The organism is Sphingopyxis sp. MG, from assembly GCF_002953155.1.
Classification (GTDB): Bacteria; Pseudomonadota; Alphaproteobacteria; order Sphingomonadales; family Sphingomonadaceae; genus Sphingopyxis; species Sphingopyxis granuli.
This window is the reverse complement of sequence record NZ_CP026381.1, coordinates 280,959-336,691: the sequence shown is the minus strand read 5'-3', so window position 1 is coordinate 336,691 and position 55,733 is coordinate 280,959. Positions and strand designations below refer to the sequence as shown.

General features: G+C 67.9%; 55 protein-coding genes, 1 tRNA gene and 1 riboswitch (2 of these 57 cut by a window edge). Of the genes, 20 read left to right on the top strand and 36 right to left on the bottom strand.

Translation table 11 applies throughout. From position 1 onward, the window contains the following. Window positions 1-847: the 5' portion of an acyl-CoA dehydrogenase family protein gene (locus C3E99_RS01560; protein WP_076074003.1), read on the bottom strand. Its footprint begins 296 nt before the window's first position; the window shows 847 of its 1,143 coding nt (coding positions 1-847); it begins with the start codon at window positions 845-847; its stop codon lies beyond the left edge, outside the window. Between the two features lie 29 nt (window positions 848-876). Between C3E99_RS01560 and C3E99_RS19595 the strand changes: the two genes are divergently transcribed. Together C3E99_RS19595 and C3E99_RS01550 are read left to right on the top strand one after the other, a co-directional pair. Next, a complete protein-coding gene (locus tag C3E99_RS19595; protein WP_158682043.1) occupies window positions 877-1,206 on the top strand; it encodes a hypothetical protein in 330 nt (109 codons plus the stop codon). Window positions 1,207-1,537: 331 nt separating this feature from the next. After that, window positions 1,538-2,206: a hypothetical protein gene (locus C3E99_RS01550; RefSeq protein WP_234002559.1), complete on the top strand. Its 669-nt coding sequence runs from the start codon at window positions 1,538-1,540 to the stop codon at window positions 2,204-2,206. A 75-nt stretch (window positions 2,207-2,281) separates the two neighbouring features. Here C3E99_RS01550 and C3E99_RS19590 read toward each other — a convergent pair whose 3' ends face one another. The 3 genes from C3E99_RS19590 to C3E99_RS01540 all read right to left on the bottom strand — a co-directional run bounded on the left by C3E99_RS19590 (window position 2,282) and on the right by C3E99_RS01540 (window position 3,922). Beyond that, window positions 2,282-2,545 (bottom strand): hypothetical protein, encoded by a 264-nt coding sequence (locus C3E99_RS19590; RefSeq protein WP_158682042.1) that lies wholly within the window; start codon window positions 2,543-2,545, stop codon window positions 2,282-2,284. A 162-nt stretch (window positions 2,546-2,707) separates the two neighbouring features. Continuing rightward, window positions 2,708-2,782: transfer RNA gene (locus tag C3E99_RS01545), tRNA-Gln, on the bottom strand. A 54-nt stretch (window positions 2,783-2,836) separates the two neighbouring features. Next, window positions 2,837-3,922 carry a branched-chain amino acid aminotransferase gene (locus C3E99_RS01540; RefSeq protein ID WP_076074001.1) on the bottom strand — a complete coding sequence of 362 codons (1,086 nt, stop codon included), beginning with the start codon at window positions 3,920-3,922 and terminating at the stop codon, window positions 2,837-2,839. Between the two features lie 76 nt (window positions 3,923-3,998). Between C3E99_RS01540 and C3E99_RS01535 the strand changes: the two genes are divergently transcribed. After that, on the top strand, window positions 3,999-4,508 hold the full coding sequence (locus tag C3E99_RS01535; RefSeq protein WP_076073998.1) for a MarR family winged helix-turn-helix transcriptional regulator: 510 nt from the start codon (window positions 3,999-4,001) through the stop codon (window positions 4,506-4,508). Between the two features lie 22 nt (window positions 4,509-4,530). Here C3E99_RS01535 and proC read toward each other — a convergent pair whose 3' ends face one another. Next, window positions 4,531-5,361 (bottom strand): pyrroline-5-carboxylate reductase, encoded by an 831-nt coding sequence (proC, locus tag C3E99_RS01530; RefSeq protein WP_076073996.1) that lies wholly within the window; start codon window positions 5,359-5,361, stop codon window positions 4,531-4,533. Window positions 5,362-5,380: 19 nt separating this feature from the next. Continuing rightward, window positions 5,381-7,054, bottom strand: coding sequence for an alkaline phosphatase family protein (locus C3E99_RS01525; RefSeq protein WP_234002558.1), 1,674 nt, complete (start codon window positions 7,052-7,054; stop codon window positions 5,381-5,383). Between the two features lie 95 nt (window positions 7,055-7,149). Between C3E99_RS01525 and C3E99_RS01520 the strand changes: the two genes are divergently transcribed. From C3E99_RS01520 to C3E99_RS01500, 5 genes are all read left to right on the top strand, one after another. Beyond that, window positions 7,150-9,216: a protein-disulfide reductase DsbD family protein gene (locus C3E99_RS01520; RefSeq protein ID WP_083675190.1), complete on the top strand. Its 2,067-nt coding sequence runs from the start codon at window positions 7,150-7,152 to the stop codon at window positions 9,214-9,216. Further along, on the top strand, window positions 9,213-9,953 hold the full coding sequence (locus C3E99_RS01515) for a TlyA family RNA methyltransferase (protein WP_076073990.1): 741 nt from the start codon (window positions 9,213-9,215) through the stop codon (window positions 9,951-9,953). The genes C3E99_RS01520 and C3E99_RS01515 overlap by 4 nt, the downstream gene beginning before the upstream one ends. 62 nt (window positions 9,954-10,015) lie before the next feature. Continuing rightward, window positions 10,016-10,564 (top strand): TspO/MBR family protein, encoded by a 549-nt coding sequence (locus C3E99_RS01510; RefSeq protein ID WP_067105220.1) that lies wholly within the window; start codon window positions 10,016-10,018, stop codon window positions 10,562-10,564. A 37-nt stretch (window positions 10,565-10,601) separates the two neighbouring features. Further along, a complete protein-coding gene (locus C3E99_RS01505; protein ID WP_067105221.1) occupies window positions 10,602-10,880 on the top strand; it encodes an accessory factor UbiK family protein in 279 nt (92 codons plus the stop codon). Between the two features lie 169 nt (window positions 10,881-11,049). Then, window positions 11,050-11,553, top strand: a complete 504-nt coding sequence (locus C3E99_RS01500; RefSeq protein ID WP_067105222.1) for a YbjN domain-containing protein — start codon at window positions 11,050-11,052, stop codon at window positions 11,551-11,553. Between the two features lie 21 nt (window positions 11,554-11,574). Here C3E99_RS01500 and C3E99_RS01495 read toward each other — a convergent pair whose 3' ends face one another. The 6 genes from C3E99_RS01495 to C3E99_RS01470 form a co-directional block, all read right to left on the bottom strand. Then, window positions 11,575-12,534 (bottom strand): right-handed parallel beta-helix repeat-containing protein, encoded by a 960-nt coding sequence (locus C3E99_RS01495; protein ID WP_076073988.1) that lies wholly within the window; start codon window positions 12,532-12,534, stop codon window positions 11,575-11,577. A 95-nt stretch (window positions 12,535-12,629) separates the two neighbouring features. Beyond that, a complete protein-coding gene (gene metH / locus C3E99_RS01490) occupies window positions 12,630-15,251 on the bottom strand; it encodes a methionine synthase (RefSeq protein ID WP_076073985.1) in 2,622 nt (873 codons plus the stop codon). A 24-nt stretch (window positions 15,252-15,275) separates the two neighbouring features. Next, a complete protein-coding gene (locus C3E99_RS01485; protein ID WP_076073983.1) occupies window positions 15,276-15,800 on the bottom strand; it encodes a GNAT family N-acetyltransferase in 525 nt (174 codons plus the stop codon). Window positions 15,801-15,804: 4 nt separating this feature from the next. Continuing rightward, the gene (locus C3E99_RS01480) at window positions 15,805-16,857 is read right to left on the bottom strand and encodes a homocysteine S-methyltransferase family protein (RefSeq protein ID WP_067105226.1); all 1,053 of its coding nucleotides are present in this window, start codon (window positions 16,855-16,857) and stop codon (window positions 15,805-15,807) included. Between the two features lie 25 nt (window positions 16,858-16,882). Continuing rightward, the gene (gene metF / locus C3E99_RS01475; RefSeq protein ID WP_076073980.1) at window positions 16,883-17,824 is read right to left on the bottom strand and encodes a methylenetetrahydrofolate reductase; all 942 of its coding nucleotides are present in this window, start codon (window positions 17,822-17,824) and stop codon (window positions 16,883-16,885) included. Beyond that, a complete protein-coding gene (locus tag C3E99_RS01470) occupies window positions 17,821-18,807 on the bottom strand; it encodes an ArsR/SmtB family transcription factor (protein WP_067105228.1) in 987 nt (328 codons plus the stop codon). Before C3E99_RS01470 ends, metF begins: the two co-directional genes overlap by 4 nt. Window positions 18,808-19,045: 238 nt before the next feature. On the opposite strand from C3E99_RS01470, the gene C3E99_RS01465 reads away from it, so the two are divergent. From C3E99_RS01465 to C3E99_RS01450, 4 genes are all read left to right on the top strand, one after another. Continuing rightward, the gene (locus tag C3E99_RS01465; RefSeq protein ID WP_067105229.1) at window positions 19,046-19,360 is read left to right on the top strand and encodes a hypothetical protein; all 315 of its coding nucleotides are present in this window, start codon (window positions 19,046-19,048) and stop codon (window positions 19,358-19,360) included. 182 nt (window positions 19,361-19,542) lie between these two features. Next, window positions 19,543-19,872 carry an entericidin EcnAB gene (locus tag C3E99_RS01460; RefSeq protein WP_076073977.1) on the top strand — a complete coding sequence of 110 codons (330 nt, stop codon included), beginning with the start codon at window positions 19,543-19,545 and terminating at the stop codon, window positions 19,870-19,872. 78 nt (window positions 19,873-19,950) lie between these two features. Continuing rightward, window positions 19,951-20,136 (top strand): hypothetical protein, encoded by a 186-nt coding sequence (locus C3E99_RS01455; RefSeq protein WP_076073974.1) that lies wholly within the window; start codon window positions 19,951-19,953, stop codon window positions 20,134-20,136. Window positions 20,137-20,187: 51 nt separating this feature from the next. Next, window positions 20,188-20,280: riboswitch (ZMP/ZTP riboswitch) on the top strand. A gap of 21 nt (window positions 20,281-20,301) precedes the next feature. Then, window positions 20,302-20,997 (top strand): DJ-1/PfpI family protein, encoded by a 696-nt coding sequence (locus C3E99_RS01450; RefSeq protein ID WP_234002557.1) that lies wholly within the window; start codon window positions 20,302-20,304, stop codon window positions 20,995-20,997. Window positions 20,998-21,063: 66 nt separating this feature from the next. Here the strand turns inward: C3E99_RS01450 and groL are convergent, their stop codons facing one another. Next, entirely contained in the window at window positions 21,064-22,707 is a 1,644-nt protein-coding gene (gene groL / locus C3E99_RS01445) for a chaperonin GroEL (protein ID WP_067105233.1), read from the bottom strand. Window positions 22,708-22,770: 63 nt separating this feature from the next. Then, entirely contained in the window at window positions 22,771-23,058 is a 288-nt protein-coding gene (gene groES, locus C3E99_RS01440) for a co-chaperone GroES (RefSeq protein ID WP_076073969.1), read from the bottom strand. A 142-nt stretch (window positions 23,059-23,200) separates the two neighbouring features. Here groES and C3E99_RS01435 point away from each other — a divergent pair, with 142 nt between their 5' ends. Further along, entirely contained in the window at window positions 23,201-23,707 is a 507-nt protein-coding gene (locus C3E99_RS01435) for a hypothetical protein (RefSeq protein ID WP_104959318.1), read from the top strand. On the opposite strand, the gene C3E99_RS01430 is transcribed toward C3E99_RS01435, so the two are convergent. Together C3E99_RS01430 and C3E99_RS01425 are read right to left on the bottom strand one after the other, a co-directional pair. Further along, complete coding sequence (locus C3E99_RS01430) at window positions 23,664-25,058, bottom strand: MATE family efflux transporter (protein WP_199775050.1); 1,395 nt, start codon at window positions 25,056-25,058, stop codon at window positions 23,664-23,666. The genes C3E99_RS01435 and C3E99_RS01430 overlap by 44 nt on opposite strands. Window positions 25,059-25,170: 112 nt before the next feature. Continuing rightward, a complete protein-coding gene (locus C3E99_RS01425) occupies window positions 25,171-25,761 on the bottom strand; it encodes a Pycsar system effector family protein (protein WP_076073964.1) in 591 nt (196 codons plus the stop codon). A 148-nt stretch (window positions 25,762-25,909) separates the two neighbouring features. Here C3E99_RS01425 and C3E99_RS01420 point away from each other — a divergent pair, with 148 nt between their 5' ends. From C3E99_RS01420 to C3E99_RS01410, 3 genes are all read left to right on the top strand, one after another. Next, a complete protein-coding gene (locus C3E99_RS01420) occupies window positions 25,910-26,146 on the top strand; it encodes an acyl carrier protein (protein ID WP_067105237.1) in 237 nt (78 codons plus the stop codon). 109 nt (window positions 26,147-26,255) lie between these two features. After that, on the top strand, window positions 26,256-27,458 hold the full coding sequence (gene spt, locus C3E99_RS01415; protein WP_067105238.1) for a serine palmitoyltransferase: 1,203 nt from the start codon (window positions 26,256-26,258) through the stop codon (window positions 27,456-27,458). A 113-nt stretch (window positions 27,459-27,571) separates the two neighbouring features. After that, entirely contained in the window at window positions 27,572-29,551 is a 1,980-nt protein-coding gene (locus tag C3E99_RS01410; RefSeq protein WP_104959317.1) for an ATP-binding protein, read from the top strand. A gap of 134 nt (window positions 29,552-29,685) precedes the next feature. On the opposite strand, the gene C3E99_RS01405 is transcribed toward C3E99_RS01410, so the two are convergent. Genes C3E99_RS01405 through C3E99_RS01395 form a run of 3 tightly spaced genes read right to left on the bottom strand, consistent with a single transcriptional unit; the run spans window position 29,686 to window position 32,062 of the window. Further along, window positions 29,686-30,546, bottom strand: coding sequence for a hypothetical protein (locus tag C3E99_RS01405; RefSeq protein ID WP_076073956.1), 861 nt, complete (start codon window positions 30,544-30,546; stop codon window positions 29,686-29,688). Between the two features lie 10 nt (window positions 30,547-30,556). Beyond that, window positions 30,557-31,528: a diacylglycerol/lipid kinase family protein gene (locus C3E99_RS01400; RefSeq protein WP_067113740.1), complete on the bottom strand. Its 972-nt coding sequence runs from the start codon at window positions 31,526-31,528 to the stop codon at window positions 30,557-30,559. An 18-nt stretch (window positions 31,529-31,546) separates the two neighbouring features. After that, window positions 31,547-32,062 (bottom strand): DUF2141 domain-containing protein, encoded by a 516-nt coding sequence (locus C3E99_RS01395; RefSeq protein WP_076073954.1) that lies wholly within the window; start codon window positions 32,060-32,062, stop codon window positions 31,547-31,549. A gap of 145 nt (window positions 32,063-32,207) precedes the next feature. Here C3E99_RS01395 and lptF point away from each other — a divergent pair, with 145 nt between their 5' ends. Continuing rightward, window positions 32,208-33,416: an LPS export ABC transporter permease LptF gene (gene lptF, locus C3E99_RS01390; protein WP_076073953.1), complete on the top strand. Its 1,209-nt coding sequence runs from the start codon at window positions 32,208-32,210 to the stop codon at window positions 33,414-33,416. Further along, a complete protein-coding gene (gene lptG / locus C3E99_RS01385) occupies window positions 33,416-34,513 on the top strand; it encodes an LPS export ABC transporter permease LptG (RefSeq protein ID WP_076073951.1) in 1,098 nt (365 codons plus the stop codon). The genes lptF and lptG overlap by 1 nt, the downstream gene beginning before the upstream one ends. Window positions 34,514-34,798: 285 nt before the next feature. Here lptG and C3E99_RS01380 read toward each other — a convergent pair whose 3' ends face one another. After that, window positions 34,799-35,944, bottom strand: a complete 1,146-nt coding sequence (locus tag C3E99_RS01380) for a fatty acid desaturase family protein (protein WP_104959316.1) — start codon at window positions 35,942-35,944, stop codon at window positions 34,799-34,801. Between the two features lie 118 nt (window positions 35,945-36,062). Here C3E99_RS01380 and C3E99_RS01375 point away from each other — a divergent pair, with 118 nt between their 5' ends. After that, a complete protein-coding gene (locus tag C3E99_RS01375; protein WP_076073949.1) occupies window positions 36,063-37,232 on the top strand; it encodes an N-acetyltransferase in 1,170 nt (389 codons plus the stop codon). A 10-nt stretch (window positions 37,233-37,242) separates the two neighbouring features. On the opposite strand, the gene C3E99_RS01370 is transcribed toward C3E99_RS01375, so the two are convergent. The 8 genes from C3E99_RS01370 to C3E99_RS01335 form a co-directional block, all read right to left on the bottom strand. Beyond that, window positions 37,243-38,106 carry a class I SAM-dependent methyltransferase gene (locus C3E99_RS01370; protein WP_104959315.1) on the bottom strand — a complete coding sequence of 288 codons (864 nt, stop codon included), beginning with the start codon at window positions 38,104-38,106 and terminating at the stop codon, window positions 37,243-37,245. 35 nt (window positions 38,107-38,141) lie between these two features. After that, on the bottom strand, window positions 38,142-38,912 hold the full coding sequence (gene xth, locus C3E99_RS01365) for an exodeoxyribonuclease III (RefSeq protein ID WP_076073945.1): 771 nt from the start codon (window positions 38,910-38,912) through the stop codon (window positions 38,142-38,144). Between the two features lie 40 nt (window positions 38,913-38,952). Beyond that, on the bottom strand, window positions 38,953-39,294 hold the full coding sequence (erpA, locus tag C3E99_RS01360) for an iron-sulfur cluster insertion protein ErpA (RefSeq protein ID WP_067108208.1): 342 nt from the start codon (window positions 39,292-39,294) through the stop codon (window positions 38,953-38,955). A gap of 87 nt (window positions 39,295-39,381) precedes the next feature. Continuing rightward, complete coding sequence (locus C3E99_RS01355; protein ID WP_083674980.1) at window positions 39,382-40,083, bottom strand: M23 family metallopeptidase; 702 nt, start codon at window positions 40,081-40,083, stop codon at window positions 39,382-39,384. Between the two features lie 108 nt (window positions 40,084-40,191). Further along, window positions 40,192-40,983 carry a ferritin-like domain-containing protein gene (locus C3E99_RS01350; protein ID WP_076073942.1) on the bottom strand — a complete coding sequence of 264 codons (792 nt, stop codon included), beginning with the start codon at window positions 40,981-40,983 and terminating at the stop codon, window positions 40,192-40,194. A 33-nt stretch (window positions 40,984-41,016) separates the two neighbouring features. Beyond that, window positions 41,017-41,484 (bottom strand): peroxiredoxin, encoded by a 468-nt coding sequence (locus tag C3E99_RS01345; RefSeq protein WP_076073941.1) that lies wholly within the window; start codon window positions 41,482-41,484, stop codon window positions 41,017-41,019. Beyond that, entirely contained in the window at window positions 41,481-44,186 is a 2,706-nt protein-coding gene (locus tag C3E99_RS01340; protein WP_076073939.1) for a bifunctional [glutamine synthetase] adenylyltransferase/[glutamine synthetase]-adenylyl-L-tyrosine phosphorylase, read from the bottom strand. The genes C3E99_RS01345 and C3E99_RS01340 overlap by 4 nt, the downstream gene beginning before the upstream one ends. A gap of 146 nt (window positions 44,187-44,332) precedes the next feature. Next, a complete protein-coding gene (locus tag C3E99_RS01335) occupies window positions 44,333-45,127 on the bottom strand; it encodes a response regulator (RefSeq protein ID WP_076073938.1) in 795 nt (264 codons plus the stop codon). 195 nt (window positions 45,128-45,322) lie between these two features. Between C3E99_RS01335 and C3E99_RS19585 the strand changes: the two genes are divergently transcribed. Then, on the top strand, window positions 45,323-45,493 hold the full coding sequence (locus C3E99_RS19585; protein ID WP_156483023.1) for a NepR family anti-sigma factor: 171 nt from the start codon (window positions 45,323-45,325) through the stop codon (window positions 45,491-45,493). A gap of 139 nt (window positions 45,494-45,632) precedes the next feature. Here C3E99_RS19585 and C3E99_RS01330 read toward each other — a convergent pair whose 3' ends face one another. The 8 genes from C3E99_RS01330 to C3E99_RS01295 form a co-directional block, all read right to left on the bottom strand. After that, window positions 45,633-46,559, bottom strand: coding sequence for a D-alanyl-D-alanine carboxypeptidase family protein (locus tag C3E99_RS01330; protein ID WP_158682041.1), 927 nt, complete (start codon window positions 46,557-46,559; stop codon window positions 45,633-45,635). Between the two features lie 22 nt (window positions 46,560-46,581). Further along, window positions 46,582-48,585 carry a CapA family protein gene (locus C3E99_RS01325; protein WP_104959314.1) on the bottom strand — a complete coding sequence of 668 codons (2,004 nt, stop codon included), beginning with the start codon at window positions 48,583-48,585 and terminating at the stop codon, window positions 46,582-46,584. Between the two features lie 21 nt (window positions 48,586-48,606). Next, a complete protein-coding gene (locus C3E99_RS01320) occupies window positions 48,607-50,352 on the bottom strand; it encodes a gamma-glutamyltransferase family protein (protein ID WP_104960276.1) in 1,746 nt (581 codons plus the stop codon). Window positions 50,353-50,360: 8 nt separating this feature from the next. Further along, a complete protein-coding gene (locus C3E99_RS01315) occupies window positions 50,361-51,671 on the bottom strand; it encodes a dicarboxylate/amino acid:cation symporter (protein ID WP_083675189.1) in 1,311 nt (436 codons plus the stop codon). A 161-nt stretch (window positions 51,672-51,832) separates the two neighbouring features. Further along, entirely contained in the window at window positions 51,833-53,083 is a 1,251-nt protein-coding gene (locus C3E99_RS01310) for an FAD-dependent oxidoreductase (RefSeq protein ID WP_104959313.1), read from the bottom strand. Between the two features lie 121 nt (window positions 53,084-53,204). Then, window positions 53,205-54,104 (bottom strand): LysR family transcriptional regulator, encoded by a 900-nt coding sequence (locus C3E99_RS01305; RefSeq protein WP_076073925.1) that lies wholly within the window; start codon window positions 54,102-54,104, stop codon window positions 53,205-53,207. 47 nt (window positions 54,105-54,151) lie between these two features. Then, complete coding sequence (locus C3E99_RS01300) at window positions 54,152-54,496, bottom strand: RidA family protein (protein WP_083675188.1); 345 nt, start codon at window positions 54,494-54,496, stop codon at window positions 54,152-54,154. An 88-nt stretch (window positions 54,497-54,584) separates the two neighbouring features. Then, a protein-coding gene (locus C3E99_RS01295) for an autotransporter-associated beta strand repeat-containing protein (RefSeq protein WP_104959312.1) crosses the window boundary here: on the bottom strand, window positions 54,585-55,733 show its final stretch. Its footprint extends 6,573 nt past the window's final position; 1,149 of the gene's 7,722 nt are visible here — the last part of the coding sequence; its start codon lies off the right edge, out of view — the gene reads right to left on this strand; the stop codon is at window positions 54,585-54,587.

Below are 55,733 nucleotides of genomic sequence, written 5' to 3'. Positions count from 1 at the left end.
TCTGGAAATCGACGATCGCCTTGCCGAACGCCTTGCGCTCCTTCACATAGTCCAGCGTCAGCGCCAGTGCGCGCTCCATCGCGCCCTGCGCGGAGATCGCGATCGCCGCCCGCTCATAGGGAAGCTGCCCCATCAGCTGGTAAAAGCCCTGCCCCTCGACGCCTCCCAGCACATTGTCCGCCGGCACGGTACAATCGTCGAAATACATTTCCGACGTATCGGCGCCTTCTATGCCGATCTTGTCGAGGCATTTCCCGCGCCGGAATCCGGGCGTGGCAGTCTCGACGAGGATCAGGGAAATCCCCTTCGCCCCCTCGGCGCCCGTCCGCGCGACGACCAGGACGAGATCGCTCTGCTGGCCGTTCGTGATAAAGGTCTTTGCGCCATTGACGACATAGGCGTCTCCGACCCGGTCGGCACGGCAGCGGATGGCCTGCAAATCCGACCCGGTGCCGGGCTCGGTCATCGCGATCGAGCAGATGACCTCGCCGCTCGCGATACCGGGCAACCAGCGGAGCTTCTGCGCTTCGGTGCCGAAAGCGAGGATATAGTGTCCTACGATGTGGCTGAGCATCACCCCGAACGCGGCATCGCCGACGCGCGCCTGCTCGCGGATGACAACCGCCATATGCGCCGGCGTGCCACCCGATCCCCCATATTGTTCGGGCACGTCGGGCAGGATGATCCCCAGTTCGCCTGCCTTGCGCCACACGTCCCGCCCCGTTCGCTTCGCTTCGCGCCATTTCAGGTCGTTCGGCTCGACCTGTTCGCGAAAGAAGCGCGCGACCACCGCCTCGAACTGTTCGAGGTCGCCATCCATCCAGTGGGACGAATAATTTTCGAACATTTGCATTTCTTCCCTCATCCCTGCGGCCGATGTTCAAGCTGGCCCGTGTCGCTATTAATTCTAATGACTATTTAGAAGAATTTTTTTGCGCGTCAATCCATTGGGAATCGAACGACGACACCGGCCGGCCGATCGAACGCGGCCGGCACGGACCGGGCGGAGTCGGCATCCGGAGGCGGAGCGGGATGATGATCGCGCCCCCATGGGGCACGAAGCTTGAGGCGTGCAGCGCCGGTGGCGCCCGGCGCATTTGTCGCCATGACGGCGAGATCAGCGCCGGCGATGCGTTAGCGCACCCGCCGGCACCGATCATCGCGAGCCGATACCGTCAATATTTGAACGAGACGGTGACGCCGTAGGTCGCCGGGCGGCCGGCGTAACGCGCAACTGCCAGTTCGTCATCGGCGAGGACGACATGACGACCCCGGCCGATTACGTTCTCCAGGCCTCCAAAAACCGCTGTCGGTTGAAGCCGAATGATGGCGGCCGGCGCCTGCGCGATCTTGCCCGCCCTCGCTCTTGTCATCGGCCTGACGCGCCCCTATCCCGCGCAAACGCCGCCGCCACCGAAAAAGGCTTTCCCTGATCCCTGTTCCGGCCACTCCCTACGCGGAACCGCTCGGCATCGGCGCCGGACGGCGCACGCTTTCCATAAGCCTGGCCCTGCTGATCACCGGCGGCCTGCTGCTCATGCTCCTCACCTTCGGCGTAGGGAAACCGACGGATAACAGGGAGGAGCGCGTCACGATCGTGACCCTGGAGGCCGCTGGAAATTCGGAAGAAGCGCCCGAACCGGACAACCGGGAACGCGAGCAAGCCGAAGAGAAACCTGCGCCGACCCAGCCGGCTGCCGAGCCGCAACCGGAAACGCCCAAGCCTCCGCCCACGCCAATCCTCAACCCGACAGCCGCGCCGCCCCCGCCAACCCCGAGTGAGCGGCCACCCGCGCCGCAACCTCCCCAGCCCGTCCTCCGGCCGTCCGACGGAAAGGTTTACGGGCCGCCCAACAGCGGCGGCCGGTCCTCTGCTTTCCGCGATACGGAACAGGTAGGAACGGCGCCCAACGGCGAACCGCTTTATGCCGCCGCCTGGTATCGCGAGCCAAGCGACAACGAACTGCGCGGCTATCTATCCACCGCCAGCGGCCCCGGCTGGGGCCTGATCGCCTGCCGCACAGCACCCGATTACCGCGTCGAGGATTGCGTCGGACTCGACGAATATCCAAGCGGATCGCAGATCAATCGCGCGGTGCTCGCCGCAGCCTGGCAATTCAGGGTGCGACCTCCGCGACGCGGCGGACAGCTATTGGTCGGCGCCTGGGTCCGTATCAGAATCGATTACGGCACGGGACGGCGTTAGGTTCAGCCGTGGCGGCTTCGTGCGGCAGGATTTCCCGCCCCACCCAAGCCATGATTCTCGCGCGCTTCTCCCGGTTCACGTCATTCGTCTTTTTCGCTCCCGTTCATCCCAACGATGCACGACGGAAGAATTGCCGTAAATTTTGTGCATTTTTTGCTCGAAGCCATCAACGTCCATCCCCAAGGGCCGAGCGCGATCGAATGGGCGTGCGAGTTTTTGGCGCGTCAGGTCGGGGGCAATCCTCAAGCCCGGCATCAAGGGATCACCGAGCGAACCTGTTTTGAGCACGTCGATCGACGCAGGCGTAAAACCACCTTTCCTGGACATGACCGACTCCATCGCCGGCTCCCCGAGGCAGGAAAACAGGTAACAAATCGGGTAACAATATCTGTCCAAACCAGTCCGAAACTGGCGGAATCTGCCTCGACCCCTCTGGCTCGTCCGTTGTCTGAAAACTCACCTTTTCGGCCGAATCCCAAAGTGATTCGACCAGAATCCGGCTGGCTGGGGCGGCAGGATTCGAACCTGCGCATGGCGGTACCAAAAACCGCTGCCTTACCGCTTGGCTACGCCCCAACGGCCGGTGCGAGCGCGCTCTATAGCGTTTCGCGAATGGTTGGCAAGGCGGCCCTAGAGGCGCGTCACCCAGCCGTGGGGGTCCGCCGCCCGGCCGCGCTGGATGTCGACCAGCTTTTCCTTCAGCATCGCCGTCACCTGTCCAGGGCCCCCGGCACCGATGGTGAAACTGCCCGCGCCGCGCGCCACCTTGCCCACCGGAGTCACCACCGCCGCGGTGCCGCAGGCGAAGCTTTCGGTGAGGCGACCGCTTTCCGCATCGGCCTGCCACTGGTCGATCGCATAGGGTTCCTCGCGCACCGTCAGGCCCGCATCGCGCGCCAGCGTCATGATCGCATCGCGCGTGATGCCGGGCAGGATGCTACCGGTCAGCGGCGGGGTGACGAGGCTGCCGTCCGCAAAGACGAAGAACATGTTCATCCCGCCCAGTTCCTCGATCCAGCGATGCTCGGCCGCGTCGAGGAAAACGACCTGGTCGTGCCCCTTGGCGATCGCCTGCTGCTGCGCGACGAGACTCGCGGCATAGTTGCCGCCACATTTGGCGGCGCCGGTGCCGCCCGGCGCGGCGCGCGTATAATCCTCCGACACCCAGAGCGAGACCGCCGGGGCGCCCGACTTGAAATAGTTGCCGACCGGCGAAGCGATGACGAGGAAATGATATTCGGCCGCCGGCTTGACGCCGAGGAACACCTCGCTCGCATACATGAAGGGACGCAGATAGAGCGCGCCGCCCTCCACCTGCGGGAACCAGTCGGCGTCGACGCGCACGATCTGCTTCACCGCCTCGATGAACAATTCCTCCGGCAGTTCGGCCATCGCCATGCGGCGCGCGCTGGCGTTGAAGCGCGCGGCGTTGGCCTCGACACGGAACAGCGCCATCGCCCCGTCGTCGAGCCGATAGGCCTTGAGCCCTTCGAATATTTCCTGCGCATAATGGAGTACCGCTGTCGCGGGGTCGAGCAGCAGCGGGCCGCGCGGCATCACCTGCGCATCGTGCCAGCCCTTTCCTTCCGCATAGCGGATCGACACCATATGGTCGGTGAAGACACGCCCGAACGCCGGGTCCGCGATCGCCGCCGCGCGGACATCCTGTGCCGTGGGATTGGGATGCGGCAGACGGGCAAAGGCGGGAGCGGACATGGATGACCTGTTCGTTGGGGGTGGATCGGTGCGCGCCTCTTGCCAAAGCAAGGGCGCAGGCGCAACGGGAGTCGCCATGGCCGAGGAAAATTTCCTGTCGCAAGTCCCCGCCGCTTCCGCTCTTTTCTTACGCGAGGAAGAAGTCCGCCGGGGCATCGAATATCTGTTTTTCGGCCACGCCGCGCTGTGGCGGACGATCGACGCGCGGCTGGCGGAAAACGGCCTGGGCCGCGCGCATTACCGGGCGCTCTATTTCATCGCGCGCCAGCCGGGGCTGACGATCTCCGACCTGCTCGCACTGCTCGGCATCACCAAGCAGTCATTGGGACGCGTGATCAAGGAGATGGAGGCGCGCGCGCTGCTGGCGACGCGGCCGGGCAACCGCGACCGGCGGCAGAAGGAATTGCGGCTGACCCCCGAGGGACGCCAGCTCGAAAGCGCGATCTTCTCGCAGCTCCGCGACGCGATGAGCCGCGCCTACACCCACGCGGGGCAGGCCGCGGTCACGGGGTTCTGGCAGGTCAACGAAGCGCTGCTGCCGCCGCGCGATCGCGGCCGGATCGCGAAACTGGGGACAGAGGCCTGACCCCGCAGCAGAACCGAAAAGCCTATTCCTCGCCGCGCGCCAGATCGGCGAGCTCGCGGCCGCGGTCGCGCGCCGCGCGCAGGACGTTGGTCATCAGCGCGACGAGCTGGCCATCCTCGTCGAGCACGTCGAGTCCCGCCTGCGTCGTGCCCCCCTTGCTCGCGACCTGCGCGACGAGGGCGCCGGGCTTTTCGCCGCTGGCGTCGAGCAGCGCGGTCGCGCCGCCGAAGGTTGCGGCCGCCAGTGTCAGCGAATCCTCGTTCGACAGGCCGAGCCGCTCGCCGGCGGCGGCATAGGCCTCGATCAGGCGAAAGACGAAGGCGGGGCCGCTGCCGGTGAAGGCGGTGATCAGGTCCATCGAAGAATCGTCGGCAAGCGTGACGACCTGGCCGAGCGCCGCCAGCATCGCCGTCAGCATGTCGCCGTCGGCATCGCCGCTGGTGGCGAGCGCCGACACGCCCGCGCCGATCCGCGCCGCGAGGTTGGGCAGGATGCGCGCCTGCGCCCGGGCGGCCGGAAAGCGCGCGGCGAGATCCGCGAGCGAGACGCCCGCCAGGATCGACAGGAGATGGGTATCGCCGGTCACGACCGGCGCCAGCGCGTCCGCGACCTCGCCAAGCTGCTGCGGCTTCATGCCGAGCATCACCCAGTCGGCGGCGCCGTCGGCCGCCTGCCAGTCGGCGAGCATCGCATGGAGCGCGACCCCGTCGCGGGGCTTCGCGGCCGGATCGACGACCGCGACGCGCGCGGGGTCGAGCCCCGCCGCCAGCCAGCGGTCGAGCATCGCCCCCGCCATGTTGCCACAACCGACCAGCAGCATCCGGCCGGAAAAATCCCGCAAAACCTTTGTCATGATCCTTGTCTCTCGTCCCTCAGCGGCAACTGCTCTCGGGCCCCGACAGCAGGTCGAGGCAGCTGCCGTCGACTTTGCTCATGTCGAGCGGCAGGCCGATCAGCGCGGCGAGCGTCGGCAGGATGTCCACCGTCATCACCGCATTGGGCTGCTCGAACCCGGCAAGCCCCTTGCGCCAGAAGAGCATGGGAACGCGCCGGTCGTAGTCCCAGACCGACCCGTGCGTCGCGACATAGCCGAGCCCCGATTCGGGGATCGGCGTCACGCGATCCTTGAGCACGACGATGAAATCGCCCGACCGCTGCGCATTGTAGGAGGCGCGTAGCTTGTCGAGCAGGCTCCAGGTGTCGGCGGCGCGCTTCGAAATCGGGCGCGACGCCAGTTCTTCGGCGGTCACGACCGCCTCGACCTGCGGATGCGCGCGATAGCGGGCGACGAGTTCGGCGAGCGCCGCCTTGCGCTGCGCCGGGGTCAGCGCCTTCGACAGATACATGTCGCCGAACGGACCGTCGGCGTGGAAGAGCGGCTGTGGCAGGCCCAGCTTCTCGGCCACCGCCTTGCCGATCGCCGCGGGGTCGAGCGTCCGCGCGACGCGTTCGGCGGCGGGCCAGCCGTTTTGGCGATTGCGCTCGGGCATGTCGTGCCCACCGTGATCGGCAGTCAGCGCGACCACATAATCGATGCCGGTCGCATCGAGCCGGGTGAAGAAATCGCCGAGTTCGCGGTCGAGCGCGAGCATCTGGAGGCACATCTCGCTGCCTTCGGTGCCGACGCCGTGACCGATATAGTCGGTCGCCGACAGGCCGAGGATCAGCAGGTCGGTCGCCTCGCCCTCGCCGAGCCTGCGCGCCTGCCGCAGCGCGGTCGCCGCCGCGAGCACCGCGCCATCGGCCTCGGGCGAGGCCATGAAACGACGGAAATCGCCGCCGTCGCGCGCCAGCCGGCCGGTGCCGACAGTGCCGCCCTTGTCGATCGGGATCGCGATGTCGTGCGCGGCGCAGTCGGCGGGCAGCGTCAGGCCGGGGCGCGATTGCGCGATCGCGGCAGCGATGGCCGTGCCCGCCTGCGTCGCGGTCGGCGACAGCGCCCGGCCGCGATAGCTGGTGAGTCCGGTCGGCGCGAGCCACATCAACTCGTCGGCCTGGCGCCCGCCCATCATGATCGCGGCACGGTCCTTGCCCGCGACCGAGACGACCTGCGCCCGCGGGTCGTGCGCCTTCATCAGGTCGCCGAGCGTCGGGACCATCAGATGATCGACCGACGGCGCATATTGGCCGCTGCGCGAACTCGTGCCCGGCACCGTCTCATCCTCGGCGCAATAGAGCCGCTTGTCCTCGCGCGCGGCCGACAGGTCGAAGAAATTATTGGCGACGATGCCGGTATGCGCGGGATGGTTGCCGGTCAGGATCGTCGAATGGCCGGGGCAGGTTTCGGTCGCGCCATGCGCCTGATAGCCCGACGGAAACACCACGCCCGAAGCGAGACGCGCGAGGCCGCCGGTAAAATGGCTGCGATACTGGGCGAACAGGTCGGCGGAGAACTGATCGACCGCGATCATCACGACCAGCTTGGGCGGCGGCGTCGCGGCGGTCACTTTCTGCACTGGGGGCGCCGCATCCTGAGCGAGGCCCGCACCGGCGCCGGCGACGCAGAGGGCGGCGGCAAGCGCGGTGGTCAGATGTTTCAGCGTCACGGGCCTTCTCCGTTGCGGGTGTCGGTGCGGGCTGTCCTCTCGGCGAAAGCCGCCTATATGGCAAGCCTTGAAAGGCGAACGGAAGCGGCATGGGCATGGAGCGTGCGCAAGACAGGTCGATGACGGCGGCGGGCCGCCGCGCGCTGGCGCTGCTCGCGCTCGCCCTGCTGACGCTACTCGTTCCCGGTCAGGTGCACGCTGCGACGCCGCATATCGCGGCAAAGCTGGCCGCCGAATCGCCCGCGCCTTTGCCCGGCGGATCGACGACCGTCGCGCTCGTCATGACTCCCGAGCCGGGCTGGCACGGCTATTGGTCGAACGGCGGCGACGCCGGGTTCGGCATGCAGGTCGAATGGAACCTCCCCGACGGGGTCACCGTCGCGCCCTTTCGCTATCCGGTTCCCGAGGCGCTGATCCTCTTCGGGATGATGAATCATGTCTATGAGCATCCCTACGCGCAGCTCGCCGACGTGCGGGTCGATCGCAGTGTCGCGCCGGGTTCCGACCTGACGCTGACCGGCATCGCCAACTGGCTGGCGTGCACCGACAAGATATGCGTTCCCGAAAAGGCAGTGATCTCGGTCGCGATGCGGGCCGGCGACGGCGCGGTCGCGCCCGCCGCGCGACGCCAGTTCGATGGCTGGCGCGCGCGGCTGCCGCAACCGCTCGACCGGCCGGGAAGGTGGGAACGCCGCGGCGATACGCTGCGCTTCGCCGTCCCGCTGCCCGCGGGCACCGTGCTCGATACCCCGCACCTTTTTCTCGCGACCCGCGACCTCGCCGACTATGCCGCGCCGCAGGCGTTCAGCCGCAACGGCGATCAGTTGATCGTCGAGACGCGCGCTCGCGGCGAGGCGACCGGCGTCGCCGAGGGGCTGCTCAAGCTCTCGGACGGACGCGGCCTGTCGCTGCGGTTCGAGCCGGGCACGGTCCCGGCCGCCGGCAAAGCGGTCGCGGCGGCGAGCCGGCCCGACGCCGCGCTGTTCTGGACCGCGCTCGCCGGGGCGATCCTCGGCGGATTGATCCTCAACCTGATGCCGTGCGTCTTCCCGATCCTCAGCCTGAAGGCGCTCAGCCTCGCACGGTCGGGCGGTGCGGCACGCGAGGCGAAGGTCGAAGCGCTTGCCTACACCGCCGGCGCGGTGGCGACCGCGCTGCTGCTCGGCGGCGCATTGCTGGCGCTGCGCGCCGCGGGCGAGCAGGTCGGCTGGGCTTTCCAGCTCCAGCATCCGGCCAGCATATTGGTCCTGCTCGTCCTCGCCTGCGCGATCACCCTCAACCTGCTTGGCCTTTACGCCTTGCCGTCGTTCGGCGGCGGACAGGCGCTCGCGGCACGCGGCGGGGCGGCGGGCGGCTTCTGGACCGGGGCGCTCGCCGCCTTCGTCGCGACGCCGTGCAGCGGCCCGCTGCTCGGGGCGGCGCTCGGCGCGACGCTCGTCCTGCCCGCCTGGGCGGCATTGCCTATCTTCGGCGGGCTCGGGCTCGGAATCGCCTTGCCCTTCCTCGCCGTCGGCTTCATCCCCGCGCTGCGGCGCCGCCTGCCCCGGCCGGGGCCGTGGATGGATCGCTTTCGCAGGTGGATGGCGCTGCCGATGGGCCTCACGGCGGTGGCGCTGGCATGGCTGCTGTGGCGTCAGGCGGGCGCGACGGGCCTCTTCGCGGCGCTGGGTGCCGTGGTGCTCGCCGGCGCCCTCGCTTTCGCCGCAGGCCGCGCGCAGCGGCATGGGCGTGCCGTCGCGCCGCTGTTCGCGCTGCTGCTGTTGCTCGTCCCGCTCGCATTGTGGACCAACCACGCCGCGCGCGCAGGGGGAACCGCGCCGACCGACGCCACCGCCTTTTCTCCCGACGCGCTCGTCAGGGCCCGCACCTCCGGCAAGCCGGTGTTCGTCTATTTCACTGCCGACTGGTGCCTGTCGTGCAAGGCGAACGAAGCGGGCGCGATCGAGCGCGAGGCGGTGCAGGCTGCGTTCGACAAAGCCGGGGTCACGACGCTCGTCGGCGACTGGACCAACGGCGACCCCATCATCACGCGCACCCTCGCCGAGCATGGACGCAACAGCGTGCCGCTCTACCTCTGGTATGCGCCGGGCGCCGCGCGGCCCGAGATCCTGCCGCAGATATTGACCCCCGGACTGCTGATCGGAAAGGCGCAGCGCCGGTGAGCAAGCAGCGCGCCGACCAGTTGCTCGTCGATCGCGGCCTCGCCGAAAGCCGGACGCGCGCGCAGGCGCTGATCCTCGCCGGGCTCGCCTTCGTCGGCGACCGCAAGATCGACAAGGCGGGGCAGCAGATCGCCGACGATGCCGAGATCAGCATCAAGGGGCGCGATCATCCATGGGTGTCGCGCGGCGGGATCAAGCTCGACCATGCGCTTGCGCATCTCGGCTGGGACGTGGCGGGCGCGGTCGCGATCGACGTGGGTTCGTCGACCGGCGGCTTCACCGATGTGCTGCTTTCGCGCGGCACGGCGCGCGTCCACGCGGTGGATTCGGGCACCAACCAGCTCGCATGGAAGCTGCGGCAGGACCCGCGCGTCATCGTCCACGAACAGACGAGCGCGCGCATCCTGACCGCCGACCATATCCCCGAGCCCATCGGTCTGGTCGTCTGCGACGCGAGCTTCATCGCCTTGTCGAAGGTTCTGCCGGTGCCGCTGTCGTTCACGGCCGAAGGGGCGCGGCTGGTCGCGCTGATCAAGCCGCAGTTCGAGGCGCAGCGGCACGAGGTCGGCAAGAAGGGCGTCGTGCGCGACCCCGCCGTCCATGCGCGCGTGTGCGCGGAGGTCCGCGCATGGATCGAGGAAAGCGGCTGGATCGTGCTCGACCTGATCCAGAGCCCGATTACCGGGCCAGAAGGCAATGTCGAATTTCTGGTCGCGGCGCAAAAGCGGAACGCTTGACGCTGGGCTCGCGAGTCGCGACACCGTTGTCACGCAGAATCGCGAAAAGGGACCAGCCGAGCATGAGCGAGATCGCCACACCGGGCCAGCTACGCCTCTCCTATTGGCGCTGGGCGATGATCACCGTCCCCGCGATCGTGCTGATCGGCAGCCTGATGGGCCTGCTTTCGAACAGCGGCTACGGCAATCGCTGGTTCGCGGCACTCGACCTGCCGTCCATCGTGCCGCCGGGCTGGGTGTTCGCGGTCGTCTGGCCGCTGCTCTACATCTGCCTCGGGCTGGCGCTGGCGATGGTCCTTCATGCGCGCGGCGCCAAAGGACGCGGCTTTGCGCTGCTGCTCTTCTTCGCCCAGCTCCTCGCCAATTTCGCCTGGTCGCCGCTGTTCTTCGCCGCGCATCAGGTGACAAGCGCGCTGTATCTGATCATCTTCATCCTGATGGTGACGCTTGCCACCGCCTTCGCCTTTGCATCGATCCGCAAGGCGGCGGCGTGGCTGCTCGTGCCCTATCTGCTGTGGCTCGCTTTCGCGAGCGTCCTCAATTTCCAGATCGACCAGCGCAACCCCGACGCCGAAGCCCTTGTCCCGCACGCGGCGAGCACCCAGATATAGGCGCGGCAAGGGGCCGACCCCGACGAAGGATAGAGTGATGCAGAGCGAGAACCGCATTTTCGACGATCTGGCCAAGATGATGAACGGCATCGCCGGCACGGTCGCCGGCGCCGGCCGCGAGGCCGAAGCCGCAATGCGCGAGCGCGCCAAGGAATGGATCGGCCGCATGGACTTCGTCAGCCGCGAGGAATTCGAGGCGGTGAAGGCGATGGCCGCGACGGCGCGCGCAGAGGCGGAGGCGCTGAAGGCGCGGCTCGATGCGCTGGAAGGTGCAGCGAAGCCGGCGGCGAAACCCAGAACCGCACCTAAAAAATAGGCGGCCGTCAAAGAAACTGCCGCTTCCTGTCTTCGTCATGCTGAACTTGATTCAGCATCCATTCTCGCGCCGCCCCCGATCGCGAGTGCCGAATGGACCTCGGATCCAGTCCGGGGTGACAAGGTGGTGCGGACTCGCCAGGTCAGCCATCACCCGCTAAAGGCGCTCCATGAGTGACGATATCTACGATGACGACGGCCAGGAAGCGGCGCCGATGGACATGCTCGCCTCCTATTTCGCCGCGCACGACTGGGCGCACGAGATGGTCGGCGAGGACGAGATCGTCGCGACCGCGCAGGGAAGCTGGACGACCTATGAGCTGCGCGCGGTGTGGCGTCCCGACGACGGTGTCATCCAGCTTCTCGCCTTCCCCGACATCCGCGTCGTCGAGGACAAACGCGCCGCCGCGCACGAAGCGCTGGCGCTGATCAACGAACAGCTCTGGCTCGGCCATTTCGAGCTGTGGTCGAACAGCGGCACGATCCTGTTTCGCCACGGCATGCTGCTGGGAAGCGACGCCGCGCTGTCGCTCGACCTCGCCGAAACGCTGGTCGAAAGCGCGATCGACGAATGCGAGCGCTTCTATCCGGTGTTCCAGTTCGTGCTGTGGGGCGGCAAGACCCCGGCCGAGGCGCTCGCCGCCTCGCTCATCGAAACACGCGGAGAGGCATAGCGCCGCTCCGTTCGGACCGCTTCACCGTTTCTCGTAGCGCTTGAGCCCCGGGCCGAGGTCGTTGGCGCCGATCGCCAGCGGCTCGCCGCTCCAGTCGGCGACGAACGCCACGTTGCGACCGAGCCCTTCGGGCAGGCTGGCCCGATTGCCCTCGATCGACAGGCCGCGCGACGGATTGTCGCGCGCCTCGGCGGCGACCGCGATGATCGCCGAATAATTCTCCTTGTCGCGCCCCTGCACGAACAGATTGTCCGCGATGCGCCCCGTCGCGCCCGCCGGCAGGTCGATCATGTAATTGGTCGCCGTCCCCTGCGTGTCGTCGAAGCTGTTGTCCCGAATGTCGACCTGCCCCGCACGAACCTTCAGATAATGGCCGCCGGTGCCTTTTTCGAAGCGGCTGTGGGTCACCACGACGCGGCCGTAGGCGCCGGTATAGACGCTGTGCGCGCAGCTCAGCCCGCGGTCACAGCGGCCGAGCCGCGAAAAGGTCGAGCGCTCGATGGTCAGCGTCGACTGCGGGTCGTCGGCGGTGAGGATGCCCTCCTCGCTGCCACGGAACAGGCTGTTGACGATGGTCAGGTCACCCTGTTCGAGCCGGATTCCGGCGCCGTTGCCGTCGGGCACCCGCATGTTCTGAAAGACGATGCCGTCGACGCGCGCGCCGTCGCCGCGCAGCACCAGCGCCGCCTTGCCCTCGCATGTCACGCCGTCGAATATGCTGCGCCCCGGCTCGGCAGCGACGAAGGCGATATGTCCCGCCGTCTGAACCGCGCAATCGCGATGATAGCCGGGGGCGATGCGGATCGTCCCCTGCCCCTCGCCGATCGCGTCGACGGCCTGCTGCAACCGGCCGAAGGCGCGGCCGCTTTCAGCGATAACATAGGGCGCATCGCCCGATTGCGCGGGCAGCGGCATCGGGGCGAGGAGCAGTGGAAGGGCGAGCAGCGGCAACAGCGGCCGGCGGAGAAGCGTCTGGATCATGGCGCCGTCATAGCGATTTCGGCGCCGCGCGTCCTTCGCGAAGCTGGTTAACCCGCCACCTGTCCCTTTATCGGACAGGCGGCGGGCGATCGGTTTCAGTCGAGATTGGGGCGCAGCCAGCGGCGCGCGGTTTCGAGATCGACGCCGCGCCGTTCCGCATAATCGACCAGCTGGTCCTCGCCGACCCGCGCGACCCCGAAATAGCTCGCATCGGGATGCCCCAGATAGAAGCCCGAGACGGCCGAGGTCGGCAGCATCGCGAAATGGTCGGTCAGGATCGCGCCCGATGTGTTGCCGGCGTCGAGCAACTCGAACAGGATCGGCTTCAGGCTGTGGTCCGGACAGGCCGGATAGCCCGGCGCGGGGCGGATGCCGCGATATTCCTCCTTGATGATCGCCTCTGGCGTCAGCTGCTCACCCGGTGCATAGCCCCAGAGCACAGTGCGGACATGCGCGTGGAGCCGTTCGGCGAAGGCTTCGGCGAAGCGGTCGGCCAGCGCCTTGAGCAAGATGTCGTTGTAATCGTCATGCGCGGCCTTGAAGCGCGCAAGATGCGGCTCGATGCCGTGGATCGCGACCGAAAAGCCGCCGATCCAGTCGCCGTCAGGGCTGACGAAATCGGCGAGGCACATGTTGGGGCGCCCCTCGCGCTTGGCGATCTGCTGGCGCAGGAAGGGGATGCGGACGTGCCGTTCCTCTTCCTCGAGGTGGATGACGACGTCGTCGCCGTCGCGACGGCACGGCCACAGCCCCGCGACCCCGCGCGCGTGCAGCCAGCCTTCGCCGACGATCTTCGCAAGCATCGCCTGCGCGTCGGCAAAGAGACCGCGCGCGCTTTCCCCCACCACCGCGTCGTCGAGGATCGCGGGAAAGGTGCCCGCCAGTTCCCAGGCGCGGAAGAAGGGCGTCCAGTCGAACCATTCGACCAGTTCGGCCATGTCCCATTGGTCGAACGCATGCACGCCGGGCTGTTCGGGCGGGAAGGGCCGGATATGCTCGTCGACCGCGAAGCCGTTGGCGCGCGCATCCTCGATGGGGATCAGCGCGCTCTGCCCCTTGTTCGCGCGCACCTCGCGGATATGCGCATAATCCTCCTTATAGCCCTGCACATAGGCGTCGTAGCCGGTATCGCTGACCAGCGCCGTCGCGACGCCGACCGCGCGGCTCGCGTCGAGCACGTGCAGCACCGGTCCTTCATAGGCGGGGTCGATGCGCAGCGCGGTGTGCATGCGCGAGGTCGTCGCGCCGCCGATCAGCAGCGGCATCGTCATGCCGGCGCGCTGCATCTCTTCCGCCACGGTCACCATCTCGTCGAGCGAGGGGGTGATCAGGCCGGACAGGCCGATCATGTCGGCGTCATTCTCGTTCGCGGCCTGCAGGATGCTGCTCCACGGCACCATGACGCCCAAGTCGACGACCTCGAAGCCGTTGCACTGGAGCACCACGCCGACGATGTTCTTGCCGATGTCGTGGACGTCGCCCTTGACGGTCGCCATCACGATCCGGCCCTTGCCCTTGGCGCCTTCCTCCTTCTCGGCCTCGATGAAGGGCAGCAGGTGCGCGACCGCCTTCTTCATCACGCGCGCCGATTTCACGACCTGCGGCAGGAACATCTTGCCCGATCCGAACAGGTCGCCGACGACGTTCATCCCGTCCATCAGCGGCCCTTCGATCACCTCGATCGGCCGGTCCATCGCCAGCCGCATCTCTTCGGTATCGGCGACGATATGCGCGTCGATTCCCTTGACCAGCGCATGTTCGAGCCGCTTTTCGACCGGCCAGCCGCGCCATTCCTCGGCCGCCTTTTCCTGCGCCGCATCCTTGCCCTTGTAGCGTTCGGCGAGCGCGATCAGCCGTTCGGTCGGCGATTCGGCCTCGCCCTCCACCTTGCGGTTGAGGATCACGTCCTCGCAGGCGTTGCGAAGCTCCGGGTCGATCGTGTCGTAGACGTCGAGCTGCCCCGCGTTGACGATCGCCATGTCGAGCCCCGCCGGGATCGCATAATAGAGGAAGACGCTGTGCATCGCGCGGCGCACCGTCTCGTTGCCGCGAAAGCCGAACGACAGGTTGGACAGCCCGCCGGAAAAATGGGCGTGCGGGCAGCGCTGGCGGATGACCTTCACCGCCTCGATGAAATCGACGGCATAATTGTCATGCTCTTCGAGCCCCGTCGCGATGGCGAAGATATTGGGATCGAAGATGATGTCCTCGGGCGGGAAACCGATGCCGGTGAGCAGCTTGTAGGCGCGCTCGCAGATCTCGATCTTGCGTTCCCTGGTGTCGGCCTGCCCGACCTCGTCGAACGCCATGACGACCACCGCGGCGCCATAGGCCCGGCACAGCCTCGCCTGCGCGAGAAAAGGCTCCTCGCCCTCCTTCATGCTGATCGAGTTGACGATCGGCTTGCCGGGCACGCATTTGAGGCCCGCCTCTATGACGCTCCATTTCGACGAATCGATCATCACCGGCACGCGCGCGATGTCGGGCTCGGCGGCGATCAGCTTGAGGAAGGTCGTCATCGCCCGTTCGGCGTCGAGCAGCCCTTCGTCCATGTTGACGTCGATAACCTGCGCGCCATTTTCCACCTGCTGGCGCGCGACCTCTACCGCGGCGGTGAAATCGTCGGCGAGGATCAGCTTCTTGAACGCCGCCGATCCGGTGACGTTGGTGCGCTCGCCGATATTGACGAAGGACGAAGAGGAGAGGGTCTGGGTCATCGAAGGTCCCGAAAGGAAGAGAGGTCAGGCCGCGACGGGGCGGGCAAGGACGAGATCGTCGTAGAGCTTGCCCCCGACGTCGAACTGCCGGGTGCCGATGTCGGCAAAGCCCTGCTTGCGATAGAAGGCGAGCGCGCGGTGATTGCGCGCATAGACGCCAAGCAGCAGCCGGCGATAGCCCGCCGCCGCCTCGACCGCCCGCGCCATCAGTGCCGCGCCCAGCCCGGTGCCGTGAAAGCGCGACAGCGCATAGATGCGCTTGAGCTCGATATCGCCGTCCTGCGCCGCCGCGAGGCCCGGCGCGCCGACGAGGGCAAATCCGACGGGCGCACCGCCGGGACACGCCTCGGCCAGCCAGGCGCGGGCACCCGACGCCAGGGCGGATCGATAGGCCGTCTCGCCATGCTGTGCGGCGCAATGGCCGATGATCGCCGCGCCGTCGAGGATACCGGCGAAGGTTTCGAGAAAGGTCGCCGCGCCGATCAGTGCCAGCGCCGCGGCGTCATCGGCGCCAGCCTCGCGGATCGTCCATGCTTGTCCATCCTCCATCGGATCAGGCCGCCGCCATGGTGAAGGGTTCCAGCCCCGCGAGACGCGTGCGCACCGGCACTTCGGGAATATGGCGCGGCGCAAGGCCTTCGACCGCCTTTGCCATCGCGGCGATATGCGCGGGCGTCGATCCGCAGCAACCGCCGAGGATATTGACCTGCCCATGCTCTGCCCATTCGCGCACCAGCCCAGCGGTCGTTTCCGGCTGCTCGTCATATTCGCCGAGTTCGTTGGGCAGGCCGGCGTTCGGATAGACCATGACCAGCGTGTCGGCGAGATCGGACAGCACCCGAACATGCGGACGAAGCTGCGCCGCGCCGAAGCTGCAATTGAGCCCGACGGTCAGCGGCTTTGCATGGCGCACCGCGTACCAGAAAGCCTCGACCGTGTGGCCCGACAGGTTGCGCCCCGACAGGTCGGTCAGCGTCATCGAGATCATCAGCGGCAGTTCGCGCCCCAGCTTCGCCTCCGCCTCGAGCGTCGCGGCGATCCCCGCCTTGGCGTTGAGCGTGTCAAAGATCGTCTCAATCAGGATGAAATCGGCACCGCCCTCGGCCAGCGCGACCACCTGGTCGCAATAGACCGCCTTGAGCTCGTCGAAATCGATCTCGCGATAGCCGGGATTGTTGACGTCGGGCGACAGCGACAGCGTCTTGTTGGTCGGCCCGACGGCGCCCGCGACGAAGCGGCGGCGGCCGTCGCGCGCGGCAAATTTGTCGGCCGCCTCGCGTCCCAGTCGGGCGCTTTCATGGTTGATGTCGGCGACCAGATGCTCGGCGCCATAATCGGCCTGGCTGATGCGGTTGGCGCTGAAGGTGTTGGTCGACACGATGTCCGACCCCGCCGCCAGATAGGCTTCGCCGATCGCCGCGACGACGTCGGGGCGGGTCAGCGCGAGAATATCGTTATTGCCCTTCTGGTCGCGGCCGAGGCCGAGCGTGCCGGCATAGTCGGCCTCTGTCAGCTTGCGGAGCTGGATCTGCGTTCCCCAGCCGCCGTCGGTGAGCAGGATGCGGCTGCGGGCCGCCTGCTGCAGGGCTTCGCGCGCGCTGGTCATCGATGATCCTTCCTTGCCATGCGATTCATGCGGCCTTCTCCGCCGCGGGCGCTGCCGGCGGGCGCAGGCCCAGCAGGTGGCAGATGGCGTAGCTGAGCTCCGCCCGGTTGAGCGTGTAGAAATGGAAGTCGCGCACGCCGCCGGCATAGAGGCGGCGGCAGAGTTCGGCGGCGATCGTCGCGGCGACGAGCTGGCGCGCCGAAGGCAGGTCGTCGAGCCCCTCGAACAGCGAGACCATCCACGCCGGGATCGCCGCGCCGCACATGTCGGCCATGCGCCGGGTCTGCGACACGTTCGACACCGGCAGGATGCCGGGAACGATCGGCGCATCGATCCCCGCCGCCGCCGCCGCGTCGCGGAAGCGCAGGAAGGCCTCCGGCGAGAAGAAGAATTGCGTGATCGCGCGCGTCGCGCCGGCGTCGAGCTTGCGCTTGAGATTGTCGAGGTCGGTTTGCGCGCAATCGGCGTCGGGATGCACCTCGGGATAGGCGGCGACCGAAATGTCGAAGGGCGCGACGGCCTTCAGCCCCGCGACCAGCTCGGCGGCATTGGCATAGCCCTGCGCATGGGCACGATAGGGCGCGCCGCCCGGCACATCGCCGCGCAGCGCGACGATGTGGCGCACGCCCGCCTCCCAATAGGCGCGCGCGACCGCGTCGATTTCCTCGCGCGAGGCCTCGACGCAGGTCAGGTGCGCCGCAGGCGGCACCGCGCTTTCCGCCGCGATGCGCGCGACGGTGGCGTGGGTGCGTTCGCGCGTCGAGCCGCCCGCGCCATAGGTGACCGAAACGAAGCGCGGCCCGAGCGGTTCGAGCGTGCGGAACGTGTCCCAGAGCTGCGCCTCCATCTTCTCCGTCTTCGGCGGGAAGAATTCGAAGCTGACGCCGATGTCGCCGTCGAGATTGGCGAACAACGGCGACGCCGCGGCGCGCCTGGCCTCCGCCAGCGAATTGAGGTTCGATGTCATGCGGCAAGTTTCCTGGTCTGCCCGCCTTCGCTGGCGGGGGTCTGATCTTCATCGCTGCGACGGCGCCCGAGCCACAGTTTCACTGCAAGCTCGCCGCCCTCGAGCGTCTGGCCGCTTTCGAGCAGCAAGCCGGCGGAGGCGAACCAGCCGCGGATCTGGGCATCCGAAAAGCCGAGACGGGCGTGCGCCGCAAGCATGCGCAGTTCCTCATCCTCGTGCGGTGCGAAATCGACGACGAGGAGATGCCCGCCGCCGCGCAGCACCCTTGCCGCCTCCGCGATCACGCGGTCGGGTTCGTGTGCGAAATGCAGCGCCTGATGGATGACGATGCTGTCGATGCTCGCATCGTCCATCGGCAGCGCCAGGAAATCGCCCTGCACCAGGTCGATCGGGACCGGCTGATCGGCCAGCTTGGCGCGCGCGAGCCGCAGCATTTCCGGGCTGCGGTCGAGCGCGGTGATACGCCGCGCGGTCGGCGCGAAAATCTCTGCCATCCGGCCAGTGCCCGTTCCGATGTCGAGCAGATGACCGAGCCGGCGCCCCGCCACCATCGCCAGCATCGCGGATTCCACCTCGCTCTCTGCGACGTGGCGGGAGCGGATCGCATCCCATTCGGCGGCATGCTCGGCGAAATAGCGCGCGGCGGCGGCCGCGCGGTCGTTGCGGATGGCGGCAAGGCGTCGGGCATCATAAGCGATCACCCGGCCCTCGCGCGCCGAGAAGGGCCATTTCTCGACCTGATCGATCATCGTCCGGATCGGCCCGTCCTGCACGATGCGCAGGAACACCCAGCTTCCCTCGCGCCGCCGCTCGACGATGCCGGCCTCGGCCAGGATGCGGACGTGCCGCGACACGCGCGGCTGGCTCTGATCGAGGACGATCGCCAGCTCCCCGATCGCCAGTTCCATCTCGCGCAGCAACGCCACGACTCGTAACCGGGTCGGGTCGGCAAGGGCACGGAAAATGTCGAGCAGCTCGGCCATGAGAAGGTGATATAAAGAATTCTTTATATCCAGTCAACCGGCCGAAAGCGCCCTGTTTCCGGGGCTTGCAGCGGCGGTATCGGGCTCGACTCGTCGATTTGAGCGCCGCCGCAACCAAAAAGTCCGTTGCACCGTTTTGGCCGAAATTGTAGCTCTGTCGGCGATTGGCAATGTGCCGGATCGAATTGTTCGCATCCGAATGCCGGTCAATCAGTTCAATCGAGAGGGGTATTCCCAAATGAAGAAGTCGATCACTCTGTCGCTCGTCCTTGCCACCTCGCTGGGCCTCGCTGCCTGCGGTGAAAAGGCTGCCGACGAAGCAGCTCCGGCCGCCGAAGACACCGCGACCGTCGAGGGCGCGGCGGACGGCGCGATGGAAGCGGCCGAAGGCGCCGCCGATGCGACCGCCGCTGCGGCCGACGCGACCGCGAATGCTGCCGGCGACGCCGCCGCTGCCGCGAACACGGCTGCCGACAAGGCGAGCGAAGCTGCCGACGCCGCCAAGGAAGCGACCGACGCTGCCAAGGGCGCGATGGAAGAAGCCAAGAAGTAATCGCTTCCTGGCATTCGACCAGTTGAAAAAGGGGTCGTCGGCACGCGCTGGCGGCCCCTTTTCACATGGTTGCCCCGGACCAGCGGACCGGCATCGCTCGCCGGTTGCCAAGGGCTTCATCCACCGCTAATTCTTCGCGCAGTGGTCGCGGGCCGGCCACCGCCCATTCGAAAGGAATTTCTATGCGCAAGATCATTATCGCCTCGATGGCCGCAGCGGCGTTCAGCCTCGCCGCCTGCTCGGAAAAGGCGCAGGACGAAACCGCCGAAGCGGGCGCCGCCGTCGCTGACGATGCCGCGGCTGCGGGCGATGCCGTGGCCGAGGGCGCCTCTGACGCCGCCGACGCGACCGCCGATGCCGCCAAGGACGCCGGTGCGGCGGTCGAGGGCGCGGCCAAGGATGCCGGCAATGCGGTCGAAGGCACGGTGAACGCCGCCGGCGACGCCGCCAAGGCCGCGGGCGACAAGATCGCCGCGGAAACCAAGAAGGCCGAAGCCAACGACAAGAAGTAAGTCGCTGGCGGGCTTTCGCCTTGCTATGAAGGGGCTCCATTCCATGAGGATGGGGCCCTTTTTCGTGGGAGAGGCGACATGATCCATCGCGTTGCGATCATCGCGGCGCTCGTGCTGCTCCTCGCCGCGGGATGCAGCCGCACCGACAACGAGCCCGGCCCCGGCGGCGTCACCGTCAGCGAAGCAAAGGCGCTCGACGACGCAGCCGAGATGCTCGAAAGCCGCGACGGCGCGGCGGACGCGGATACGGACGCCGGACGGTAGCACCCGCCTCCCGCAACGCCCTTTCCACCGCGGCCGCCCCGTCCTATGCTGCCGCTGCTCCGCGACTGGCGCTGAAGATGGAGTCCCATCGGGAAGCGGGGTCCGGCCGATGGCCGGCACGAGCCGCGCGCCTGGGTGATCCATTGCATGGCGAGGAGCATCCGCGTGACCGAAACCACCGCCCCCGAAAACACCCCCCAAACCACCATCGTCTTCCTTCTCTTTCCGGGCATCACCCAGCTCGACTTCACCGCGCCCGCGCAGGCGTTGAGCCGGATGCCCGGCGCGGTGCTGGCCGGTGCGGCGGCAAGCCGCGCGCCGATCGCCACCGACAGCGGCTTTTCGATCATCCCGACGCATGATTTCGCGGACTGTCCGCAGGCCGACATCCTGTGCGTGCCGGGCGGTCATGGCGTCGCCGCGGCGCTGGGCGATGCGGCGACGATCGCCTTCATCGAACGGCATGCCGCGGGCGCCCAATGGGTGACGAGCGTGTGCACCGGCGCTTTCCTGCTCGGCCGCGCCGGCCTGTTGCAGGGGCAGCGCGCGACGACGCACTGGGCCTATGCTCATCTGCTGCCGCTGGTCGGCGCGGAGGCGGTGAAAGCGCGCGTCGTCGAGGACGGCCGCGTCGTCACCAGCGGCGGCGTGACCTCCGGCCTCGATTTCGCGCTGACGCTGATCGGTCGCCTGCGCGGTCCCGTGGTCGCGCAGGCGATCCAGCTGGCGATCGAATACGACCCCGCGCCACCCTTTGCCGGCGGCCACCCCGACCGTGCGCCGCAGGCGGTGACGGCGGGGCTGAAGGCGCGCGTCTACGACGCGGCCGCCGCCCACATGGAAGCGGCGCTGCGGGCATGAAAAAGGGGCCGGAGGATCGCTCCCCCGGCCCCGATTTTCCAGCATATGCCGGCTGGGATGCGGGACTTAGAAGTCCATGCCGCCCATGCCGCCCATGCCGCCGCCGCCCATCGGCATCGCCGGCTTGTCTTCGGGCAGTTCGCTGACCGCCGCTTCGGTGGTGATCAGCAGGCCGGCAACCGACGCCGCATCCTGAAGCGCGGTGCGCACGACCTTGGTCGGGTCGATGACGCCGGCGGCCTTCAGATTCTCATAGGTGTCGGTCGCGGCGTTGAAGCCCTGATCGACATTGTCTTCGCGCAGCAGGTTGCCCGCGACGACCGCGCCGTCGTGGCCGGCGTTGGCCGCGATCTGGCGCAGCGGCGCTTCGATCGCCTTGCGGACGATGTCGATGCCGCGCGTCTGGTCGTCGTTGACGCCCTTCAGCCCGTCGAGCACCTTGGTCGCATAGAGCAGCGCGGTGCCGCCGCCCGAGACGATACCTTCCTCGACCGCGGCGCGGGTCGCGTGCAGCGCGTCGTCGACGCGGTCCTTGCGCTCCTTCACCTCGACCTCGGTCGCGCCGCCGACCTTGATAACCGCAACGCCGCCGGCGAGCTTCGCCAGACGTTCCTGCAGCTTTTCACGGTCGTAGTCGCTGGTCGTGGTCTCGATCTGGGCGCGGATCTGCTCGACGCGGGCCTTGATCGCATCGGCTTCGCCGGCGCCGTCGACGATGGTCGTGTTGTCCTTGTCGATGGTGACGCGCTTCGCCTGGCCCAGCATGTTCAGCGTGACCGATTCGAGCTTGATGCCCAGGTCTTCGCTGATCATCTCACCCTGCGTCAGGATCGCGATGTCCTGCAGCATCGCCTTGCGGCGATCGCCGAAGCCCGGCGCCTTGACCGCCGCGACCTTCAGGCCGCCGCGCAGACGGTTGACGACGAGGGTCGCCAGCGCTTCGCCTTCGATGTCCTCGGCGATGATCAGCAGCGGACGGCCCGACTGCACGACCGCTTCGAGGATCGGCAGCATCGACTGGAGGTTCGACAGCTTCTTTTCGAAGATCAGGATGTACGGATCGGCGAGTTCGACCGTCATCTTTTCAGGGTTGGTGATGAAATAGGGGCTCAGATAGCCGCGGTCGAACTGCATGCCCTCGACGACGTCGAGTTCGAATTCGAGGCCCTTGGCTTCCTCGACGGTGATGACGCCTTCCTTGCCAACCTTCTCCATCGCCTCGGCGATCTTCTCGCCGACTTCGGTGTCACCGTTGGCCGAGATGATGCCGACCTGCGCGATTTCCGACGAGCCAGACACCGGAGTCGAGCGGGCGGCGAGATCCTCGACCACCTTGCCGACGGCGAGGTCGATGCCGCGCTTGAGGTCCATCGGGTTCATGCCCGCGGCGACCGACTTCATGCCTTCGCGGACGATCGCCTGCGCCAGCACGGTCGCGGTGGTGGTGCCGTCACCGGCCTTGTCGTTCGCCTTGCTGGCGACCTCGCGCAGCATCTGCGCGCCCATGTTCTCGAACTTGTCCTTGAGCTCGATTTCCTTGGCGACGCTGACGCCGTCCTTGGTGATGCGGGGAGCGCCGAAGCTCTTGTCGATCACGACATGCCGGCCCTTGGGGCCCAGCGTGACCTTGACGGCGTCGGCGAGGATGTCGACGCCCTTGAGGATCCGCTCGCGCGCGTCGCGCGAAAATTTAACGTCCTTGGCAGCCATTGGCTCGTTCCTTTCAAAGGCGCAGGAAACTGCGCAACTTCACTCTCAATTCGATGGACGGACTCAGGCGAGAATGCCGAGGATGTCCGATTCCTTCATGATCAGCAGCTCTTCGCCGTCGACCTTGATCTCGGTGCCCGACCACTTGCCGAACAGGATGCGGTCGCCGGCCTTGACGTCGAGCGCGATGCGGTCGCCGTCCTCGTCGCGGGCGCCCTCGCCGACGGCGACGATCTCGCCTTCCTGCGGCTTTTCCTTGGCGGTGTCGGGGATGATGATGCCGCCGGCCGTCTTTTCCTCGGCTTCGATACGGCGGACGAGCACACGATCGTGCAGCGGACGAAATTGCATGGATATCCCTCCAGAGGTGCAAATGATGTCACTTAGCACTCACACCAGGCGAGTGCTAACAGGCGGGCATATGGGTCGCACCCCGTGGGGCGTCAAGCGGAGTCCAACGAAAATTTTACGTCTGCTCGGCTAGAGCATCCAGATGGGGGGCGAAGTTCCAGTCATCAAGGAGGCGGAGGCCGTCGATCTGCGCGCCTTGCGCGAGCGGGGACAACTGCTGCGCGGGGAGTTTCTGGACGCCTTCGCCAAGCTTGAAGCCGCCGTGATGGATTATATTGTCCGGCTTGAGTTGAAGGCCGCGCCCGGCACCCCCCTCACTCAAAAGCTGACCCGCCTTTCAGGAGCGAAAGACCACTTCGTCCATCCGAAAAAGCTGGAAGAGCGAATCAAGGCGATCACGCTTCTCAACGACAAGCGAACCGACCTCGTCCATGCTGTATTGACCGTGATCGTGCGATATGACGGCAGCAAAGCCATCGAAAACTGGTTCGGGTTCCAGAATGCTTGCCACACGGACAAGAAGCTTCGAATTCTAACGGTCGAGGAAATGAAGGACATGGTTCGAGAAGCGAAGCAACTCTCCAGCCAGTTCAGCCACCAGCAACTTAAGGAAGCAGCCCCAGCCGCGCCCGCATCCGCCAGCGCATGAGCAGCAGCGCGGCGACGACGACCAGTCCGACCGCGAGGCCGATCCAGATGCCGACGCCCGCCATCGGGGTCCAGAAGCCGAGGTAGATCGCGGTGCCATAGCCCGCGATCCAATAGCCGCACACCGCGATCAGCATCGGGATGCGCGTGTCCTGCAATCCGCGCAGCACCCCCGCGGCGACCGTCTGCGCCCCGTCGAACAGCTGAAAAGCGGCGGCGATGACGAGGAACTGCATCGCGAAACCGACGAGCGCGGCGTTCTTCGTATCGCCCACATCGACATAGAGCGACAGCACCGTCGCCGGATAGAGCCACATGCCGAGCGCGGTCAGCACCATGAAGCCGATGCCGAGCCACAGCGAGGCGCGGCCGGCGAGCGCGATGGCGCGGCGGTCGCGCGCGCCATAGGCGAGCCCGACGCGGATCGTCGCCGCCTGCGCGACGCCGAACGGAATCTGGAAAGCGAGCGCCGCGATCTGGAGCGCGATCGTATGCCCGGCCAGCTGCGCCTCGCCGATCCGGCCCATCAGGAAGGCGGCGCCGGTGAACAGCCCCGCCTCGGCAAGGATGGTCAGCCCGATCGGGGTGCCGATGCGGACGGTCTCGACGAAGCGGCTCCATTCGCTGCGCCACCAGTTGCCGAACAGATGATAGCGCCGCAGCCGCCGGTCGCTCTGGATCACCACGACATAGGCGATCAGCATCGCGGTGCTGGTCAGCACGCTCGACAGCGCCGAGCCGTGGAGGCCGAGCGCGGGCAGGCCGAGGTGGCCGAACACCAGTGTCCAGTTGCCGAGCGCGTTGACGAACAGCGCGAGGAAGGTGATCGCGGTCGCGATCGTCGGCCGCCCGAGCGCCGAGACGAAGATGCGCAGCACGCTCGCCGCGATCATCGGCGCCATCCCCCACATCAGGATCAGCAGGAAAGCGGCGGCGCGATGGGTCAATTCGGGGTCCTGCCCGGTCGCGCGCATGATCGGCCCGCCGGCGGCGCACACGCCCATGAAGACGAGCGAGACGAGCAGGCTGAGCCACAGCGCCATGCGCACGGTGCGCCGCACCTCGCGCACGCTGTGCTTGCGCCGGCCGAGTTCGGCGGCGATCAGCGGTGCCGCGGCGCCGACCAGCCCGGTGCCCGTCCACAGCAGAAGGCCGAAGATCGCGACGCCGAGCGACGAGGCGGCGAGCGCCGTGTCGCCGAGCCTTGCGACGAAGATCACGTCGATCGCATGGACGAGCATCTGGAGCAGGTTCGCGGCGGCCAGGGGCCAGGCGAGCGCCAGTGTTTCGCGGAATTCGACGCGGAATGTCCGCGGCGGTTCCGCGGTCAGGGGGTGGGCCTGATCGAGCATGGCCGGCCCGGATAAGCGCGGGGTTCCAGCGGTTCAATAGCGACGGGGCGAGGCGTGCGGTTTGACGAGCGGGGGTGATAAAAAGGCCACAGCCGTTCCCTTCACCCCGGATTTATTCCATCCACATTGCCGTCATCTCGACCGCGAAGGCGAGGAAGGTCAGCGTCAGCCCCACCACGAACAACCGATAGGCATAGGCCAGATAGCGATATTTGCGCCGCGCGAGCACGACGCCATTCTGCCAGGTGTCGCGCAGCATCACCTCGTAGAGGTCCTCTTCAGTGCGCAGGCGCGCCTTGATCGCGGCGATGAACTCATCCTCCCCCATCTGCGCGAAATGGCCGAAGAAGAGGAGATTGCCGCGATCTTCGCCGTCGCGCGCGGCCGGCGGCGCCTTGCCGACGCGCGGCAGCACGGCGGAGATGGCGAGCAGCGCCGACAGGAAGGAAAAGGTCGCGAGGATCGCGAGCGGCGTCGTCAGCGCCCCCGCCCCGGCGCGCGCCTGTCCGATCGCGAGGGTGAAGACGACGAAGGTCGCGCCCATCAGGATCGACGCCTTCTGATCGGCCATCTGCGACAATTGCATCGTGATCTGCTGATTGGTGCGGACGAGATGGACCGCATTGGGCGGAAAGCCGGTCGCGGGCGGCGGCTCCACGCGTTCCGGCGCCTTTTTCGGCCGCTTCTCCGGTTCCTTGCTCATAGGCCATCCCCGATCATCGAACCGCACCAGCGATGGCATGCCGGGCGTCGATCGGCAAGATGCTGCCCGATTGCCGCCGCAATCGCTTGCCAAGGAACCATGGTCGCGGCATGTCCGCGCGATATTTCCACTTTTGGGACGCACCGAAATGAGCACCGCGCTGCGCGAGACGATTCACGGCCTGATCGAGCCGTTCAACAAGAAGGGCGTCGAACTGACCGACGCCACGACCTTTGCCGGCGACCTCGAATGGGACAGCCTGACCGTCATGGATTTCGTCGCCGAGGTCGAGGACAGTTTCGACATCATCATCAGCATGAACATGCAGGCGGAAATCGAGAATGTCGGCCAGTTGATCGCCGCGGTGGAGAAACTGCAGGGCTGACCTCTCTCGTTCCGTTCGTGTCGAGCGAAGTCGAGACACCCATCAGGAAAGTGCGAGGCCGAGGGGCATTTCGACTTCGCTCGATGCGAACGGATTTTGGAAGCATCATATGACCGATCTTTTCTCGAAATTCGACCCGCTGATCGAGCAGCGCGCGGCGCTGCTGTCGACCGGCGTCACCGATCCGTTCAGTCTGGTGATGGAAAAGGTGCTCTCGCCCACCGTCGCGATCTGCAACGGGCGCGAGACGATCCTGCTCGGCACCTACAATTATATGGGCATGACCTTCGACGAGGACGTCATCGCCGCGGGCAAGGACGCGCTCGACAAATTCGGCAGCGGCACGACCGGCAGCCGTGTCCTCAACGGCACCTATCAGGGGCACCGGGAGGTCGAGGAGGCGCTGAAGGACTTCTACGCCATGGATCATGCCATGGTGTTCTCGACCGGCTATCAGGCGAACCTCGGCATCATCTCGACGATCGCCGGCAAGGGCGACTACATCATCCTCGACATCGACAGTCACGCCTCGATCTACGACGGCTGCAAGATGGGCGATGCGGAGATCGTCGCTTTTCGCCACAACGACATCGAAGCGCTGGAAAAGCGGCTGAAGCGCCTGCCGCCCGAGGCGGGCAAGCTCGTCGTGCTGGAGGGCGTCTATTCGATGCTCGGCGATGTCGCGCCGCTGAAGGAGATGATCCGCATCGCCAAGGAGAATGGCGCGATGGTGCTGGTCGACGAGGCGCATTCGATGGGCTTCATCGGCGAGCACGGCCGCGGCGTCGCCGAGGCGCAGGGGGTGATCGACGACGTCGATTTCATCATCGGCACCTTTTCGAAGAGCGTCGGCACCGTCGGCGGCTTCTGCGTGTCGAACCATCCGAAGTTCGAAATCCTGCGGCTCGTCTGCCGCCCCTATGTCTTCACCGCCTCGCTGCCGCCGAGCGTCGTCGCGACCGCCGCGACGAGCATCCGCAAGCTGATGCACGGATCGAACAAGCGCGCGCATCTGTGGGAAAATTCGAAGGCGCTGCACAAAGGGCTGCGCGATCTGGGCTTCACGCTCGGCACCGACGAGCCGCAGTCGGCGATCATCGCCGTCATCATGCCCGATCTCGAAAGGGGCGCGATGATGTGGGAAGCGCTGCTCGAGGAAGGGCTTTACGTCAACCTCGCGCGCCCGCCGGCGACCCCCGCGGGCATGACGCTGCTGCGCTGTTCGCTGTGCGCCGAGCATTCGGCCGACCAGGTCGGCGAGATCCTCGGCCGCTTCGAGCGCGCGGGCAAGCGCACCGGCATTATCGGCTGAAACGAGCCTGCGCGCCGACCAGCGGATTCCTTTTCGGGGCGAACCGAGCATCGCGCCGCGTCCCGGGCGCTTCGCCGCTTTGCCCAGCCGCCGAATGCCGGTAAACAGGCGCGGTGTTCGAGCGGGATGGCGACAGTGAAAGCGAAAGCCGCCGGGAGCGCGTGCGCTTCTGGCTGACGGTCGGCGTCGGCACGATCCTGGTCGGGGTCGTCGCGGCGCTCGTGCTGCTGCTGATGCGCGCCAACGACAATTACGATCGGTCGCTCGGCTATCAGGCGCACAGCCTGGAGATGATCCAGCAGACGCGCAGCCTCGACGCCGCGCTCGCCCGCGCCGAATCCGCTCTCGGCCGCTTCGCGGTCGGGCTGCAGAAAGAGGACGGGCGCATCTATCAGCAGCAATGGGGCCTCGCGCAGCAATATCTGGCGCTGCTCCGGCGCAACGTGCGCGACAATCCCAAGCAGGCCGAACTGGTGCAGCAGCTGACCGCCGAACTCGCCCAGCGCGGCACGCAACTCGGGGACGCCGCGCTCAGTGCCAATTATCGCCAGACGGTCGCGGCGATCTCCAAATATAATGCGGCGGGGCACGACCCGGCGCTCGGCCGCATCGACAAGCTGCTCACCGAGCTGATCCGCAACGAGCGCACGCTGCTCAGCGAGCGCAACCGCATCGCCGCCTCCGACCGCGCGAGCCTGAACCAGGCGATCCTGCTCTTCTCGCTGCTCGGCGCGCTCGCGGCGGTGATCGCCATCGCGGCGAGCTTCTCGCTCGTGCGAGCGGAAAGCGAGCGGCGCATGGCGCGGCGCGAGCAACTCGCCGAGAGCGACCGCGCGATGCTGCTCGAAGCCGCGGTCGAGGAACGGACCGCCGAACTGGCGAAAGCCAACGAGGCGCTGCGCGGCGAGATGGTCGAGCGCGAAGCGGCCGAGGCGCAATTGCGGCAGGCGCAGAAGATGGAGGCCGTGGGTCAGCTCACCGGCGGGATCGCGCATGATTTCAACAATATGCTCGCGGTCGTCGTCGGCGGGCTCGAACTGGCCCAGCGCTGGCTGTCGGAAGCGCCCGACAAGGCGCAGCGCCACCTCGGCAACGCGCTCGACGGCGCCAACCGCGCCGCCGACCTGACGCGGCGGCTGCTCGCCTTTGCTCGGTCGGAGCCCGCCCGTCCCGAATTCACCCCCGTGGACGAATGCATCGCGAGCTTCGCCGAACTGATCGAACGCACGATCGGCGACCGGATCGCGCTGTCGCTCGACCTCGGCGCGGAAGGGCTCGCCTGCCGGCTCGACCGGCAGCAGTTCGAGAATGCGCTGCTCAATCTCGCGGTCAACGCGCGCGACGCCATGGGCGGTCACGGCACGCTCGTCATCCGCACGCTGCGCGACGAAAGGGCCGAAACCGCGGCGCTCGCGGTGCAGGTGATCGACAGCGGCTGCGGCATGGCGCCCGAGGTGATCGAACGCGTGTTCGACCCCTTCTACACCACCAAGCCCGCCGGGCAGGGCACCGGGCTGGGCATGACGCAGGTCTTCGCCTTCTGCCGCCAGTCGGGGGGCGAGGTGCAGATCGCCTCGACCGTCGGCGAGGGGACGAGCGTCGCGATGCTGCTGCCGGTCGCGCGGCCCGGTGAAACCGACGCGGCGGTGGCGGACGGCGGCAAGGCTCTTTCCGACGCACCGTCCCACGCGCTCGACATATTGGTGGTCGAGGACGACCGGCGCGTTCTGGCCGCGACGGTCGATGCGGTCGAGGAACTGGGCCACCGCGCGGTCGCCTGCAACGATCCGCTGAAGGCCGAGGCGCTGGTCGCGGCCAACGGCGGGTTCGACCTGATCCTGTCCGACGTGCTGATGCCCGAACTCACCGGGCCGGAAATGGTGGAACGGCTCAAGGCGCGCTGGCCCGACCTGTCGGTGCTGTTCGTCACCGGTTACGCCGGCGACGCAAGCGAGATCGCGAGCTTCGGCGACCACGACGTGCTGCGCAAGCCCTTCACCCTCGCCGCGCTCGACCAGGCGATCCGCCGCTGCCGCGACGTCCCCGCGCCCGAGCCGGGCGCGGCGACGCTCGCGCGCGCGACCTCGTCCTAGACTCTGATGACTTTAGATTGACCCACTTCGTCATTGCGAGCGGAGCGAAGCAATCCAGAGCGGTTTGCGCACACTCTGGATTGCCGCGTCGCTTCGCTCCTCGCAATGACGATTCCAACTCATGTCATCATGTTCTAGCGGATCGCGCCGCTCCGCATCAGGCGCGGGACCAGCGTCAGCGCGGCGAGCAGCGGCCAGCGGCGCTGCCAGGGCTTGATCTCGATCTTCGTGCCCGCGTGGCGATTGATCTTCCACGCCAGATAGTCGATCCCGCCGGCATAGGTCAGGCTGGCCTTGGCGAGCCGCACGATGCTGAGCGCCTTGCCCTCGATGCGGCGGCGCGTCCAGCCGCCGCTCGGCGCACCCACCGGGATGGCCGCGGCGGCGGCCTCGCCGAAATCGCGGTAGCGGTCGGGATCGGCGTCGACCACCGACTGCGCGCGGCTCGCCCGCTCGGCACGCAGCTCGACCGAATAGGTGAGCGAAAAGGCGCGGCGCCACCAGTCGAGGATCGATTCGCCGCCGAGGCGTCCGGCCGCCGCGAGCAGCGTCGGCGCCGCGCGCGCCACCACCGCCGCCGCCTTGTCGCGCGCGGTGTCGTCGACCGCCCAGACGAGCCGCGACGGCTGCGCGAAGCGCGCCCAGACCGACACGTTGCGCGTCTCCGGCCCGTTCAGCCGGTGGAAGTCGCTTTCGCTGAGCACCGCATATTTGGCCATCAGCCCGCCCGCCTGAAAGGGAAAGACGTTCGGCGGGATCAGGCGGTTGGCGAACGCCATCCAGCGTTTCGGATAGGCATCGCCATAGTCGGAGACGATCAGGTAGAAATCGAGCATCAGCCCGTCGAGCTGCGTCTCGCGCAGACAGCTCCCATAGAAGAGCACCGCGCGTGCGCTGCCCGGATATCGGGCCGCGATCGCCGCCGCCATCGCCGCGACGCGCGGATCGACGGGGAGCGCCAATTCTTCGCGGACGAGGCTGGCGATGTCGCGCACGGGCCGACGCTCAGGCTGCGAGACGCAGGAAGGGCACCGGCTGGGTCGAGGTCAGGATGATCGGCCGGCCGCCCGAGGTCTCGAAAATCTCGCCGTCGAGGATGACGTTCGAACGCTCGCCCTCGATATGGATTTCGTCGCCCTGCTGGAAATGCACGCCTTCGAGCGGCTTCTGCCCCAGCGTGCCGCGCCAGGCCGCGCCGAGCATGCGGAACAGCGCGCCGACGCTGCTGTCGGTCGCGAGCAGCTTCATATGGCCGTTGGTCCCATGGGCATCGCTGGTGCGGATGCTGAGCAGCAGCTTTTCCAGCGTCGTGATGATCAGCAGCGAGAATTTGCCCTTGAACTCGCCCTGGCGGACGAGCGAGACCGTCATCGGCTGCGGCTTGGGCGGCAGGCGTCCGCCGCCGATCCCGAGCACCATCGCGAACAGGCCGAGAATCGCCGCGAGCACGTGCGACAGCCCGTTCGGCAGGCCGAGCGGATAGATGCGGTTGCGGCAATAGAGCATGACGTCGGCGAGATAGGCGCCGCCGAGGAACATGCCGAGCACCGGCCGCGCACCGCCGCTGTCGAGCGCGATGAGCTGGCGTTCGATGACATGGTCCTCGAGCGATCCGGCCTCGACCAGTTCGACGACGCGCCGCAACGCCTTGATCGGGTCGCCCTCCGCGCCGAGGTCGAGCGCGATCAGGTTGGTCTTGCCATTGGGCAGCACCGCGACCGGCGGCGGCGACCCGCCGAAATGCCCCCCCGAATAAAGCTCGGTCAGCGCCGCCTGCACCGTGCCGTCGCCACCGTTGATCGCGACGACGCGCGGCGAGACCATCGCGATGGTGCGGATCGCCTCGCCGATCTGGTCGACATGCTCGACCTCATAGTGAAAGATGTCGGGGTGCGCCGCGCAATATTCGCGCACGCGCGGCAACAGCGAACGGTTGCCCGTGGAGCGCGGATTGGAAAGAAGCGCGACGCTGGCCACTACCCCTCCATGCCTTTCCTAATCGACCGGTGCGAACGACAGGCCGCTGATATAGTTGAGCGTGACCGGCACGCGCTTGGTCGTGCCGCCGACCGCAAAGCTGACCGCCGCCAGCTTCGGCTTGCGCTTGAAGATGAAATCGGTGACCTTCATGTCGGGATTGCCCGACATGCCGCCGCCGTCGCTCTTGTCCGACTTGCCGTTGCCGTTGATGTCGTGGCGCACCGAGACGACGTAATTGCCCGGCGTCTTCACCGGCACGCAGACCTGCATGTTGCCCGACCGGGATACCGGGACATCGACCCGTTCCAGCCATTTGCGCTTTTCCAGATAGCTGCTGTCCGCATCGTAGATCTGGACGCGCAGCGTGCCGGTGTGCGCCTTGAAACCGCGCACGTCGACCAGCACCGCGGTCGCATTGCTGTTGCACAGATGCGCCGAGGGGCCCAGCGTCGCGCCCTGCGCGGCGACGGGCGCTGCCAGCGCTCCAACGGCGCCGGCGGCGAGCATCGCGGCGAAAAACATTTTCGACATGACCTCAATTCCTCCAGAGGCTATAACCATGCCGGCGTTCGCTTGCGCACGCGCTGAAGCACACGCTGGCATGGGTCCCTGTCGCCCTTGACTCGGCATATTGGAAACATTTGCGGCCAAATCATGGTGATGGGGCGACGAAAGCTTGAATAGACTACCCGCCATCGACCGCTACATCGCGCGGCTCATCTTCTTCCCCATGCTCGGAACGCTCGTCGTGTCGGCGATGCTGCTGGTGCTGGAAAAGATGCTGCGCCTGTTCGATTTCGTCGCGACCGAAGGGGGGCCGGTCAGCGTCGTCTGGCGCATGCTCGCCAATCTGATCCCCGAATATCTCTCGCTCGGCATTCCGATCGGGCTGATGCTCGGTATCCTCCTGGCTTTCCGGCGGCTTGCGACCACCAGCGAGCTCGACGTGCTGCGCGGCGTCGGCATGAGCTTCGGCCGGCTGATGCGCATGCCCTATGTCTTTGCCCTGGCGCTCGCGCTGATCAACCTCGCCATCGTCGGCTTCATCCAGCCCTACGCCCGCTATGCCTATGAAGGGCTGCAGTTCGAGCTGCGCTCTGGCGCGCTCGGCGCCTCGATCAAGGTCGGCGAGTTCACCAAGCTGGGCAGCCGCATGACGCTGCGCATCGAGGAAAGCTACAACGACGGTCGCAGCCTGCGCGGCATCTTCGTGCGCGGCGAGAACAAGGACGGGCAGCGCGTGTCGGCCACCGCGGCGCAGGGGCAGTTCCTCGCCACCGACGATCCCGACACGATCATCCTGCGGCTGACCAACGGGGTGCTGATCCACGAATCGCCGAAATTCTCCGTGCCGCGCGTGCTCAGCTTCGACAATCACGACCTGCCGATCCCGCTGCCCAAGATCGAGGCGTTCCGCACCCGCGGCGGCGCCGACCGCGAGCTGACCATCCCCGAGCTGTTCGTCGTCGGCAACGACAAGGCCGAACCGCTGAAGACCCGCCTCGAATCGCGCGCCAATTTCCATTTCCGGATCGTCGAGGTGGCGTCGATGTTCCTGATTCCGCTGCTCGCGGTCGCGCTCGCCATTCCACCGAAGCGATCGACCAGTTCGCTCGGGGTCTTCCTGTCGATCGTGCTGCTGGTGACGCAGCACAAGATCAACCAATATGCCGAGGATATGGGGGCGCGCGGGACGATCGACCCGATCATCGCGCTGTGGGTGCCCTTCCTGCTGTTCGCCGCGCTCGCGATCTGGATGTACTACACCCTCGCGCATGTGCCGGGCGGGCAGCCGATCGGCGCGCTCGAACGCGTCGCCGCGAAGGCGGGGCAGCGCATCCGCCGTCTTCTCCAGCTCTTCCAGCGCAAGCAGCGGCGCGCCTGATGCATCAGCTTCATTTTTTCCCCTCGCGCACCATGGCGCTCTATGTCGGGCGCCTGTTTCTGGTGCGCAGCTTCGCGATCCTGTTCGCGCTGGTGCTGATCCTCCAGACGCTCGACCTGCTGGGGGAAAGCGGCAAGATACTGGCGGTCGCCGGCAACAGCGACAGCGACGTGTGGCGCTATGTCGGGCTGCGCTTTCCGCAGATCGTCGAAACCTTCCTGCCCTTTTCGGTGCTGCTCGGCACCATATTGACGCTCGCGACGCTCAACCAGAACAGCGAGGTGATCGCGATGAAGGCGTCCGGCATGTCGGCGCATCAGGTGCTCGCGCCGCTGTTCCTCGCCGCGCTGCTCGTCGCCGGGATCAGCTTCGCCTTCAACGAACGCATCGTCACCCGCGCGACTGCGGCGCTCAGCGCGTGGCAGAAGGTCGAATATGCGCAGATTCCGCCCGATACGGGGGTCCGCACCAACGTCTGGGTCCGCGCTGGCGACGACCTGATCAACGCCGAAACGGTCGAGACGAAGGGCGCCGCGGTGCTGCTCCGCAACGTCACCATCATCGAACGCAAGGGCGGCGTGCTGGCGTCGATGCTGTCGGCCGACAGCGGCCGCGCGATCGCGGGGGGATGGGAATTCACCGGCGCGCGGCGCTTCATCCGCCGATCGGGAACGGTCGAGCCGCTCGGCACCATCATAGCCGCCAAGGGGGTGCGCCCCGACCAGTTCACGCTGGCGCAGGTCGATGGCGACGAACTTCCCTTCCTCGCGCTCAAGAGCGCGATCGACGACCTGGAGGTCGCGGGGCGGCCGGTCGACGCGCTGAAAGGCGTGCTGTGGCACAAGATTTCGGGGCCGCTGTCGGCGATATTGATGCCGCTGCTCGGCGCCGTTGCGGCCTTCGGCCTCGCGCGGTCGGGCAAGCTGTTCGTGCGCGCGATCCTGGGCATGGCGCTGGGCTTCGCCTATTTCGTCGCCGACAATTTCGCGCTCGCGATGGGCGATCTGGGCGCCTATCCGCCGTTCCTCGCGGCGTGGGGGCCGTTCATCCTGTTCGCGCTGATCGGCGAGATGATCCTGATCCGGACCGAAGAATAGGATCGGCTGACCGGCTACAACCGGGAAACCGACCTATTCCGCATCGTCACCCCGGACTTGATCGGGATATATACCCTTCAGGCAAGCAGGGAGTTGTTCCCCGGCGAAAGCCGGGGTCCATGCGGGGCAGCGTTGTGCCATCTGGACCCCGGCTTTCGCCGGGGAGCAGTGACTTGTCGAGAAGGGATAATTGCCAACCTGATCCGGGGTCCGTTCACGCAGCGCTGAAAGAATGGATCCCGGATCAAGTCCGGGATGACGAACAGGGGCCCGAACCCGGAAATGCTATGCCGCCGCTCCGCCCTTCGCCGAACCCGCCACCAGATTCATCACCAGCTTCGGCAGGCTGCGATAGTTGGCCCGGTGATATTGCGAATCGGCTGGCAGCGCATCCTTCAGGCGGCGGTGCGCCTCGGGCAGCGCGTGATAGGGGACACCGGGCAGCAGGTGGTGCAGCGCGTGATAGCGCAGGCCAACCGGCGCCCACAGTTCGGGCAGCAGGCCCGGCGGCGGGACGTTGACGCTGTCGAGGAACTGCGCGGTCACGGTCAGCACCGCGCCGTCATTTTCCCACAGATGCGCGACGAGGGTGCGGATCTGGTTGAGCACGATGCTCGCCGCGGCGATCCCACCGAAGATCAGCAGCGCGCGCAGCGGCACCCAGCCGAAGATGCCCGCCGCGACCAGCAGCGTCGACCAGGCCCAGGCCCCGCCCTCCTGCCACGCCCACTGGCGGCGAAACTCGCCCTCGGGCGACTTGCGGCGGAACAGCGGGTTGATGATGAGGCCCGAATAACGCTCGCGCACCACGCGGCGCAGCGGCGGGATCAGGAAGGACAGCGGCGTCAGCACCGCATAGCGGAAGACGAGCGCGACCGGCGCAAAGGCCGCCGCGACGACGAACAGCGGCACCGTCCACGGCTTCATCAGCGCCAGCGGCAGATATTCGGGGTCCTCGACCGTGCCATATTTGGTGCGGTTGTGGTGCAGGCTGTGGATGCCCTCGTACATGAACGACGGGATCAGCAGCGGCACCCCGATCAGCAGGTTCCAGACAAGGCGGAAACCCGGCAGCGTCTGCTTGCGGATATGGGTGATCTCGTGGATGAAGCTGCCCGCGCGATAGAGGGCGAGCACCGCGACGAACGCCGCCACGAGCATCCACGGCGTCGAGGGCGCAAGGATCGCCGCCGCGACGCCGGCGTAGCCGACAAAGGTCGAAGCGAGGAAATCGGCCCAATAGATGCGCGCGTTCGGCTGCACCAGGTCGCGCGTCAGTTCCGACGCGGCGCGGATCATCGCCATGTCGTCGGCGATCGCCGACTTGGGCGCCCTGGCGGCATTCGCCGGCGCCTCCATCGGGCCGGCATTCGCCGGCGGGGACGCAGGCGAGGTCGCGATCCGATCGGCGGAAGGATTGATCGTCGTCATAACGCGGTCTTCACCATCTTTTCGTGGCAGCATGATGGCCGAATGCGGGTCGCCAGCGCCACGCCTATGCCTTATTGGCTCGCCAGACATATAGGCACCATCATCCGGGAAACCACCCATGAGCGCACATCCGGCCGGCCCGGTCACGATCCATCCCGTCGAGGGGAAGCACGACAAGCGCGAGTTCGTCGAGCTGGCCTTCCGCCTCAACCGCGGCGATCCGGCGTGGGTACCGCCGCTGAAGGGCGAGGTGTTCGCCCTGCTGACGCCGGGGAAGAATCCGTGGTTCGAGCACGGCAAGGCGCAATTCTTCCTCGCCCGGCGCGACGGGCGGACGGTGGGGCGCATTTCGGCGCATATCGATTTCCTCGCGCTCGAACAGCCCGCCGAGCAGGGCATGGGGCCCGGCACCGGCAACTGGGGCCTGATCGAGGCCGAGGATGCGGAAACCGCGCATGCGCTGATCGTCGCGGCCGAGGATTGGCTGCGCAGCCAGGGCATGCACCGCGCGCTCGGGCCGCTGTCGATCTCGATCTGGGACGAGCCCGGCCTGTTGGTCGAGGGCTTCGACACGCCGCCGACGATCATGCTCGGCCACAACAGCCCGCTCTATCGGGCGTGGATCGAGGCCGAGGGCTATCGCCCGGTCAAGAAGCTCATCAACTATGCGGTCGAGATCATCGACGGCTTTCCGCCGCTGGTGAACCGCATCGTCGCGGCGGGCGAACGGAACGAGCGCATCCGCATCCGCCGCGTCGACAAGCGCCGCTTCGATGCCGAGGCGCGGCTGATCATGGGCATATTGAACGATGCCTGGTCGGACAATTGGGGTTTCGTGCCCCTGACCGACAGCGAGATAGCCTATATCGGCAAGAAGCTGAAGGATATCGTGTTCGAGGACCTGATCCGCGTCGCAGAGGTCGACGGCGAGGCGGTTGCCTTCATGATCGTGCTGCCGAACATCAACGAACCGCTGATCGACATGGACGGCTCGCTCCTGCCCTTCAATTGGGCGCGGCTGCTCTGGTGGCTGCGGAAACCGAAGAGCCGCCGGCTGCGCGTGCCGCTGATGGGGGTGGTCAAGCGGCTCCAGAACAGCCGCATGGCGAGCACCCTCGCCTTCATGATGATCGAATATATCCGCCGCGACGGCGTCGCGCATTATGGCGCGCAGCAGGGCGACATCGGCTGGGTGCTCGACGACAATCAGGGGATGAACGCGGTCGCCGAGGCGATCGACGCAACCGTCAACCGCGTCTATCAACTCTACGACAAGCCGCTGGCCTGACGCCGCGCGGTCAGGCGGCGGGATTGCGCGCGGTGACGATCCACGCGGCGCCGTCGATCAGCACCGACTCCTCGCCTGGCCGTTCCGCGAAGGCCGCCCGCACCGCGTCCGCCGCCTGCGCGCGTATCGTGTCGGGCTGATCGGCGAGCGCGCGCGACAAGGGGCCGACCTGGAACGCCATCTCGACCGCATCGTCGAGCGCCGCCGCGCGCGTGGTGCCGCGGCCGAAGGGGACGAGATGATCGAACGGCGCGAGGGCGACGTCGACGAAGCCCGCATCGGCCAGGATGCGCTCGACGCGGCCACGGTCGCCGAAGGAGAAGGGGCCGGGCGCCTCCGGATCGGGCGGCGGAGGCGGCGTCACGATGCCGCGGATCGCGCCCATCGGCAGGCGCACCCAGTCGTTCTCGGCCGCCGTCCGCCAGCAGACGAAGGCGAGCCGTCCGCCGGGCTTCAATGCGCCGCGCATATGCGCGAACGCTGCCGCCGGGTCGTCGAAGAACATCACGCCGAAGCGCGAGAAGAGCAGGTCGAACGCCCGTTCGGGCACGGTGCCGCTGCCGGCATCGGCGATCTCGAAGGCAACCGGCGCACCCGGCGGCAGGCAGGCGCGGGCGCGGGCGATCAGCGGCTCCGAAATATCGACGCCCAGCACCCGGCCCTGCTCCCCGACGCGCGCGGCGAGCGCGAAGCTCGTCGTTCCGGCGCCGCAGCCGATGTCGAGCACCTGCTCGCCGGCCCGGGGCGCCGCCGCCGCGATCGCCGCGTCGCCGAAGGCCGCGAGCATATGATCGAGCCGCGCCTGGTTGGCGACCCAGCGCTCGCCGCTTGGACCGTTCCAGTCGGCGACCTGATAGCTGTTCTTCGCGGTCATTCCGATCTCCTTGCCGCCGTGTCGGGGTGATGCTTCTATCGGAACAGCGCCCAGGTCGGCGCGTGGTCGCTGGCTTTCTCGCGCCCGCGATAGTCCTTGTCGACCTGCGCGTCGACCAGCCGGTCGGCCATCGCGGGGCTGAGCAGCAGATGGTCGATGCGGAAGCCATGATCGCGCTGCCAGCCGCCCGCCTGATAGTCCCAGAAGGTCCAGACGTGCCCCGCGGGGTGGCGGCTGCGCAACGCGTCGGTCCAGCCGTCGCCGAGGATGCGGAACCAGGCGTCGCGCGAATCGGGCTGCATCAGCGCGTCGTGCGCCATCGCGCGCGGGTCCCACACGTCGTCGTCGTGGGGGATGACATTATAATCGCCCGCGAGCACGGTCGGAATCTCGGCCGCCAGCAGCGCCTTCGCCCGCTCGCGCAGCCGCGCCATCCAGCGCAGCTTGTAATCGAATTTCGGTCCCGGCTGCGGATTGCCGTTGGGCAGGTAGATCGACGCGACGCGCACGCCGCCGACGTCGGCCTCCAGATAGCGCGACTGCTCATCCTCTTCCTCGCCCGCGAGACCGCGCTGGATCTCGACCGGCTGCGTGCCGCGCGCGAGGACCGCGACGCCGTTGAACCCCTTCTGCCCATGATAGAGCGCGCCATAGCCCGCGCCCTCGATCTCTGCCGTCGGGATCGTCTCGTCGCTCGATTTCAGTTCCTGAAGACAGACGATGTCGGGCTGCGTTTCGTCCAGCCATTCGACGAGGCGCGGCAACCGCGCCTTGATTCCGTTGATGTTGAAGGTTGCGATCTTCATCGCGCCGCTATGGCAGGAAGCCGGTCGCTTAGAAAGGGCCTCAGACCGAGAAGCTCGACCCGCAACCGCAGCCCGAGGCGGCGTTGGGATTCTCGACCTTGAACGACGATCCGCCCAGCGAATCGACGAAATCGACGGTGCAGCCGCGAATCAGGTCGATGCTCACCGGATCGACGACCAGCTTCACGCCGTCGGTCTCGGTCACGACATCATCGGCCTCGATGCTGTCGGCGAGGCCGAAGCGATAGGTGAAGCCCGAGCAGCCGCCGCCGTCGACGGCGAGGCGAAGCGCGGGGAGCGCGCCCGCCTTGCGTTCGGCGATCCAGCGGATGCGCGCCGCGGCGGCGGGCGACAGGGTGATATCGGACAGGGTCGAGGCCATATCGGCAAGATAGGATGTTCGGCGCAAATGAAAAGGGCGCCGCGACCTTATGGCCAGCGGGCGCCCCTCCTCTCCGACCCATGAAATTCAGTCTTCGGGACCACCCATCGCAAGATGGTCGCCCGTCAGCGCGGCGATCGCCATCGAATCCGAACGGACGAAGGGCAGCGGATTGACCGGCGCGCCGTCGATGCGGACTTCATAATGCAGGTGGTTGCCGGTCGAGCGGCCCGTCGAGCCGACATAACCGACGATCTCGCCCTTCTTCACCTGCTGCCCGGGCTGGACGATGAAGGAGGACATGTGGCCGTAGCGCGTCTGGATCGCGTTGCCATGCTCGATCTCGACGTAATTGCCGTAACCGCCGAGGCGCTGGGCGCGGCCGACGATGCCGTCGGCGGTCGCATAAATGGGGGTGCCGTGGGGGGCGGGAATATCGATGCCGTTGTGGCGCGCGACGCGGCCGGTGATCGGATGGACCCGCATGCCGTAGGAGGAGGAAAGCGACATCTGCTCGATCGGGCGGCGCGACGGCACGGCGACGCCGATGCTCGCGGCCAGGCCGGTATCGAGGCGCTTCCACGCCTGAAAGAGCGCGCGTGCCTCGCTGTCCTCGGCGGGGGCCGGAACGCCGGCGGTGAAGCTGTCGTCATCGGGTTCGTCGGGAACCACGATCCCCGCGTCGGCGCCGGTTTCGGCGGCGTTGGCCGCCGCGGCCGTTCCCATCAGGGCTGCCGCACCAACAATCAGGCCATGGTGAAACTTTTGCGCCAGTGAAGCGTTCAGCACGTATCGACCCCGCATCTGTCCTGTCGCCAGCGGTCAGGCCGCTGGTGCCGGTTGTTCTTGTGGATGGGATGCAATCCCTGCCCGCGAGGGGTTCTGCGTGGTCGATCCTTACGAAGCAATGACCGCGTAGTATTCTTGCGTTAAACCGGCATCGCGGCGCGCCGAGTCGTTGAACGGCGGCTTCAACACCCCCCGAAATCGCGATTTTACGAGGCTTTGCCACGTCGCCGCCGGTCCGAATCCCCGTTCGGCGCACAGCCAGTTGAACCAGCGCGTGCCCGCCGACACATGGCGGATCTCGTCGGTATAGATGCGCGACAGGATGCGCGCCGACGCCTCGTCCCCGGCGCCGCGGAACCGGTCGATCGTGGCCGGGGTGACGTCGAGCCCGCGCGCTTCGAGCACCATCGGCACGATCGCGAGCCGCGCCAGCGCGTCGTCGGCGGTCGCCTCCGCCGCCTCCCACAGCCCGGCGTGCGCGGGCAGCGCGCCATAATGGCTGCCGAGGCCGGCAAGGCGCCGGTCGAGCAGCGCGAAATGCATCGCTTCGTCGGCAGCGACGCCGATCCAGTCGTCGACGAAGCCGCGCGGAAACGCGCCGCCGAAGCGCCCGACCAGATCGACGGCAAGGTCGATCGCGATGAATTCGATATGCGCGAGCGCGTGCAGCATCGCGATGCGGCCGCGTTCCGACCCGCCGCCGCGGCGACGCGGCATCCGGCCGGGCGCCAGCAGTTCGGGCCGCTCGGGCCACGCCGGCCGGTCGGGCATGGCGACGTCGCAGCGATGGACGAGCTCTCCGCGCCGCCAGGCCCGCGCGAACCCCCGCGCCGCGCGGCGCTTGGCGTGCGGGTCCGCGGTCAGCAGCACCGCGCGCGCGGCTTCGCCGAGCGTGGTCACGTCCTCAATTCCGTCCGGTCGCGCGAAAGGCGGTCACAGCGCCTTCGCCGCCTCCAGCACCGCGTCGGCATGGCCCTTGACGCGCACCTTACGCCAGACCTTCGCCAGCTTGCCGTCGGCGCCGAACAGGAAGGTCGATCGCTCGATCCCCATATAGGTGCGGCCGTAATTCTGTTTCTCGACCCAGGTGCCGAAGGCTTCGCACACCGCGCCGTCCTCATCCGAAGCCAGCCGGACGGTCAGCCCGTATTTGTCGCGGAACTTGCACAGCTTCGCCGGCGCGTCGCGCGACACGGCCAGTACCTGCGCGTTCAGATGCGCGAAATCGGGCGCGAGGCGGGTGAAGTCCTGCGCCTCGGTCGTGCAGCCCGGCGTGTCGGCCTTGGGATAGAAATAGACGACCAGCGGCGCGCCTTTCAGACGGGCGAGGTCGATGGTCGCGCCGTCGGCACCGGCCAGCGTCACGGGCGGGATCGCATCGCCGATCGAAAGTCCGCTCATCCTTGCTTCTCCTGCTGCGGCGGGCGAATCGAGGCCCACCAGTCGGCCACCTCCTGCCGTGCCGCGTCATGCGCGGCAAGCAGTTGCGGCCAGCCCGGCTCGCCGCAGGCGCTGGCGACGAGCTGGCGCGCGGCGGCGGCCGGCGGCTCGCCCGCGGGGGCGGTGAGGCGCAGCATCACCAGCATCCGCGCGAGCAGGTCGTGCGCCGCACCGATCCCCTCCGGCGCCAGTCCCGCCGCCGTCAGGCAGGCGAGCGCTTCGCCGATGCGGGGATCGTGACAGCGGCCGCCGGCAAGCTGTGCGACCTGCATCGCGAATTCCAGGTCGACGAGTCCGCCCGGCCCGCCCTTGATATCGAGCGATCCGGCGGGCGGCTTGTGCGCGGCGATCTTGTCGCGCATCCCGGCGGCATCGCGCGCGACATCTTCCGGGTCGTGCGGGCTTGCCAGCACCTCGGCGACGACGCGCTCGACCGCGGCGCGCGCGGCGTCCGAGCTATAGACCGGCCGCGCGCGGAGCAGCGCCATATGCTCCCACGTCCACGCCTCTTCGCGCTGATAGCGCTCGAAGCTGTCGACGGTAACGACGAGCGGCCCTTGCGCGCCCTGCGGCCGCAGCCGCGTATCGACGTCATAGAGCTTGCCCGCCGCGGTCGGCACCGACAGCGCCGCGGTCACGCGCTGCGCGAGCCGATTGTAATAGGTCGTCGCGCCGAGCGGGCGTGGCCCGTCCGATTCGGCGAGATGGTCGCCGGTGAACAGATAGATGAGGTCGAGGTCGGATGCGTGCGTCAGCGCCCGCCCGCCAAGCCGGCCGAGCGCGAGCACCACCAGTTCGCTGTCGGGGACGCGCCCGTGCGCGGCGACGAATTCGGCGACCGTCGCGTCGGCCAGCACCTGCAGCGCCGCTTCGGCAAGGTCGGCATAGCCGCGCGCGGCGGCGAGCGGATCGGCCGATCCGGCGATCAACTGCACCCCATAGGCGAAGCGCCGTTCGCCGACGCGGTCGCGCACCCGGTCGAGCAGCCGCTCGTAATCGAGTCCCGCCAGCCCCGGCGCCCATTCGGCGAGCAGCCCGTCCTTGTCCATCGGCGCCTCGAACGCGCGCTTGTCGATCAATCCCTCGATCAGTTCGACGCGCGCGGCGAGCGCATCGGCGAGCGTCGGGGCGAGCGACAGGATGCGCGTCGCGACCCGCGCCAGCGCCGGCTGCGCGGCGAGCAGGTGAAAGAAGTTGATCGCACTCGGCAGGCCCGACACCAGCGTGTCGAACCGGCGCAGCGTCGCGTCGGGGTCGGGCGCGGCGCCCAGCGCCCCGACCAGTTCGGGCAGTGCGGTTTCGAGCGCTTCGAGCGCCGCCGGGCTGCGCAGCGCGCGCAGCTTGCCGCTGCGCCATTCGGCGATCGTCCGCAGCGCGGCATCGGGCGGGTCGAACCCCGCAGCCGCCAGCGCCGCCGCCAGTTCGCCGTCGTCGCGCGGCAGGCCGCCCGGCGCCGCGCGCTCGGCGACGAGGCGATCGTAGACGGCACCGACGTCGGCGACGACGGGTTCGAGCGCGGCAAGCAGCGCAGCGCCGTCGGCCAGCCCGTCGAGCCGCGCCACGCCGTCGAGCGCGGCGGGCTGCACCGGCAGGCTGTGCGTCTGCTGATCCTCGACCATCTGGAGCCGGTGCTCGATCCGCCGCAGCACCGCATAATGGCCGGTCAGCCGCTCCGCGACGTCGGGGGCGACCCGGCCGGCGCGGGCAAGCGCGGCGAGCGCGTCGACCGTGGCAGGCACGCGCAGCGACGGATCGCGACCGCCATAGATCAGCTGGTGAACCTGCGCGAAGAACTCGATCTCGCGAATCCCGCCGCGCCCGCGCTTGAGGTCGTAGCCGGGGCCGAGTGCCTGTCCCTGCGCGAAATGGTCGCGGATGCGGTCGCTCATCGCACCGATTTCGCGCAGCTGCCGGAAATCGAGGCTGCGCCGCCAGATGAAGGGCTGGATCGCGGCGAGGAAGCGCTCGCCGAGCGCGCGGTCGCCCGCCGAGGCGCGCGAGCGGATGAACGCCGCCTGCTCCCACGCCAGCGCCTGCGATTCATAATAGGAGATGGCGGTGCTTTCGGGCAGCACGATCGGCGTCACCTCCGGATGCGGGCGCAGCCGCAGGTCGACGCGCAGCACATGACCGTCGGCGGTGCGCGCCGACAAGATCTCGACCATCCGCCGCGCGATGCGCACCGCCGCTTCGTCGGGATCGTCGCGCGACCGGCGCGGCAGCGTCGCGGGGTCGAAGATCAGGATCGGGTCGATGTCGGACGAATAGTTGAGTTCGTGGCTGCCGAGCTTGCCGAGCGCGATCACCGCCAGCCCGCGCGGCGCCTCGTCGGGGACGCGCTCGGCAAAGGCAGCGGCGAGCGCGGCGTCGCAGGCCGCATCGGCAAAGGCGGTCAGATGCCGCGTCGTCGCCGCGACGTCATGCTCGCCCGACAGGTCGCCGAGCGCGAGCAGCAGCGCGATCCGCCCGCGCCACTGGCGCAGGCCGCGCATGATGTCGTCGCCAGGCGCGGGCGGCGCAACCCGCGCGAGCGCGGCGTCGGTCCCCTCGTCCAGGAAACGGGCGACATCGTCGGGGTTGATCTCGGCGAGCCGGGCAAGGAAAGGCGCGTTGGCGGTTAGCCGGTCGAGCGCGGACTGACGGGAGGCGGACGGTGCGGTCATCGTCCGCCGCTATCACCCGTGCCGCGACCCTTTACAAGACGCACGGAATCCCGGCCGCGAGCGATTCCTCAGCCTTTGCCATTTCCGCGAACGCGGGAATGACAGGATTGGGAGAGACCCGACCTCCCTTCCCCCTCGAGGCGGCGTCAGGCCGGAACCGTGCTTTCGTCGAAGAACAGCACCTGCGAGATGGCGGCGCGCAGCGTCGCGGGCTGATAGGGCTTGGTGAGCAGGAAGGCGGGCTCGGGCCTGTCGCCGGTCAGCAGCCGTTCGGGAAAGGCGGTGATGAAGATGACCGGCACGTTCATCCCGGTGAGGATTTCCTGCACCGCCTCGATCCCCGAACTGTTGTCGGCGAGTTGGATGTCGGCGAGCACGAGGCCGGGGCGGTGCTCCTGCGCCTCGGCCACCGCCTCGGCATGGGTGGTCGCGACCGCGACGACTTCGTGTCCCAGGTCGCGCACGATCATCTCGATATCCATCGCGATGATCGGCTCGTCCTCGATGATCAGGATGCGCGCGCGGGTCTGGCGATCGATCTCTTCCATCGCGTCGGCGATCAGCGCCTCGACCGCGGCGGTATCGCGGCCGATGATCCGGCCGGTTTCAGCGGTGCTGAAACCCTCGACCGCGGTGAGCAGCAGCGCCTGCCGCGCAAGCGAGGGAATCCGGCTGAGGCGCGCGTCGGCGATCGCCAGATCGGACGCGGTATCGGGATCGGGTGCGGCCGCCTGTTCGGCGGCGAGCCCGAAATTGTCATGGACCATGCGATAGAGCTGGATTCGCAGCTCGCCCGCGGGATCGACCGCATCGGGATGCGCGACGAGCGATTCGAGCAGCCCCGCGACCAGCGCGTCGCCGGCCTGCTGGCTTCCCGAAATCGCCCGGCCATAGCGTCTCAGATAGGGAAGATGCGGTGCGATAGCCTGGCCCAGCGACATAGAGTATCTCCTGTAGCGGGCTGAAACCCGCAGAAAAGCGGGCGAACAGCGCAAAATGACGCCGTCCGCCGAATTATTTCACCACATGGGAACGATTTAGCCCTAATTTGGTTTCCAAGGGAAGGAAAACGCGCCATTGCAGTTTGATGAACGCGCGGTTAGCAAAAGGCCCCATGTCCAGCGGATGCATCGACAATGTCGTCTGAACCCGGCGTAGCGCCCAAGAAAACGGCCGGGAAAGACACCGGAAGGAAAATCCCCAGGAAAGCGCAGGACGTGAACATCGCCCTGCGCCGGGCTTATGAGTCCGCGGTCGACGAAACGATTCCGCAATCGATGATGGACCTGCTCGACAAGCTCGACTGACAGCGGCCGCGCCGCAGTCCCCATTTGACCACCTTATAGCATTTGGTCCCCGACTTTCGCCGGGGACCGTGCCTGATTCAAGAATATATGCTCTCGGCTTATGCCGTTCCGTTCCGATCGGGCAAGCGTCGGAAGGCGCTCATTTCACCGTGCGGCCGGTCACGGATTTCAACACTTTCAGCGTGTCGTTATAGCGGTCGGCACTCGTCCGGCTGCCCAGCACCGCGACGTGGTAGCGGCGCCCGTCGACACTGACCTCGGTCAGCAGACAGGAGTGGGCGCTGCGATTGGAGCCGGTCTTGATCCCGGTGACTCCCGGACGGCCGAGCAGTTCGTTGGTGTTGTGCCAAGCGACGCGGCGTTCGGCACCCGACGCGGTCCGCGCGATGGTTTCATGCTCGCGCGTGCCGACCACCTGTCGCACCAGCGGATTCGCCATCGCGGCCCGGGCGAGGATCAACTGGTCGCGCGCGCTGCTCGTTCGGCGATCGGGATCGAGCGCATCGCCGAAGGCCGAACTGTAGCGCGTCTGGGTCATGCCGAGCGCCCGCGCTTTCCGATTCATCGCCGCGACGAAGGCCTTGTAGGCCGAGGCGGGAGTCGCTTCCACTCCCGCCGCCACCATCGGCGCACCGAAATGAATCGCCAGCATATATCCGGCGTCGTTCCCCGACGGCAGCATCAGGCCGTAAAGCGCCTCACGCACGCTGATCCGTTCCCCGGCGGCAAGCCCGGTCTTGGTCCCGCCGATCGCCACCGCGCGTTCGGCAAAGCTCAGTTCCTCGTCGAGAATGGCGGGCTGCGCGGCGGCCATTTCGGTGACGACGAGCAGCGTCATCAGCTTGGTGACGCTCGCGATGTTCGAGGGCCGCTCCAGCTCATGCGACGCCAGCACCTCGCCCGTTTCGGCATCGGCGACCGCCCAGGCCGCGGCGGTCACGCCCTCGACGGCAGCCGCTTCGGCGGCATGGGCGGTCGCCGGGGCGAGCAGCGGACCGCTGGCCGCGACGAGCGCCGCCATCATCACCGGCCGACAGGCGAAGCGGATTACCGTGCGAATATCCATGATTCTTCTCCCTCTCGATTTTCTATTCGACCGCGGCCGCGTTGCCGCGCGAGCCATAGGATTGCCCCGGCGCATCGCCGCCCCAGGCGATCAGCGCCAGATCGTCGAGCAGCGCCCGCGACGCCCCCTCTATGCGCAGCAGCGGCCGCAGCGGCTGCGCGGGCGTTTCCGCGCCGCGATCGAACTCGAAGCGGAACGGCTGCCAGCCGCCGGCCGCGATCCGCTGCGTTCCGGCGGACTGCCGCGGCGCATTGGCCAGCGCGCTGGTGCGCCCGCTGCCCTTGCGCTGTTCCTGGACCAGCAGTTCGAGCGTCGCCGGCGCGTCGAGCTTGACCCAGCCGGTGAAGGTCAGCCGGCGTTCGGCGACGGGCCGAAAGAAGACCTTGGGTCCGACCGTCGCGGCACCCGCACCGGGGACCGACACGGCGAGCGCGGCACGGCCCGCATGGGCGTCGCGATCGAAATCGATCGCCCCGCCCTCGACGCTCCAGCTCCGATCGCGGGCGTCCCCGAAGCGCACCGCCTCGAAATCGCCGCGCGCCAGCAGGTCGTGGCCGGCCGCGACCGCATCGCCGCGACAGGCCGCTTCGGGCCGGTAAAGGTCGTAGCGAAAGACGTTGAGGCCGCTGCCGGCATCGGCGGCGCAGCGCTGCGGCGGTGCGAGCGGCGCCGAAGGCTGGATGACGCCGTGCCCCCCGACGATCCCGATCCGCGTCCCGCGTTCGGCCGACAGGTCGATGATCCGGCCGAGCACCGCCTGACGCATCCCGCCGACCGCCGGGACCGGGCGATAGTCGAGGATCTGGATCGGGACCATTTCGGCGCGGAACAGCCGGTCGCCGTCCATCCAGACGCGGAGCGCGAAGCTGGCATGCGTTTCGGGGAAACTCTGGTCGAAGAGAAAATTGCCGAGCGAATAGGCGATCAGGCGCCCCTTGTAGAGTTCGAGACCGTGCGCGACGTGCGGATGATGCGAGACGACGAGCGCGGCGCCGGAATCGATCGCCAGCTTCATCCGCCGCTCGCTGATCGCGGTCGGACGGGCGCTATATTCGGTGCTGCCGTGATATTGGACGATCGGCGTGCGCCCCGCGGCGACCTCTCCGCGCACCGCCGCCTCGATATTGGCGTCGCTACCCAGCGCGGCACCCCCCTTGCCGCTTTCGGCGACCTGGTTGGGCTCGACATTGCCTTTCCAGCCGACGAAGCCGAGCATCGACCAGGCGCGCCCGCCGACCGAGAGGCGCGCGGCCTTCAGCGCCTCCGCCTCGTCGCGGCCGGCGCCCGACCAGGGCATCCGCACCGCATCGAGCGCGGCAAGCGTCGAGGCAAGGCCGGGTTCGACATAGTCATAGACATGATTGTTGCCGAGCGTGACATAGTCGATACCCGCATCGACCAGCGCCCGCGCGGCGTCGCTGTGCGTGTAGAAGACGACCGACTTGCCCGGCGAATTGCCAAGGTCGCGCGTCGCCAGCACGGTTTCGAGATTGACCGAAGCCAGATCGGCGCCGGTGAAATAGGGCTTCATCGGATCGAGCAGCCGCGCCATGTCGGCGGCGCGGTTCGCCTCGCGGATCACCGTCGGCTCGCCATCCAGCGGCGCCTCGAAGCGGCGCCCCATCATCACGTCGCCGCCGAAGAACATCTCGATACGCCCCGGCGCGCGGGACACCGCCTCGACCGCCGGCAGGATGATGTTGCCATCGCCCGCGGCGACCTCGCTCGCCGCGAAGGTGGAGACGGCATCGAAGATGGCGGGCCCCTTCACGGTCAGCCGGTAGAGATCGGCTTCACCGATCCGGCCCGACAGGCTGCCGTCCGGCGCGATGCCGACAGGATCGCCGTTGACGCGGACGTCGAGCGCCGCCAGATCGCCGACGCCGCCGACGATCCGCACCTGTCCCTTGACCGTCTGCGTAACGGGCGCGGCGGTTGCCGCCGCCGGTGCGGCGACGGACGCCGTGCAATGGCTTGCGCCGAACGCCGCGATCAGGGCGAGGGCCGCCGATGCCAGAAACCGCATATGTCTTCCTTTCGCAGGGGATCAATGATGAAGCGGGAGGTCGATCGTGCGCGCGACGCCGTCGCGGCGGTGATCGGCCGCGCCCTCGAAACGGCCGTCGCGGATCAGGACGCCGTGCAGCCCCGAATCCTCGCCCGACCCGGCGCGCACCGCGACGCCGCGCGCCGCCATCGCCGCGCGCAGCGCGGGCGCGAAACGGCTTTCCTCTCCGGCAAAACCGGGCCCGCGCGCGACGAGATTGGGCAGCGCGAACGCCTGGTCGAGCGGCAGATGCCAGTCGATCGCGCCGATCAGCGCCTTCGACACATAAGCGAGGATCGCATTGCCGCCCGGCGAACCGATCGCGCCCGCAAGCCGGCGGTCGCGGTCGAGGATGATCGTCGGGGTCATCGACGAACGCGGCCGCTTGCCCGGCGCGATGGCATTGGGGCCGCTGGGCACGAAAGAGAAATCGGTCATCTGGTTGTTGAGGAAGAAGCCGTCGACCATGCGGCCCGAACCGAAGAAGCTTTCGACCGTCGTCGTCATCGACACCGCATTGCCGTCGCCGTCGACGATCACGAAATGCGAGGTGCCAGGAACCTCGGCCGTCGCATCGATGCGCATCGCCGCTGCCCCCGGCGGATGCCCCGCCTCCGGCGCGGGGCCGGCACGGTCGCCGATCAGCGCCGCGCGCGCCGCGACATAGGCGGGATCGAGCAGCCCCCGGACGGGCACGTTCGCAACGTCGCCGACATAGGCGTCGCGATCGGCATACATCAGCCGGCTCGCCTCGGCATATTTCACCCACGCCACCGGGTCGCCGGGGCCGCGCGCGGCGATGTCGGTACGCTCGACCATCGCCATCAGCTGGAGCAGGCCCACCCCGCTCGAGGGCGGCGGCGGCACGCAGAGGACATAGACACGGTAGTTGCCGCACAGCGCCTGCCGCACGACGGGCCTGTAGGCGGCGAGGTCGGCCTCGGTCATGCTGCCGGCGAGCGTGCCCTCGTGCAGCCGCGCGACGATGCGCCGCGCGGTCTCGCCGCGATAGAGGGCATTCGGACCTTCCACCGCCAGACGGTGGACGAACGCCGCATAGGCGGGATTCTTCAGCGTATCGCCAGCGCGGACCTTGCCGCCGTGCCCGTCGCGGAAATAGCGCAGGACGTCGGGAGCGCCCGCCTGCGGATAGGGGCCGTGGACGAAGCGTTCGAGCCGCTTCGTCACCGTGAAGCCTTCGCGCGCGACCCGCTCTGTCCCGCCGAACAGATCGGACCAGCCCAGCTTTCCGCGCGCCTTCTGCGCCATCGCGAGCATCGCGACCGCGCCGGGAACGCCGGTGGCGCGGCCGCTGAGCACGGCGGTCTGGAACGGAAGCGGCTTGCCGCCATCGTCCAGGAACATGTCGGGCGTGGCACCGGCAGGTGCGACCTCGCGCCCGTCATAGACGGTGACCGCCTTCGTCGCCGCGTCGTAATGGACCATGAAGGCGCCGCCGCCGAGCCCCGAGCTTTGCGGTTCGACGAGCCCGAGCATCGCCTGGACGGCAACCGCTGCGTCGACCGCATTGCCGCCGCGCCGCAGCACGTCGAGGCCGGCCTCGACCGCGAGCGGGTGGGCAGCCGCCACGAACGCCTGCCGCGCCGCCTGCTCGCCCGCCGGCGATGCCGCCGATTGCGGCGGCGGCGACGCGGGCGCACAGGCCGCGAGCAGCGCCGCGGCGGCGAGAATCGAGCCGCGGATCATGGTGCCGAAAACGGCGCCGATCGGGCGGCGAAAGGGCATGATCGGCCTCATTCGTCGTCGGCGGAAAGATATTCGCGCACGTCCATTTCCTTTTCCCAGCGTGCGACGGCGGTGGCGATCGACAGGTCGGAGGTGACGTTGGGGATGGTGCGGATCATGTCGAGGATGCGGTCGAAGGGCAGGACGAAGCCGACGACGATCGCGGTCTGCTCCGGCGTGATGCCGATCGCATGAAGCACGGCCGCGAGCACGAAAAGCGAGCCCGAGGGCACCGGCGCGACCCCCATCGCGACGATCGTCGTCGTGCCGGCGATGACGAGATAATCGGCGAGGCTCAGATCGACGCCGAATGCCTGCGCGGCGAAAAGCGTCAGCATCGCGACATACATGGCGGCGCCGTCCATGCCGATGGTGGCGCCGAGCGGCAGCACGGTCGAGGCGACCGGGGGCGATACGCCCAGGTTGCGTTCGGCGACGCGAATCGCGACAGGCAGCGTCGCGCTGCTCGACGAGGTCGAAAAGCCGACCATGATCGCATCGGCGATGCCGCGAAAGAAAGGTAGGGGCGGCAGCCAGGCGAGCAGCCGCACGACGATGCCGCCATGGATGACCAGCGTCACGATCGCCGATCCCACGACGACGCAGAGGCCGAGCTTGAGCACCGCGAGGAAGCTCGTCGGGCCCGTCGTGCCCATCACCACCGCGATCAGCGCGAAAACGCCGAAGGGCGCGGTTTCCATTACGAAGCCGACGATGCGTAGCATCACCTCCGCACCGCCCGCGAGCAGGTTGCGCACCGGTTCGGCCTCCTTGCCCGCGGCGATGACCCCCGCACCGACAAGGACGGCGAAGAAGATCACCGACAGCGTGGAGCCGTTCGCCATCGCGCCGATCGGATTGTCGGGCACGATCTCCATGAACATGCGCGCCGTGTCCTGCGGCTCGGCGACGACGCGCGGAACCGCGCCGGCAAAACTCGCCCCCGCCCCCGGCGCGATCAGCGTCGCAACGATAAGGCCGGTCATCACCGCAAGCGCGGTGGTGAAGACATACATGCCGAGCGTTTTCACCCCGATGCTGCCGAGGCGCTTGGGATCGGCGAGCGCGGCGACGCCCGAAGCAATGGTCAGGAAGACGAGCGGAATGACCAGCATGCGGATCAACCGCACGAAAAGTTCGCCGATCCACGCGATCGAGGTCGCGTCCTCACCCCAGACGAGCCCGAGGATCGCGCCGAGGACGAGTGCGGCGAGGATGCGCTTCCACAGAGCGACGCCGAACCACCAGCCGCAGGCGCGGCGCAGCACCCCGGGCGATGCCTCCGTCGGTCGGGGGGCCGGCTGCGAAGTTTCCGTCATCTGTTCCATCCTTTGCGGCCCGCTCCCTTCATGGTCGTGCCGAGCGACCTCTTGTCATACCCTGTCACAAGTTCCCACCGTTCCCGCCCCAGTGGATCGGCGGGAACGGTGGGTCGGCGTCCTTATCCGGCCGCTCTGTCCTCGTTTCGCGCCGCCACCGCTCAGCCCCCGCCTTCGACGATGGCGGCGACGCGTTCGGCCGAACCCGCCGCATAGGTCCAGCCAAGCGCCCCATGCCCCGTGTTGGCGATCACGCCCGGCGCAATCAGCCGGGTGATCGGAAGCGAATCGGGCGTCATCGGACGAAGGCCCGCCCAGCTCGATTCGATCCGGTCATAATCCGCGGCCGCGGGCAGCGCGGCCCGCGCGCTCCGTACCAGCGCGGCGAGGCGCGCGGGGTCGACCGCCGCGTCGCGGCGGCCGAGATCGGCAAGGCCGGCGATCCGCATCCTGTCTCCGAGCCGCGCGAAAACGACGCGATTGGCCGAATCGGTGATGCTGACGCGCGGCGCCCCCTCGCCCGGCTGCGCCGTGATCGAATACCCCTTCATCGGCATGACCGGCAGGCGGACGCCGACGCTGCGCGCAAGGCCCACCGACGCCATGCCGGCGCACAGGATGATATGGTCGGCCTCGATCCGCCGGCCGCCGGCGATCACCGCCGGGCGGCGCCAGCTCGCGTCGATGCGGTCGATGGCGGTGTCATAAAGGCTGGCGAAGCCTCCCCGAGCCGCCAGCGCCGCCTGCGCACCCGTGCAGAAGCGATAGGGATCGCCGACCTCCTCGCCCGCGGTGTGGATCGCCCCGACGATCGAGGCGCGGATCGATTCGAGCGCCGGTTCGATCGCGACGGCCCGGTCGGGGTCGATTACGGTCTGTTCGGCGCCGGCCGCCATCTTGTCGGAGAGAAGCGTCTGCGCCGCCGCGAAACTCTTGGCCGAGCGATAGACGATGATCTTGCCCGGCCGATCGTGCGCGAAATCGATCGCGTGCCGCCGCACCAGCGCGTGCAGGGCGCGGCGCGACAGGAAGGCGAGCGCCAACCCCTCCAGCGTGTTGCGGCGAAAGCGGCCGGCGCTGCCGTTGCGCAGGAAGGCGAGATTCCAGCGCAGATAATCGAGGTCGAGCCGCGGAGAAAAGCGGAAGGCCGGATCGCGCGACAGCAGCAGCCAGGGGAATTGCGCGATGGTCGAGGGACTCGCGAGCGCGTCGGTATAGGCATAGCTGAGCTGTGCGCCATTGGCGAAGGACGTCCCGCGACCCGGCCCTTCGGCGCGGTCGATCAGGGTGACCCGGTGACCGCGGTCGGCGAGCGTCAGCGCGGTCGCCATGCCGACGACCCCGGCACCGATCACGATCAGGTCCCGCGGTGCCGTTGCCGAGGCCTCGCCCAGACGAAATTCCGCGCGCATCTATTTGATTCCATCCCCCATGCCAGCGCGCCCGCGAAGCGGAGCCGCTTGTTCGCGGGGATGATTGTCGAACCGGCGCCGACCGCAAAGCGGCAACCTTTGCGGCTGGTATAGCCCGAAGCTATGAACCGGTGTCGCGGACGGCTTCCAGGACGTCGCTGAAGGTGCGGAGGAACTGGCGGACGACCTTCGACGGCTGGCGATCCTCCAGCGTCACCCAGGAAATGGTGAATTCGAGCGGCGGGTCGGTCCGGAACCAGTTGAAGTCGGGCGATTGCGACGCGCGCGCGGTGAATTCGTCGACTACGGTCACGCCGCCTTCGAGCTGGGCGAGGCGCGCCGCGATGAAGAAGGTCTGCACCGACACCGCCTCGCGATAGGCGATGCCGCGTTCCAGTGCGGCGCGGGTCAGCACATCGCCGATCGGTCCCGTCGCGGCGACGCCGATCAGATCGCGGTCGGCCAGCTGATCGAGCGGCAGGCGGTCCCCGACATCGCCGAAGGCCTGCGCGGGCGCGAAGGCGACAAGCTCCCCCTGCGCCAGCACGGCGCTCGTCAGCCGCGGATGCGGCGGCGGGGTATAGACGATCGCCAGATCGGTCTCGCGCTCGATCAGCGAGCGGACGAGATCGTCGTGATGGTGGGTATGCACTTCGAAGGTGACGCGCGGCCAGTCGCGCCGGAACTGCGCCATCGCCTGCGGGATGACGTCGAGCGCGAGGCTGGGCACGATACCCAGGCGGATATGGCCGCCCCCCGCCTGCGACAGGTTGCGCGCGGTCTGCTGCAGCGAGGCCAGCCGGTCGAAGATATCCCCGGCTTCGCGAATCAGTGCATGCGCCTCGTCGGTCGGGATCAGGCGCCCGCGCGCGAGCTGGAACAATTGGAAGCCCAGATTGTCCTCGGCATGGCGCAAGGTCTTGGAAACAGAGGGTTGCGACACGCCCAGCACACGTGCCGCGGCGCTGATCGATCCATGGGTATAGACCGCATGGAAGACTTCAATCTGACGAAACCGCATGCCCCCTCTGTAGCCCTGCAGCAGCACGGGACCAACGGCTTTCGCGGTCATGGTCGTTTGGCGACCGCTTCGACCTCGACCAGCGCATCGGGCGCGAGCAGCGCCGAAACCACCGTCGACCGGGCCGGATAGGGGTCCCCGAACACGCGCACATAGGCCGCATTGAACGCCGCGCCATGGCGGGCGTCGGTCAGCCAGGCGGTGACTTTCACCACGTCGCGCGGCGTGCATCCCTCGCTCGCCAGGACGCGGACGAGATTGGCCAGCGCACGCTCGGCCTGCGCCTCGATGCCGCCCGGCACGATCGCGCCGTCATCGCCGCGGGCAAGCTGGCCCGAGGTGAAGACGAGGGAATCGGCGCAGCGCGACGCCGAAAGGGGGGGAGCCGTCATCATTCTCTCCAATCATGCCCGCCCCCGATGAGGCGGGCGAACGGGTTCGCGGCGCCGCCCCGGAAGGCGGACGCCGCGAACCGCCGCGTCAGAAGACGAAGCCCAGCGAGACCGTGCCGGCGTGATCCTGGACATTCGCGCCGAGCTGGCCCGAATAGCCGAGGCTGAAGCGCATCTTGTCCGTAAGACGCCACATCAGATCGACGTCCAGAACCGCGGCGTCCCGCGCGATTGCGGCCCCCGCCACGCGGAACGGCGCCGCGGTGCCGCCGGCAAAGCGCAGGTTCGACACCGGGGCGATGGTCCCGAAACCATGCTGCCACGCGGCCGAGGCGCGCACCGCCAGCGGACCGGTCGCCGAGGTCTCGGCGCGCAGCCCAAGGGTCGACAGCGTGAAGCCGTCCTTGGCGCGATCGGCGGCGAGGGCGAGCGGCCCGGCGCCCGTTTCGGTGAACGCCTTGGTCCGCGCCTCGACATGGGCGATTCCCGCAAAGGGTTCGACACTGCCGCCACCAAGCGCCAGCGGCAGGCCGACATCGGCGAAGCCGTGCAGCACGCTGCCGCCATAGCTGGCCGTATGATTGCCCGAGAGACCGCCGAACGCCGGAGCGCGCTCGCTGTCCACATCGACGTCCGAATAGCCGGCGCCGACGCTCAGCCGCAGCCCGGCCAGCCGCGCGCCGCCATAGGCCATGACGTGCAGCGATTTCGCACGGGCGCTGCTCGCCCGGGCCGCGCCGGTGATGTCGTTGCTGCCATAGCCGATGGCCAGGCCGCCTCGCGCATCCGCGTCGCCGACGTCGATCCCGCCGATGATGCCGTTGGTCTGGCGCTCGATGCGCGCAGCATTCGGGCGGTCGCGGTTGTCGCCGCGGCTGGTGAAGCCCTGGAGCCACATTCCCAGCCCGTCGGGCGCGGTGCCGAGCCGCTGCATCACGGCGGCGCGCGGCCGGCGCAGATCCTCGACCATCGCGGTGCGGACCGAAGCGTGGATCTCCCCCGATGCGAGGTCGAAGGCGCCGCGCGCCCCGGCGCCGTCGAGATAGAGCACCGCGTCGTACAGCGCGCTGCCCAGGCCCGCCGACTGGATGGCCGAAGCGACCGAGCGCTGGTTGGCGGTCGCCGCGACGTCGGTGAAATCGACGTCGTTGCGCGTCAGGTTCAGCGTCACCGCATTGGCCGAATAGCCCAGCGTCGGCGTCAGGAAGGCGAGGTTCGTCGTCACCCCCTCGAACCC

Bases quoted from the DNA above. Each gene is read 5' to 3' on its own strand.
- C3E99_RS01425 (WP_076073964.1), bottom strand. From the start codon at position 25,761: ATGAGCAAGGAACCGGAGAAGCGGCCGAAAAAGGCGCCGGAACGCGTG.
- C3E99_RS01420 (WP_067105237.1), top strand. From the start codon at position 25,910: ATGAGCACCGCGCTGCGCGAGACGATTCACGGCCTGATCGAGCCGTTC.
- C3E99_RS01320 (WP_104960276.1), bottom strand. From the start codon at position 50,352: ATGCCCTTTCGCCGCCCGATCGGCGCCGTTTTCGGCACCATGATCCGC.
- C3E99_RS01540 (WP_076074001.1), bottom strand. From the start codon at position 3,922: ATGTCCGCTCCCGCCTTTGCCCGTCTGCCGCATCCCAATCCCACGGCA.
- C3E99_RS01535 (WP_076073998.1), top strand. From the start codon at position 3,999: ATGGCCGAGGAAAATTTCCTGTCGCAAGTCCCCGCCGCTTCCGCTCTT.
- metF (WP_076073980.1), bottom strand. From the start codon at position 17,824: ATGACATCGAACCTCAATTCGCTGGCGGAGGCCAGGCGCGCCGCGGCG.
- C3E99_RS01330 (WP_158682041.1), bottom strand. From the start codon at position 46,559: ATGGATATTCGCACGGTAATCCGCTTCGCCTGTCGGCCGGTGATGATG.
- C3E99_RS01510 (WP_067105220.1), top strand. From the start codon at position 10,016: ATGAGCGAGATCGCCACACCGGGCCAGCTACGCCTCTCCTATTGGCGC.
- C3E99_RS01520 (WP_083675190.1), top strand. From the start codon at position 7,150: ATGGAGCGTGCGCAAGACAGGTCGATGACGGCGGCGGGCCGCCGCGCG.
- metH (WP_076073985.1), bottom strand. From the start codon at position 15,251: ATGACCCAGACCCTCTCCTCTTCGTCCTTCGTCAATATCGGCGAGCGC.
- groES (WP_076073969.1), bottom strand. From the start codon at position 23,058: ATGCAATTTCGTCCGCTGCACGATCGTGTGCTCGTCCGCCGTATCGAA.
- C3E99_RS01480 (WP_067105226.1), bottom strand. From the start codon at position 16,857: ATGACCAGCGCGCGCGAAGCCCTGCAGCAGGCGGCCCGCAGCCGCATC.
- C3E99_RS01380 (WP_104959316.1), bottom strand. From the start codon at position 35,944: ATGACGACGATCAATCCTTCCGCCGATCGGATCGCGACCTCGCCTGCG.
- C3E99_RS01325 (WP_104959314.1), bottom strand. From the start codon at position 48,585: ATGCGGTTTCTGGCATCGGCGGCCCTCGCCCTGATCGCGGCGTTCGGC.
- proC (WP_076073996.1), bottom strand. From the start codon at position 5,361: ATGACAAAGGTTTTGCGGGATTTTTCCGGCCGGATGCTGCTGGTCGGT.
- C3E99_RS01495 (WP_076073988.1), bottom strand. From the start codon at position 12,534: ATGATCCAGACGCTTCTCCGCCGGCCGCTGTTGCCGCTGCTCGCCCTT.
- C3E99_RS01310 (WP_104959313.1), bottom strand. From the start codon at position 53,083: ATGCGCGCGGAATTTCGTCTGGGCGAGGCCTCGGCAACGGCACCGCGG.
- C3E99_RS01345 (WP_076073941.1), bottom strand. From the start codon at position 41,484: ATGAGCGGACTTTCGATCGGCGATGCGATCCCGCCCGTGACGCTGGCC.
- C3E99_RS01430 (WP_199775050.1), bottom strand. From the start codon at position 25,058: ATGCTCGATCAGGCCCACCCCCTGACCGCGGAACCGCCGCGGACATTC.
- C3E99_RS01470 (WP_067105228.1), bottom strand. From the start codon at position 18,807: ATGGCCGAGCTGCTCGACATTTTCCGTGCCCTTGCCGACCCGACCCGG.
- C3E99_RS01485 (WP_076073983.1), bottom strand. From the start codon at position 15,800: ATGGAGGATGGACAAGCATGGACGATCCGCGAGGCTGGCGCCGATGAC.
- C3E99_RS19595 (WP_158682043.1), top strand. From the start codon at position 877: ATGTTCAAGCTGGCCCGTGTCGCTATTAATTCTAATGACTATTTAGAA.
- C3E99_RS01335 (WP_076073938.1), bottom strand. From the start codon at position 45,127: ATGTCGCTGGGCCAGGCTATCGCACCGCATCTTCCCTATCTGAGACGC.
- C3E99_RS01315 (WP_083675189.1), bottom strand. From the start codon at position 51,671: ATGACGGAAACTTCGCAGCCGGCCCCCCGACCGACGGAGGCATCGCCC.
- xth (WP_076073945.1), bottom strand. From the start codon at position 38,912: ATGAAGATCGCAACCTTCAACATCAACGGAATCAAGGCGCGGTTGCCG.
- C3E99_RS01435 (WP_104959318.1), top strand. From the start codon at position 23,201: ATGGGGGGCGAAGTTCCAGTCATCAAGGAGGCGGAGGCCGTCGATCTG.
- C3E99_RS01370 (WP_104959315.1), bottom strand. From the start codon at position 38,106: ATGACCGCGAAGAACAGCTATCAGGTCGCCGACTGGAACGGTCCAAGC.
- groL (WP_067105233.1), bottom strand. From the start codon at position 22,707: ATGGCTGCCAAGGACGTTAAATTTTCGCGCGACGCGCGCGAGCGGATC.
- C3E99_RS01395 (WP_076073954.1), bottom strand. From the start codon at position 32,062: ATGTCGAAAATGTTTTTCGCCGCGATGCTCGCCGCCGGCGCCGTTGGA.
- erpA (WP_067108208.1), bottom strand. From the start codon at position 39,294: ATGGCCTCGACCCTGTCCGATATCACCCTGTCGCCCGCCGCCGCGGCG.
- C3E99_RS01550 (WP_234002559.1), top strand. From the start codon at position 1,538: ATGCTCCTCACCTTCGGCGTAGGGAAACCGACGGATAACAGGGAGGAG.
- C3E99_RS01465 (WP_067105229.1), top strand. From the start codon at position 19,046: ATGAAGAAGTCGATCACTCTGTCGCTCGTCCTTGCCACCTCGCTGGGC.
- C3E99_RS01460 (WP_076073977.1), top strand. From the start codon at position 19,543: ATGCGCAAGATCATTATCGCCTCGATGGCCGCAGCGGCGTTCAGCCTC.
- C3E99_RS01505 (WP_067105221.1), top strand. From the start codon at position 10,602: ATGCAGAGCGAGAACCGCATTTTCGACGATCTGGCCAAGATGATGAAC.
- C3E99_RS01300 (WP_083675188.1), bottom strand. From the start codon at position 54,496: ATGACGGCTCCCCCCCTTTCGGCGTCGCGCTGCGCCGATTCCCTCGTC.
- lptG (WP_076073951.1), top strand. From the start codon at position 33,416: ATGCATCAGCTTCATTTTTTCCCCTCGCGCACCATGGCGCTCTATGTC.
- C3E99_RS01340 (WP_076073939.1), bottom strand. From the start codon at position 44,186: ATGACCGCACCGTCCGCCTCCCGTCAGTCCGCGCTCGACCGGCTAACC.
- C3E99_RS01305 (WP_076073925.1), bottom strand. From the start codon at position 54,104: ATGCGGTTTCGTCAGATTGAAGTCTTCCATGCGGTCTATACCCATGGA.
- C3E99_RS19590 (WP_158682042.1), bottom strand. From the start codon at position 2,545: ATGGAGTCGGTCATGTCCAGGAAAGGTGGTTTTACGCCTGCGTCGATC.
- spt (WP_067105238.1), top strand. From the start codon at position 26,256: ATGACCGATCTTTTCTCGAAATTCGACCCGCTGATCGAGCAGCGCGCG.
- C3E99_RS01500 (WP_067105222.1), top strand. From the start codon at position 11,050: ATGAGTGACGATATCTACGATGACGACGGCCAGGAAGCGGCGCCGATG.
- C3E99_RS01455 (WP_076073974.1), top strand. From the start codon at position 19,951: ATGATCCATCGCGTTGCGATCATCGCGGCGCTCGTGCTGCTCCTCGCC.
- C3E99_RS01375 (WP_076073949.1), top strand. From the start codon at position 36,063: ATGAGCGCACATCCGGCCGGCCCGGTCACGATCCATCCCGTCGAGGGG.
- C3E99_RS19585 (WP_156483023.1), top strand. From the start codon at position 45,323: ATGTCGTCTGAACCCGGCGTAGCGCCCAAGAAAACGGCCGGGAAAGAC.